The sequence below is a fragment of the Caballeronia hypogeia genome (assembly GCF_001544875.2).
Taxonomy (GTDB): Bacteria; Pseudomonadota; Gammaproteobacteria; order Burkholderiales; family Burkholderiaceae; genus Caballeronia; species Caballeronia hypogeia.
This window is the reverse complement of record NZ_FCOA02000002.1, coordinates 513,826-568,176: the sequence shown is the minus strand read 5'-3', so window position 1 is coordinate 568,176 and position 54,351 is coordinate 513,826. Positions and strand designations below refer to the sequence as shown.

Genomic DNA, 54,351 nt, shown 5'->3' with positions numbered 1-54,351 from the left:
ATCTTCGCGATGGCACGCAGTAAACGAGGCGAGAAGCGTGCACCGAAGCGGGCGATTTCCGCTTCGCGCGTCGCGTCATCGGCGTGAGACAGGGCGCGCAGCTCGTTCAGCGGCAGTCCGACGAAGAGGTCGACCGGATAGGGTGGTGCATCGCGATCCGCGATGAAGTGCGACGGCTCCGATGCGCGTACGCGCAGACCCGGTTGCAAATGCGCTTGCAGCTCCATCGTCACTTCATAGTCGGCTTCGGCCTCCAGCGCCTGTCGCGCTTCGCTTTGCAAAAACGGCGCGACGGATTGCAGGCGGGCAAGTTCTTCATCGGAAAGTAGCATGGCCGGACTCCTCGGAGATCGAATCCAAGTTATCACGCATGGGAAGCGTTCGCCGGTTATCTATTTTAAGTAAGTTCATAACATAATAAAAATATAAGGCGCAGCGACCGTTTTCTTATGACTGGCTTAAGAGCCCGCACTAATAATGGTTTAGCTCGAATCATGGGGATTTCGCGATAACATCAAAATGACTAAAACTGGCAAAAATGCCAGCTACAAGTCAACCAAATCCTCTCCGGTCCGTTAGCTCAATAGGTCATCCGGTCGCTCAGCCGAACCACGCCAATCGACCTGCGCCCTTCGAGCAGAGCATCGATTCGTCAGAGCGGAGGTCGGACTGCACAAGCAGCACGCGTTTTCAATGCTTGTAAATTCAGCAAGTTCCTTCACAAGTGCCTCAATCGAGGCTCTTATACTCACGCCTTCTATTTGATTACAAATTTCGCAGGGCAGAAAGGCAATTGAATTATTACCAATTATTTCAAGCCAGCGCCGGCAAGGCTGCGGAGACCAGGCATTTGAAGATCTTGCATAGTGAGTCCTCGACGGGATGGGGTGGTCAGGAAATCCGTACGTTGAAGGAAATGGTGGCGTTGCGCGAGAGCGGCCATACGGTCGAACTGATTTGTCCCGGCGAAGCGCGGCTTGGTCAGCGTTGCTCCGAACTGGGGTTCACCGTGCATCACGCGCGCATGCGTGGCGGCGGCGACATGCAGTCGATGCTGCGCATCAAGGGGCTTCTGCGCCGTCGTGCGTTCGATGTTCTCAACACGCACAGCGGTCATGACAGCCTCGTCGCGGGCACGGCGGGGCGACTCGCGCGCACGCCGCTCATCGTGCGAACGAGACATCTCGCGTTGCCCATCAGCTCACTGGCGACTTATACGTGGATCCCGCATCGCGTGATTGCGGTGAGCAATTACGTGCGCCGCTATCTGATCTCCGCGGGCGTCGCGGAGAAGCGCGTGCACACGATCTACGACGGCATCAACCAGCCGCAGTCCGTCGCGCATTCGACTCTGCGCTCGGAGCTCGATCTCGGACCGGACGCGTTCATCGCCTGCATGGTCGCGATCATGCGAGACAAGAAGGGCCATGAGGACCTGATCGCGGCGGTGGGCCCGCTGCTGGAGACGCATCCGAACCTGCATGTCGTGATGGCGGGCGATGGTCCCTGGTTCGATCGCATCAAGGGCATCGTCGATGGCCTCGGTCTCGCGCATCGCATTCATCTGCTGGGCTTTCGCACGGACGTCCCCAACATTTTCCGCGGCAGCGACCTGTTCGTGCTGCCCACGCATCAGGAAGCGCTTGGTCAGGCGTTCATCGAGGCGATGGCGGCGGGTCTGCCGGTGATCGGCACGAGCGTCGATGGCGTGCCCGAACTCATCGACGATAACGTGAACGGCCTGCTGGTGCCGCCGCGCGATCCGGTCGCATTGCGCGCGGCGCTCGCGCGCATGATCGATGAACCGGATCTGCGGCAACGTCTGCGCCGCGAGAGCCTGCGCATCACCGAGCGCGGCTTCACGGTTGGCGACATGGCCAACGAAACGGCGATGTTCTATCGACGCGCACTCAGCGAGCGAGGTCATCGCAGATGAGCCGGAGTAACGCTCGCGCCGTGCCGGTGCTGATGTACCACCACATCAGCACATCGCCCGGCATGATCACGGTGAATCCCGAACATTTCACGGCGCAGATGGACTATCTCGCGGAGGCGGGATATCGCACGATCGGATCGGCGCAACTCGCTGCGTTTCTGCGCGGCGAGGATGTGCCGGCCAAGTCTATCGTCATCACCTTCGACGATGGCTATCTCGACAACTGGGTGCACGCGCATCCTGCGCTGGCGAAACATGACTTCACAGCGCTGTGTTTTCTCGTGAGCAGCTGGCCGGGCGAAGGCCTCGTGCGTCCGAACGCGTCGCACGCGGGCGCGACGCTGCCGCCCTTGCTCGATCATCATGCTGGCGAACGCGCGATAGAGAACGGCCGCACGGACGATGTGATTCTGCGCTGGTCCGAGATCGAGGCGATGCGCGAGGCCGGCACATTCGAATTTCATAGCCATACGCACAGTCATGTGCGCTGGGATCGCGTCGCGGGGTCGTCCGGTGAAAAGCGCGAGCGTCTGCAAGAAGACTTGAGCGCGGCGCGTCTGGCATTACGGACCCGTCTGGGCGAGGTGTCCGATCATCTGTGCTGGCCGCAAGGCTATTACGACGACGACTATCGCGAGATCGCGCTGGGCGCGGGCTTCCGGCATTTCTACACGTGCGATGCAGGCACGAATGTCGGCGCGAATCCGCTCGATCGCAATGCATCCGCCGACGCCGAGCGCTCGATCAACCGTCTCGAAGTGCGCGATCGGCCGGCCTCGTGGCTGGCGTCGCGGCTGTGGGTGCATACGCGGCCCGCAATCAGCCGCGCGTATCTCAGCATCAAGCGCTGAGCGCGCTTGCCATCCTGCTTGCCATCAGTCGCGGTGCGCGTGAACGAACGCCGCGATCGCATCGTTCACCGCATCGGCCGCGTCGCGATGCGGTGAATGTCCGCACTTCGGCAGCTTCAGCAGTTGCGTATGATCGACGGCCGCCTTGATCTTTTCGATCTGCAGCATCGATGCGTATTCGTCATCATGGCCCTGAATCGCGAGTAGCGGACGACGGATCGTCGCGATCTCGTTCGTGATGTCCCAATGCAGGAACGCTGGATTGAGCCACGCCTCGTTCCATCCGTAGAAGGCCGAATCGACGTCGTCGTGATAGGCGCTCAGCTTTTCCCTGAACTTCGTCGTCTCGTAGGTGGTCCGCGTCGCGACGATCGCTTCGACCGTCATCGGCTCGACGAATACATGCGGCGCCATGATCGCGAGACCGGCGAGCGCTTCGGGGAATGCGTTTGCATAGAGCAGGGCGATCGTGCCGCCGTCGCTATGGCCGATGAGCCACATGCGCGAGCGTTCGCGCGCGCCGATATCGAGCGCATCGAGAAAGGCGGGCAACACTTGCCGTGCCTGGGTGTGCAGGAATTCGACCGGCCACGTTTCACCGGTCCTGCGCCGCGTCGAGCGCCCATAGCCAGGACGCGAATAGACCAGGCCACGGCAGTTCAAATGGTCGCAGAGCGCCTGCGGCCAGCTCTTCCATAATGCGATCGACCCCAGACCTTCATGCAGGAACACGGCGACGGGCGCATCGACGCGTTCGGGATTCAACCATCGATATTCGATGCGTACCGGATACTCGCCGCCATTCAACTCGGCGAAATGCACGGCTTCGGTGGCTGCTGCCTGATCGGTCATGGTGTTGGCGAACTGGACGCGAAGCAATAAATGAAGCGCAAAGATTAACAGACGCCGAAGCTATCCATTGCAACAAACCGGACCGCCAAGTGCATCATTTACGCGGTCGAAGGTTATCGAAAAGCCCTTTTCTGGTGCATCAAAAGCTATTTCGCCACGCCGATTTTTTTCTCTGGACGCCGCTGAACTTTTTCTGCGAAAGTTATTCGTAAGAAACTCGCTGCGCTGCAACGCAGTGTCGGCCCGTCAGAAGTTTCGTCTGCTTCCGGAGAGAACTGCATGAATCGACCGAAACGAATGCTATTGGAAAACATTGCCTGGTCGCGCGAAACAGCGCATGCCGATGCGCAATTCTTCCCGCGTCTCGCGCAAGGGCAGAGCCCCAAGGTTCTATGGATCGGTTGCTCGGACAGCCGCGTGCCGGCCGAAACGGTCACCAACGCGAATCCCGGCGACCTGTTCGTTCACCGCAACATCGCGAACCTGTTCTCACCATCCGATGACAACACCATGAGCGTGCTGGAATACGCGGTGCGCGTGCTGAAAGTCGATCACGTGATCGTGTGCGGCCATTACGGATGCGGCGGCGTGCGCGCCTCGCTTCTGCCGCTGTCGAGCGACTTGCCGCACGTGAATCGCCGAATCGCGCCGCTGTGCGCGCTGGGCGAGCGGCACCGCGATGAGCTCGATGCACTCTCCGAACTCGATGCACGCGCGAACCGGCTCGCCGAACTGAACGTGCTGGAGCAAGTGCGTCTGTTGCGCCAGCACGCGATCGTGCGTGGACGTGACGAGCCGCCGCTGGTGCATGGATGGATCTTCGGCCTCAACGACGGCCTCATCAAGGTGCTTGCTTCCGGCTATCCGGAAGAGAGCGAAGCGCAGGACATCGGGCGCATGCAGGCCGCATCGCTTCGCGCCGCCTAGCCGACTTTACGCAAACGTTTGCTTTTCGAATGTGAAGTCGCTCAGGCGAGCTTCGCAGGCTCCCACTCGCGCCAAGGAAATTCATGAATTCAAGTCACCGTCTGGCCACATTCCCGCGTGATCTGTTCGCGGGCACCGTGGTGTTTCTCGTAGCGATGCCGCTGTGTCTGGGCATTGCCAATGCGTCCGGAGTCGAGCCGTTCGCAGGCTTGCTGTCGGGCATCATCGGCGGGCTCGTCGTCGCGTTGCTGAGCGGCTCGCAATTGAGTGTCAGCGGCCCGGCGGCGGGGCTGATCGTGATCGTCGTCGACGGCATTGCGGGACTCGGCAGCTTCTCCGCGTTCCTGCTCGCCGTGTTGCTCTCGGGCGCGATCCAGTTCGGCTTCGGCATGCTGAAGGCAGGGCGCTTCGCGGCTTATGTGCCTTCGTCGGTCATCAAGGGCATGCTCGCGGCCATCGGTCTTTTGCTCGTCATCAAGCAGATGCCGCTCGCTGCAGGCTTTGCCAATCATGGCGCGCCGGCCGCGAGCGGTCCCGGCATGCTCGGCACGCCCTTCGGTCCAGTATCGATGGCGGCGTGCGCGGTGGCCGTCGTATCGCTCGCGATACTGGCGGCCTGGGAGACGCGCGCGATGCGCCGCTTCGCGTTCGTGCGCGCCGTGCCGGCGCCGCTTGCGGTGGTGGGTTTAGGCATCGGCATGACGCTGTTGCTCGACCTGTTCGCGCCCGGCTTCGCGCCGCCCGCGCAGCATCGCGTGGCGTTGCCGTCGCTCGAATCGTTCTCGGCTTTCACCAACGCGCTCGCATTGCCGAACTTCTCGCAGTTCGTGAATCCCGACGTATGGCGTCTCGCGTTGACGCTCGCGATCGTCGCGAGTCTCGAAACATTGCTGAGCCTCGAAGCCGTCGAACAACTCGATCCGAAGAAGCGCGCGGCGCATCCCGATCGCGAACTGAAGGCGCAAGGCATCGGCAACATGATGGCCGGTGCGATTGGCGCGCTGCCGATCACGTCGGTCATCGTGCGCAGTTCGGCGAACGTGCATGCGGGGGCGCAGAGCCGCTGGTCGTCGTTCGTGCATGGCATGCTGCTGCTCGTGAGCGTGTTCGCGCTGACCAGCGTGATCAACCTGATTCCGCTCGCGTGTCTCGCCTCGATCCTCATCTTCACCGGTCTCAAGCTCGCCAAACCATCGTTGTTCGCGGCTGTCGCGAAACAAGGCATCGAACGCTTCGCGCCGTTCGTCGTCACGATCGCCGGCGTGCTGCTGACCGATCTCCTGATCGGCATTCTGCTCGGCATCGCGTGCAGTCTCGCGCTGGCCTTGCGCGCGAATCTCCGGCGGCCGATCACGATGACGCAGCACGACGACCACTACCTTCTGACCTTCCGCAAGGACGTGTCGTTTCTCGCAAAGGTCACGCTGAAGCATCATCTGCGCGCGATTCCCGATGGCGCGACCGTGATTCTCGACGCATCGCGTGCCGACTATATCGACCCGGACGTGCGCGAGGAGATCGAGAAGTTCGTGGCGGGGGCGGAGTCGCGCGGCATGCATGTCGAATGCAGGAAGCTGCCGCGCGCGCAGGCGCAAGCAAGGGTGCGTGTGTTGCGCGGGCGATGGCCGGGTCTCACGCGACAGGGCATGACATCGGAGTGAGCGTGATTCAACCTGGTGTCGATGGCGTCAGTTGCGCATAGATATCGTGCGCGAGTTCGAGCATCACCTTGCGGTCGATGCCTCCGGACACCGCGTAACCGAAGTCGCCATCGATCCAGTAGAACACGTTGACGGGGCCATCCTGATACAGCTTGAATGCGGTGGTGTTCGCGCTCGTCCTGCGATGCGAGATGCACAGCGTCACGCGCTCGCCCTTCGCATCGCGATACATGAACTGCGCGACGTCGCCGTTTTCGCCGGGCAGGATGCGCCCGCCCATCAGCTCGAAACCGCTCTTCGTGAGCATGGGCGGATGCACGTCGGTGCCGAGCTTGTTCGACAGGTATTGCACGAAGTCCTGCTCGCGATCCCGGCCGATATCGAGCGGGCGATCGACTGCCGGCATGTACACCACATGCGCGATCGCGGCCTGACGCGCCATGCCTTCCATGCCATCGGTACTGACGGCGCGGGTATTGGACATCTTCGAGACATCGCGTCCGATATTCGTGCCCACACCGATGCCGATACCCAGCACCAGCGCCGCCGCCATGCCCGCGAAGCGCGGCCAGTTCGCCGCGCCCGGCCAGCGGCGCTTTTTCAGCGTGCGCAGGCGCGCGGGAATGGGTTCGTTGAGCACGCGGTCGTAACGCTCATGGAACATGTTGTTGAGAGAGAAATAATCGCTCACGCGCGCGGCCAGCGCGGGGTTGAGTTCGATCGCGCGCTCGACCTGTTCGCGGCGTTCGGCGCTGAGCGCGCCATCGACATAGGCGTGCAGCTCTTCTTCGCTGATCGGAGCCTGCTGGTCGCTCATCGCACCACCTTCAGTTTCGCACCGGGCTGTGCGCCCGCCATCAAAACGCGCAGCCGCTCGCGCGCGCGAGACAGCCGCGACATCACGGTGCCCATGGGAATGTCTAGCGCGATCGCCACTTCTGCGTAGCTCATCTCTTCAAGTCCGATGAGCAGCACGACTTCGCGTTGCTCGTCGGGCAAGCGCTGAAGTGCGAAGTCCAGATCGCGCACTTCGAGCGAACGGACCGGATCGCCCGACACCGCGAATTCGCGTTCGTCGATGCTGTTATCGTCGACGGACACATGCACCGCACGCGCCGACGCGCGGCTCACCTGATTCACGAATACGTTGTGCATGATGGTGAAAAGCCACGCACGCAAGTCTGTACCTGCTTCGAACCGGTCGGTGCGCGACAACGCGCGTTCGATCGTGTCCTGCACCAGATCGTCGGCGAGCTCGCGGTTGTTGAGCAGCGCACGCGCATAGCGGCGCAGTCGCGGGATGTGCTCCATCAGGTCGTCGCGGATGTTCATGGCGCTATCCGTCGTTCGACTGGCGATGTGGGCCGCGTGATTTCCTGAACGATCCGGCTCGCATTTTATTCCGCCTTCCGGGCCGCGATGGTCAACGCGTCGGCGGCGTGCATGAGCCCCCGCGTGCCGGCATGCCCCGCGAGGACATAGCGCTTGCCGCCGATGGTCCAGGCCAGCAGACGAAGATCGCCCACTCTCCGCGCGCTCCAGTGTGGCTCTTCGCTTGCGAGAGGCGCGCGCGCGGTGAGCAGGATCACCGCGTCGCCATCCGCGTTCCGATAATCGAACTCGTCGATATGCGTGAGCTTGCCGGCATTGCGTGTCCTGCTCGCGACCAGTTCGAATCCGACCGGCGTCAGTTCGATGAAGTGGGGATCATGCGAGACGAGCGGCGCAGCGTTCGGGCCGCGCCCGCCTGACGTTTCCATCAGGGCCATGACGGCGGCGGCATCGAGCATGTCAGCGGACACGTGCGACGCGGCGCACCAGCCGGCGATCCCGATGACAACGCATGCGCCGAAGAGCGCGTTGCGCCAGACGCTTCCGGCCCGCACGGGCAAGTGAAACTCGACGCCCCCGCTCTCATCCGGCCGCGCACACAGACGAATGCCGGCCCGCTCCGCACGGGCAGGCGGCAGGCCGCCGTTCGCGAAGGCGCGCAGGTTCCGTTTGATGAGCGGGTCGTCCATGTCGGTGCATCGATTTCGTGAACTCTCGATGGGCTAACATGCGCGACGCGCGTTTTATTCCGGTTTTTTTTATTATTTTGCAGACGAGAGACGCGGGCTCGCGCGGACCTTCATTCGGACACGATCGAAATGGAAAAACCGTCCCATCCCTTGCTTCCCACCGTCTGCATCGCGGTGGACGAAAGGCGTGGGTTTTCCGCGAGCAGGTCGAAGAATTTGCGCACGCCAATTACGTCGGGATCGACGCTCGCGGTATCCGCGACCTGACCGCGGCGTATCACGTTGTCCGCGACGATCACCGTGCCTGGCCGGCTCAGACGCAGCACGAGACGCAGATACTCGGGATAGCCTTTCTTGTCGGCATCGAGGAACACGAAATCGAAGGGCGGAATACCGTCGCGCACGAAGCCTTCGAGCGTCTGCACGGCGTCGCCGACAATTACCGACACCACGCCCGCCAGTCCCGCACGCGCGATATTGCGGCGCGCGACGTCCGCGTGATGTTCGAGCGCCTCCAAGGTCAGCAGGGTGCCGTCGGCGGGCAGGGCGCGCGCGAGCCAGATGGTGCTGTAGCCGCCGAGCGTGCCGAGCTCCAGAATGCGCCGCGCGCCGCGCAGGCTCGCCAGCATCTGCAGGAGCTTGCCCTGATTCGGTGCGACGTTGATCGAGGGCAGTCCCGCCTCGGAGCTCGCTCTCAGCGCCGCGTCGAGCACCGCGTCGGGCGCTTGCGTACGCTCGCACAGATACTCGTCCATCGCAATCCATTGCTGTTCGTTCATTGGATCTCCTTGGGGCCCCGGGCCGCGATTACGACACCATACAGCACGCGAAGAGATCCGTGCAAAGCGCAGCAGTGCGATAAATGTTTCAGATGCCCCGGCGCACGCGTTGCAATCGTCGTGACATGTGCGCAACCTTGGAATGATCGATTCGAGTCATCAGGCGATGACCTTCGGGTTGCCGGCGGCATCACGCCGCATCGCGTGGCCGACCTGATCGACCGTGAGACGGATCGCATCGACCATTGCGCGGGCAGCGGGTGATGGCGTGCCGCCGGCGCGCATCGTCAGACCGATCTCGCGCCGCGTGTTCTGCAGAGGAATGTCCAGCACCACGAGCTCGCCCGACTCGCATTCGTAATGCAACTGTTGCGCCGACACGGCGGCGAGCATGTCGGTATCCATCAGCAGGCCGCGGATGACGGCGAGGTCGGCGGTTTCGACCGTCGGCATCGGCGGCTTCAGCTTCCAGCGCTTGAACTGCGCCTCGAACATGCCGCGCGCGGGCGCCTGACTGCGCGGCAGGATCCATTGCGCGGCGATCATGTCCTTGAGAGAAAGACCGCTCGTGCCCGCGAGCGGATGAGCACGCCGCGCGATCACCACGATGTCCTCGGACATGAGACGCTCGTTGACGAGTCCGCTCGATGCATCGTTCTGACGCAGCGCGCCCAGCACGAAGTCGATGTCGCCCGCGCGCAGTCCCGCGACCAGCGTTTCATACGAGCTTTCGTCCGTGACGATGCGCACGCCCGGATACTGCGCCGCGACCCGCGCGATCGCGCCGGGCAGAATCAGCGTTCTGCCGAGCGGCAGCGCGCCGACGATCACGTAACCCTGAATGGTGCCGCGCAAGGCGGCGAGATCGTCGGGGATGTGGCGCAGTTCGTTCAGCGCGCGACGTACGTGCAGCACGAAGGTTTCGCCTTCGCTCGTGAGCAGCAGGCCGCGCGGGCTGCGATGAAACAACTGCATGCCCGCGCCCGTCTCCATGATGCGAATCGCGCTGCTGACCGCCGGTTGACTCAACCCCAGTGTCTGCGCCGCGCTCGGCATGTGCCGGTGCCGCGCGAGCGCGGAAAACAGTTGCAGCCTGCGCGTGTTGAGCAGGAAGGCGGGCAGCGTGCCGCCGGTCGTTGTCCTGCGGCGCGACTGGCGCGTCGCGCACCATTGCGCCAGCTCTTCCAGTTCCGCAAAGATGCGTTGGCACCGCAAGAGCACCGCGCGCCCGGCGGGCGTGGTGAGCATGCCGGAAGGCCGGCGTTCCAGCAACGCTTCGCCGACAGCGGCTTCCAGCTCCTGCAATGACCGCGTGACCGCCGATTGCGCGCGAAACAGCGCGGCGGCGGCGCGCGTGGCGCTGCCCGTCTCCGCGACGAGACGAAATGCGCGCAAGTACGCGAGATTGAGCAGTTCGCGGTTATCCATGGTCGTCATCAGTTTGATTTATCGCATGGTAACGCGTCGCGAAACGGGCTCTCACTTTCCGCTAATTTTCAGCGCCGATCATCACGTCATGCACAAGGATGTTTCGCCAGAGACGTCGTTCAATGATCGGAGGGTTGCGCCATGTACCAGCATATTCTCGTCGCCGTAGGACCGGGCTTCAGCGAGGCCGCGTTGTCGACCGCCATCGCGCGGGCGCGTGATAGCCGCGCGCGCCTCACTATCCTGCATGTGATCGATTCCGCGCCGTGGTGGGCCGGCTGGCAGGCGGACATGCTTTGCGATACGCCGGCGCTCGTCAATCAACTCGCGCTCGCGATTCGACGCAATAGCGAAAAGATGCTTCGGCGCGCGGGTATCGAAGCGCAATGGCGCACGCGCACACTTCCGCGCGATGGCCGCAGTATCGGGCGCTTGATCGCCGCCGAAGCGGAACTGCTCGATGCCGATCTCGTCGTGCTCGGCGCGAAGCGACACCGCTTCTTCGGCATCGGCTGGAGTCACGTGCGCAATACGGTCTGCCGTCGAAGCCGATGCGAAGTGCTCATCGCTTCAGCGTCGGTTGCGGAAGAGGCGCCGGTTATCAGCGCCTCCTTCGCTAGGGGGCAGTCGCGAGTACAGGCGTAATCGCCTTGCCCGTCGAAAAGAAGGACACGATGTTGTCGACGGTGAGCTGAGCCATCGCCATGCGTGTTTCGTGCGTTGCGCTGCCGATGTGGGGGCTCAGCACGACGTTGTCCAACGCGCAAAGCGGCGACGCTTCGAGCGGCTCATCTTCGAATACGTCGAGCGCAGCGCCGGCGATGGCATTTCGCTCGAGTGCCTCGATGAGCGCGCCTTCGTCGACGACCGAGCCTCGCGCGATATTCACGAGCAGGCCTCGCGCGCCGAGCGCATCGAGCACGGCCGCATTCACGAGATGACGTGTTTCGCTGCCGCCGGGGCACGCCGCGATCAATATGTCGGACCAGCGCGCCAGGTCGGTTGCATGCGCGAACCATTCATACGGCAAGGCTTGTTTCGTGCGCCCGTAATAAGCGACCTCCACGTCGAAAGGAGCGAGCCGACAGGCGATCTCCTTGCCGATGCGTCCCATGCCGACGATGCCAACCCGCTTGCCCGCGAGACTCGAGCCGAGCGCGAACGCGCCGCCGGACCAAGCGCCGGAACGCACGAAACGATCCGCTCGCGGCAGTTGCCGCAGCAGCGCGAGCAACAGCCCCACGGTCAACTCCGCGACTGCCGCATTCAGCAGATCGGGCGTGTTCGCGACGACGATGCCGCGCTCGCGTGCGAAGCCGACCGGAATGCGATCGAAACCGACGCCGCTCGTCGAGATGATCTTCAGCGCTGGAAGGCGCTCGATCAATGCCGTATCGATGTCGTAATTCGAACGCGTGACGATCGCGCCGACTCGCTCGCGCAGCGCGTCGTCGTGATCGATGTCCGCGAGCGAGACCGGCGCGAACCGCGCCTGCAGCAACGCATGCGCGTTCGCCGGGAATTCGCCGATGCGCAGCACCGGCGGTAACTTCACGTCAGAGTCGTTGCAGTCGGACATCGATGCCTCATTTGTTGACGAGTCGCGCGGGCACGCATACCAGGATCAGCAAAGCCGACACGGCGAGCGAAGCCGCGACGACGAACAGCCCTGACGACAGCGAATGCGTCACCGTCTTGAGCCAGCCGATCACAGCCGGGCTGATGAAGCCCGCGAGATTGCCCGTGCAATTGATGAGCGCGATGCCCGCCGCCGCGCCCGTGCCGCCGAGAAACGCGGTGGGCAGCGCCCAGAACATCGGCAATGCGGTGATGACGCCCGCCGTTGCCAGTGTGAGCCCCAGCACCGACATCGCGGAGGACGAACCGAACAGCGCGCACAGCACGAAGCCCGAACCTGCTATAAGCGCGGGAATCGCCACATGCCAGCGCCGCTCGCGTGTGTGATCGGCGTGCCTGCCGGTGACGATCATCGAAACGAGTGCGACGGAGTAGGGGATCATGGTCAACAGGCCGATGATGAACGCGTCTTCGATGCCGGTGGAGCGCAGAATGGTCGGCTGCCAGAAGCCGATTGCGTACGAGCCCATCACGATGCCGAAGAGGATCAGGCACATCAGGTACACGCGTGCGGATGTGAACACGGCGCGCACCGAACCGTGCGTGTGCGTGGCGGTGTCGGCGGCGATCTCATCGAGAATCACGCTCTTTTCGCGCTCAGAGAGCCAGTTCGCATCGGCGACGCGATCGTCGAGATGGCGCAGCACCACGAAGCCGAGCACGATGGAAGGCAGCGCTTCGATGATGAAGAGCCATTGCCAGCCCGCCATGCCCCACGTGCCCTGCATCGCATGCATGATGTAGCCGGACATCGGGCCGCCGACCAGCCCCGACACCGGATTGCCGGCCATCAGCAGCGCGACCATCTTGCCGCGCCGGTGCGACGGAAACCAGTACGTCAGATACAGCACCATGCCGGGAAAGAAACCCGCTTCCGCGACGCCGAGCATGAAGCGCACCGCATAGAACTGCCACGGCGTCGTGACCCATGCGGTGGCCATCGAAAGCAAGGCCCACGTGACCATGATGCGCGCGATCCAGCGCCGCGCGCCGATGCGATGCAGCAGCAGATTGCTCGGCACCTCGAAGAAGAAATAGCCGACGAAGAAAAGACCGGCGCCGAGACCATAGACCGCTTCGCTCAGATGCAGGCTGTTGAGCATCTGCAGCTTGGCGAAGCCGACATTCACGCGATCGAGATACGCGACCACGTAGCCGACGAACAACAAGGGCATGAAGCGCAATGCGACGCGCCTGAAGATCGAGTCGGCGTCGCCCGTCTCGATCGACGCGGACAGGGAGGTGCTGTTATACAAGGTTGTCTCCTGATGTTTGCAGAGCGTTCGATTAGTTATGTGCTCGCAAGGCGGGCGCTCAGTGCGCAGCTTCGGTCGATAGCGCCAGTTCCGCCGCATGCGGAATGCGAAAGCCGATCGCCGTGAGCGCGCTTTCCAGTTGCATGCGTTGCGATGCATCCAGTTCGACGAGCGGCGCCCGCAACCTGGCCCAGCCTTCGTCGCCCGATTGCCACGCGATGGCGGCCTTCATCGCGGCGATCATCGGAAAGCGCTGGAACACTTCGCGTGTTTCGTCGAGTCGGCGTTGCCGCGCCGGCGCATCGACGGCTTGCCAGTTGCGCGCGAGACCGGCGATGGTCGCGGCGTTCACGTTGCCCGTCGCGGTGATGCAGCCCGCGCCGCCTGCCTGCAAGGTGCGCAGCAGGAAGGTTTCGCTGCCCGCGAAGACGTCGAAGCCGGAGGCCGCGAACGCATCGATCAGCGCTGCCGTGTTGCTCCAGTCGCCCGAGCTGTCCTTGATGCCCGCGATCGCGCCCGGATACGCTTCGAGCAAGCGCCCGATCAGCGGCAGGCTCAGGCCCACCTGCGCGACTTGCGGAATGTGATAGAGGTAGATCTTCAGACGCGCATCGCCTACGGCTTCGATCACGCTCGCATACGCGCGAAACAGTCCTTCATCGCTCACGCCTTTGTAGTAGAAGGGCGGCAACATGAGAACGCCCGCGCATCCGTTCGTCACTGCATGACGCGTCAGTTCGATGGTGTCCGGCAGCGCGCATGCGCCTGTGCCCGGCATCATGCGCGCGGCGGGCAGGCCCGCGTCGAGCAATGCATCGAGCAGGCTGCGCTTCTCCGCGACGGTCAGCGAGTTCGCTTCCGAGTTCGTGCCGAAGACCGCGAGTCCGACATCGTCGTCGATGAGCGCGCGGCAATGCCGGAGCAGACGTTCCGTGGATGGTGTGCCGTCTTCGTTGAATGGCGTAAGTACCGGCGACAGCGCGCCTTTCAAGGTATGTGGCGAGTTCATGTGCACAGCGTCTCCTTTCAGGTTCTTTGCGATGGAGGCCAGTATCGCCGTGCGTAAAACATCGAAGTACAGACGGGCGCTTGCTTCAAACTCAAAAATTTTTGATGTCTTGCGATGCGATGAGATTTCGCCGCGCGAAAAAAAGGCCGCTGTAAAAGCGGCCTTGATGCGTTCGAAGAGTGCTTGCGTCAACGGCGCGGTGTCACGCCGCGCATCTTCGCGGCGCGCAGGAAATCGAAGTCGACGCCCTTGTCCGCTTGCGTGACGGTGTCGAAAAACAACTTGCGATAACCACGCTCGGCGCTCGGCGTCGTGACCGGCGATGCCTTCGCGCGCGCCGCGAGCTCTTCATCGCTGACGAGCAGGCTGACCTCGCGCTTCGACACGCTCAAACGAATGCGGTCGCCCGTACGAACATGCGCGAGCGGTCCGCCCACAGCCGCCTCCGGCGTCACATGCAGCACGATGGTTCCGAACGCGGTGCCGCTCATGCGGCCATCCGAGATGCGCACGATATCCTTCACGCCCTTGATCGCGAGCTTGCGCGGAATCGGGATATAGCCGGCCTCAGGCATGCCCGGCGCGCCCTTGGGCCCGATGTTCTTCAGCACGAGGATATCGTCGGGCGTGACATCGAGATCGTCTGAATCGATGCGCGCCGCGAGGTCCGCGCCGTTCTCGAACACGACCGCCCGACCTTCGTGCTCCATGAGTTCCGCGTTCGCCGCCGACTGCTTGATGATCGCGCCGCCCGGTGCGAGATTGCCTTCGAGCACGGCGATGCCGCCTTGCGGATAGATCGGTTTGTCGAAGGAACGCACGACGTCCTGCGCGAAAGCCGGGCCCGCCGCTTCGATCTCTTCGCCGAGCGTGCGTCCGGTGACCGTCAGCGTATCGAGGTTCAGGAGCGGCTTCAGTTCGCGCAACAGCGTGGCCATGCCGCCGGCCTTGTGAAAGTCCTCCATGTAATGCGAGCCCGAAGGCTTCAGATCGACGAGCACGGGCGTCTCACGTCCCATGCGATCGAGCGCCTTCAGATCGACCTCATAGCCCATGCGTCCCGCGATAGCCGTGAGATGCACGATGCCATTCGTCGAACCGCCGATGGCGAGCAGCACGCGCATGGCGTTCTCGAACGCTTCCGCCGTGAGTATCTTGTCGATGGTGAGATTGTCGCGCGCCATCTGCACGGCTTGCGTGCCGCTCAGTTCGGCAACGCGCATGCGATCCGATGTCACCGCGGGCGGCGATGCGCCGCCGGGCACCGTCATGCCGAGCGCTTCCGCGATGCATGCCATCGTGCTCGCGGTGCCCATGACCGAACATGTGCCCACGCTCGCCACGAGTTGATTGTTCACCGCGGTGATTTCGGCTTCGTCGATTTCCTCGGCGCGAAAACGGCCCCAGTAACGGCGGCAATCGGTGCACGCGCCCACGCGCTCGCCGCGATGCGCGCCCGTCAACATCGAGCCTGTGATGAGCTGAATCGCGGGAATGCCGGCGGATGCCGCGCCCATCAGTTGCGCGGGCACGGTCTTGTCGCAACCGCCGATCAGGACGACCGCGTCCATGGGCTGCGCGCGAATCATCTCCTCGGTGTCGATGGACATGAGATTGCGCAGATACATGCTCGTCGGTTGCGAGAACGACTCGGCAATGGAGATGGTCGGGAAGTCCATCGGCAGGCCGCCCGCGAGCATCACGCCGCGCTTCACGGCTTCGATCAGTTGCGGCGCGTTGCCGTGACACGGGTTATACGCGCTGCCCGTATTGACGATGCCAATCACCGGCCGGTCGAGCGCGCTGTCGGTATAGCCCGCGCCCTTGATGAAGGCTTTGCGCAGGAAGAGCGAGAAGCCGTTGTCTCCATAGCTCGTCAGCGACTTGCGCAGGCCGCTCGGTTGGGCGGGATCATCGCTGGGCTTCTTCTTGAATGTATCGGTCATGGTTGCACTACCGTTGGGTGAGCGTTGAGTGTCTCCGTGCCTTGATTATCGCGGCTTTGCGTGCTTCTCGCCGTGCGTGGCGCTTGCTTCAAACGAAAAAAATAATTGCTTCCGGAAACAGCCAAAACTAGCGATTGAGTTAGCGATTGAGACCCGCCGCCGCCACATCGGCCGCGGCCAGAAACGCCTGCACGAGTCGCAGGCGCGCGGACGAACGTCCCCACAACATACCGACGAGCCGCTTCGGCGCCGCATGCGGCAATGCCCATTTCCTAACTGTCAGACCAATGAATTCCGTCGACGCCCAGTCGGGCACGAGCGACACGCCGAGCCCGCGATCGACCAGCGTCGCAATCGCGGCCAGGCCGTCGAGTTCGCAACGCTGATGCGGCTTGATTCCGTGCTGACGCAAATACGCATCCGCGAGCTGACCGCCGACGACATTGCGGTCATAGCGCACGAACGGCTCGGTTTGCAGCGTGGCGTGCACGTCGGCGACATGCATTGACGCGGGAGTCAACAGAACGAGCGATTCCTTTCTGAAGGTGTGCCAGTCGCAACTCTTCGGCAGGTTGAACAAGGGCTGTGCGATCACGGCGGCGTCGAGATCGCCGCTCGTCACCTTGCGATAAAGGTCGAGCGACGTGCCTGGCTCGAGATAGAAATCCATCTGCGGATGACGATGCAGCAACACCGCGAGCGCGTCGGGTATGAGGCTTGCCATCATCGTGGCCATGCCGCCCAGGCGTAACTGGCCGCCCAGTTGATCGGTGTCGTCGATGTCCGCGCGCAGGTCGCGAATGTCGTGCAGCACGGAGCGGGCGCGCGCCAGAATGCGCTCGCCGGCCTCGGTTGCGCCGACCGTGCGGCCCGAGCGGCGCACGAGCGTCGCGCCCAGTTCGGCCTCCAGCATCTTCACGCGTTGCGCCACGGCGGCGGGCGTGAGATCGAGTCTGCGCGCGGCTTCGGCAATGGAGCCGAGCTCGACGACGAAGACGAAGCTCTGCAGATAGCGCGAGTCCATCGATAAAAATTTTTGGGTGTGAAGAAGCCAAAGAATACTTCCTCTTGTGCGGCCACGCCATCAAACTGATTGCATTCGTAACGAAGCAATGCACACGAGACATACGGAGACGAAGCCATGCCCATCATCGAATCGATCTCGGTTTGCGCGGCCGCCGTGCCGCTCGATCGCGTCACGTCCTTTTCCACGCGCACTGTATCGACGCGCCATTACGGCCTCGTCAAGGTGCGCTCGACCGATGGCGTCGAAGGCATCGGCTTTTGTTATATCGGCAGCGCGGCGGGCGAGTTGCTGACCGTGGCGGTCGAGCAGTTGCTCGCGCCGGTTCTGATCGGCCGGGATTCGTATGCGGTCGAAGGGCTATGGCAGGCCATGTATAACGAAGCGCTGCTGCAAGGCCGCGCGGGAACGGTCATGCGCGCGCTGAGCATTCTCGATGTCGCGCTCTGGGACCTGAACGCGCGCACGCACAAGCTGCCATTGCATAAATATCTCGGCGCCAACGAGCTCGAATCCGTGCCGGCTTATGCGAGCGGCGGTTATTACCTCGATGGCAAGACGCCCGAAAAGCTCGGCGAGGAAATGGCGAGCTATGTGGAGAAGGGCTTTCGCGCGGTGAAGATGAAAGGCGGCAGGCTCTCGCCGCAGGAAGAGGAGCGTCGCGTAAAAGCCGCGCGCGAAGCGGTGGGGCCGGACGTCGAACTGATGATCGACATGAACAACGGCTGGACCGATCTCACGCAGGCGCTGCAACACGTGCGCCGCATCGAGCAATACGATCCGTATTTCATCGAAGAGCCATTCTCTCCCGACGATGTCGACAATCACGCGCGTCTCGCGAAGGCCACGCGCATTCCGATTGCCACCGGCGAGATCGGTTATGGCCGCTGGTATCACAAGGAGCTGCTCGACCGTGGCGCGGCCGCGATTCTGCAAACGGACGCGGCCGTGTGCGGCGGCATCACGGAATGGCGCAAGATCGCGGCGACGGCGGCGAGTCATGGCGTCGTGATGTGCCCGCACTGGTTCCACGATCTGCATGCGCCGCTCGTCGCCGCGACGCCGAATGCGCGATACGTCGAGTTCTTCTGGGACGATCAGGTGCTCAACTTCCGCCGGCTGATCGATAAACAACTCTCGCATCGCGATGGCCGCGTGCAACTGCACGATGCACCGGGCCTGGGCTTCTCGTTCGACGAGAAGGAAGTCGCGAAGTACGGTCAATGGAAGCGCATCGTCTGAGGTCGAACCATGCTGGACACAGTCAAGAAAACCATCGCGGGTCCGGTGATTCGCCTGCATCCCGACGACAACGTCGTCATCGCGCGCACCGACGTCGCGATCGGCACGCCCGTGCCGTCCGAGGACTTCGTGTGCAGAAGCCAGGTCACGGCGGGCTACAAGATCGCCGCGCGCGCAATCAAGCAAGGCGACGCCGTGCGCAAGTACAACGTGACCATCGGATTCGCGAACACGGATATCGCACCGGGCACGATGGTCCACAGCCATAACGTCGAGTTCCGCGAGTTCGATCGGGACTACGCGTTCTGTGCGGATTATCGCGACGTCGAGATGATCGCGGAGAAGGATCGCGCGACGTTCCAGGGCATCGTGCGCGAGAACGGTGAAGTCGCGACGCGCAATTACATCGGCATTCTGTCGACGGTGAATTGCTCGGCGACCGTCGCGCACAAGATCGCCGAATGGTTCACGCCGGAGCGTCTCGCTGACTATCCGAACGTGGATGGCGTCGTCGCGTTCACGCATGGAATTGGCTGCGGCATGGAGATGAGCGGCGAACCGATGGCGCTGTTACGCCGCACGATGGCCGGTTATGCGCGGCATCCGAATCTCGCGGCGGCGCTCGTCATCGGACTCGGTTGCGAACGCAATCAACTCGCTGGATTGATGGAGCAGGAAGGCTTGAATGCGGGCGCGCGCCTGCATACGTTCATCATGCAGGAGAGCGGCGGCACGCGAAGAACGATCGAGGCAGGCATCGAAGCCGTGCGCGCGTTACTGGCCGATGCGAATCGCGTGCAGCGCACGACCGTCAGCGCGAGTCATCTGAAGGTCGGCTTGCAATGCGGCGGCTCGGATGGCTTTTCATCGATCACGGCGAATCCCGCGCTTGGCGCCGCCGTCGACCTGCTGGTGCGTCATGGCGGCACTGCGATTCTCTCCGAAACGCCCGAGATCTACGGCGTCGAACACACACTCACGCGCCGTGCCGCGAGCCGTGAGGTCGGCGAGAAACTGCTCGAACGGATTCGCTGGTGGAAGGAAGAGTATTCGGTCGGACGCGATGTGCAGATCAACGGGAAGGTCAGTCCGGGCAATCAGGTAGGCGGGCTCGCGAACATCTTCGAGAAGTCGATCGGTTCGTCGATGAAAGGCGGCACCGGGCCTTTGATGGAGGTGTATCGCTACGCTGAACCTGTGCGGCAGCGCGGACTCGTGTTCATGGACACGCCGGGCTTCGATCCGGTTTCCGCGACCGGACAGATCGCAGGCGGCGCGAATCTCATCGCCTTCACGACGGGACGCGGCTCGATGTTCGGCGCGAAGCCCGTGCCATCGCTGAAGCTCGCGACCAACACGCCGATGTACCAGCGGCTGGTCGAAGACATGGACCTGAATTGCGGCGGCATTCTCGATGGCGTGGCGTCCGTCGAGAGCACCGGCCGCGCGATTTTCGACGCGCTGCTCGGCGCGGCTTCAGGGCAGCGCACGAAGAGCGAACTGCTGGGTCTCGGCGATCACGAGTTCGTGCCGTGGCAGATCGGCATCATGAGCTGATCGATGTCGAATCAGCCGTCGATGGTTTCATGCACGCCTTGCTCGCCGCGCTTCCAGTACGCGGAGGCGCGAATGCGTTTCTTGTCGATGCCGCGCTCCTCGCACAACAGCTTGCGCACCGCGCGCATGAGCGTGGCTTCACCTGCGGCCCAGACATAACCTTCGCCATCTGGAAGATAGGTTTCTCGTAACGCGAGCAGGAGCGCGCCGCCCGGGTGTTCGCTCTCGTTGCGATAGCGCCATTGCGCGTACAGATCGGCGCGCGTGTCGAATTCGATACGCGCGGACGCATCGGCCACTTCGATCAGCGTCGCGACGCGCGTGCCTTCGGGCAATTCCTCGAGCCGCCGCGCGATGGCGGGCAACGCGGTTTCATCGCCGATCAGAAGGTGCCAGTCGAACTGCGTCGGGATCACGAACGAGCCGCGCGGCCCGCCGATGCCGAGGTATTGCCCCGGCGCGGCCTGCGCCGCCCAGGCGGTCGCGGGACCGGCTTCGTGCAGCGCGAATTCGATATCCAGTTCGCGCGCCGCGCGGTCGAATCGACGCGGCGTGAAATCGCGCGCGATCGGCCGCGGCTTCGACGGATCGAACACGGGGCCATCGGGGCCGGCTTGCGGAATCGCGGGCATCGCATCGCCCGGCTCCGGGAAGAAGACCTTGATGTGATCGTCGAATGAGGCGCTCGTGAAATCGTCGAGCGCTTCGCCCGTGAACGTCACGCGCACGAGCGACGGATTGAGCGCCTGCACGCGCTTTACTTGCAGCAGACGGAATTTGAGGGCGTGACGCACGCGCGTCACTTCGAGTTCGGGCCGTTCTTGCAGGATGGATTCGGTCATCGTGTATGGCTCCTTCTCACGCCTGCTTCGGCGCGGGATTCTGTTCGATCTCCGCGGTCGCGCGCGCGAGAATCGCGGCGATGCGGCGTTGTTCTTCCTGCGACGCATTGGTGCGCAACAGCAGCGCCTTCTTCAGCGCGCGGCGCGCGGCGATCAGTTCGGGCGCCCAGCCGTTGTCGGCGGCGACTTCGTCGACTTCCTCGCCCATGTACGCGCGGCGCACCAGATCCATCTTGCGCGCGAAATGCGTGAGCTTCGCGAGCATGATGTCCACGCGCTCGCGATTCGCCGCGAGGTATTCGCGGCCCGCGTCGGACAGCGCATAGCGCTTGCGATTGCCTTCGAGTTCGACGGTCGTATATCCCAGCTCTTCGAGATACGTCAGGGCCGGATAAACCATGCCCGGGCTCGGCGTATAGAAGCCGTTCGAGCGGTCCTCCAGCGCCTTGATGAGCTCGTAGCCGTGACGCGGCGCTTCGGCCAGCATGGCGAGCAGCAGCAGTTGCAGATCGTCGGACGAGAACTTGCGGCCGCGCGGCATGCCGTCTTCGCCGCCGAAACCGCCCATGCCGCCCATTCCACCGGGGCCGTCGCCGAAGCGGCCACCGCCACCATGACGATGACGCCCAATCATGCCCCAGCGTTCGAAAGCGAAACGTTCGGCCCATTCAGGCGCGCCGAGCGGAAAGTCAGAACCGAATGCGCGGAAACCGGCTTCACGCGCGCGTTGAAAGCAACGGGATTTCATATGAGCACTCCAGATATGTCGTAAAACATATCTAAAGATATATATCGTAAGAGTGTCTGTCAAGGCGATATTCGAGGGGCGGATCGCATCGCTACGCGCTTTTTGCATGCCGCATACAATCTCGCGCATTGTCTTTTGCATCCATAAAACCATGAGCCACTTTCTTCCCGTCAAACTGGAACACGCCAGCCGCCTCATCAATCATGGTCCGACGGTGCTCGTCACGAGCTCGCACGGCGGACGCCGCAACGTCATGGCCGCCGCCTGGTCGATGCCGGTCGAGTTCACGCCGCCGCGCATCGCCGTCGTGATCGACAAGCGCACGTACACGCGCGAACTCGCCGCCGCCAGCGGCACGTTCGGCATCGTGGTGCCGGGCGCGGCGGCGATGGATCTGACTTACGCGGTCGGTTCGTCGAGCGGGCGCGATCTCGACAAGTTCGAGGCCTACGGCATCGAAACGGTGGCGGGGCCGGTGCTCGGCTTGCCGCTCATCGAGAAGAATTGCGCGGCGTGGCTCGAATGCCGCCTGATTGACGAAAAGCACACCGAGGACGCCTACGACACCTGTTTCGCCGAAGTCGTCGCGGCCGCCGCGGATTCGCGCGTGTTCCTCGACGGCCACTGGAGCGTCGACGATTCCAACCAGCCGCTGCACACGATTCACCATCTGGGCGCGGGCAAGTTCGTGCGCGCCTCGTCGATGGAAGAGGCGAAGCCGCTCATGCGCTGAGCCTCGAACGGGCCTGTAGAGCGCTCGTTCCAGCCCTCGACCGGAGGGCTAAAGATTCTCCGTTTCCCCGTCGATAAAGAGACGTCGACCGCGAAAGACCGCAAGGCTCTTCGTGGCGGCGCTTTTGTTCCCGCGATCCGTAACACACGAATTCGGACGCGGGCGATAGATGGGCGAGGACAGGTCTCATAAGGTCTGCTGCAGCGCGATTGTGCGCGGCGCAGCAGATCGCAAAGACGATCGCTCGCACCATCGGGGAAAGGGGTGCGGTATGAAACAGCGTTTTTCGGTCCTGCGGTTCCTGGTGTATCTCGTCGGTTTCACGAGCCTGCTGTCGCTCAGGCTCGTCGTCGCGCCGGACGGACACAACGGCATGACCGCCTATGTCGCGTGCGTGATGGCGCTGGCGGCCGGCTACATGATCTGGTACGCGTCGTCGGCGGGCTATCTGCGCAATCTGATGAGCGGCGTCGTCGTCTATCTGGCGCTCGCCGCCGTGGTGGCCGCGTGTCCGCCGTTCGTGCTCGTGCTCGCGTTCTGGTCGATCACGGGACTCGTGAAGCGGCGGCGCGCGCTGCTCGTGCATGCGTTGTCGAGCATCGCGCTCTTCGTGCTGATATTCCCGATGCCGTTCGCGCAACGCATCGGCATGCCCGAACTCGCGGGCGCGCCGGCGGGCATCGCTTATTTGAGCTTCGCCCTCGCGTGGTCGGCGTGGGCCGCGCGCAGTCCGCTTCGGCTCGGCCTCTTCAAATTCGCGACGATGCTCCTCGCGGTGCCGCTCATCACCTCGTTCGTCGCGCTGGTCGGCGGCGGCATGTTCAGCCGTCCGGAACGGCGCGTCCGTAATTCACTGGCGCGCGCCCGGCGCGCGCTGACGCTTTCGCTGCCCGCGCCGGAAACCTCCGCGACGCGGGCGGTCGCCAGCGCACCGAAGGTCGAAGCGCTGATGGCGGAATGACCGCGCTTACGCAGGGAGCGACATCGAATTGTGGTATTAAGCACTCTGCATTCAAAATTCGAAACCGTTCCATGCATTCATATTCGCAGGCGACGCTGCTGCTCCTCGGCATCGTCGTCATTCTGGTCACACCCGGACCCACGAACACACTGCTTGCCGCCGCCGGCCTCCGGCGCGGCGTGAAGCGCGCCATGCCGCTCGTCGGCGCCGAGCTGGGCGGCTATTTCATCGCGATTTCCGCGTGGGGCTATCTCGCACGCACGCCACGAACTTCGTCACCTGGCTGCCGACGTTCATGCGCATCGCGTGCAGCGTGTATATCGCGTATCTCGCGGTGACGATGTGGCGCACCGCCGTCGCGCTGCCGAGTTCGGCGCAAAAAGCCGTCGGCATGCGCGCGCTCTTCGTCACCACGCTGCTCAATCCGAAGGCGATGCTGTTCGCCAGCGCGATCTTCCCGGCGAGCGCCTTCGCCGTTCCCGCCGACTATCTCCAGACGATGTCGATCTTCGCCGCCGCGCTGGTGCCGATCGGCTTCCTGTGGATCGTGTTCGGCGCGGCGCTCGGCATCGGACGGCTCGCGTGGCTGAGCCCGGAGCGCGTGCAGCGCGGCGCGTCGCTCGTTCTGGCGACGTTTTCCGTCGCGCTCGCGTGGACCACCTTGCACTGAGCGATGTGCTAAAGAACATCGGTACAAAAAAGGAGACCCGATGACTTCCCCCAGGCACGACGAAAAAGCCCCGCACGAACCGCTCGTGTCTTACTACCCCGACGAAGCGCGCCGCCGCGTCTGGCTGCGCGGCATCTTCGACCGCACCGCCTCCGACTACGACGCCATAGAGCGCGCGATGGCGTTCGGCTCCGGCCCCTGGTATCGCCATCGCGCGCTGCGTTCGGCGGGACTCGCGCGCGGCATGCGCGTGCTGGATGTCGGCATGGGAACGGGCCTCGTCACGAAGGAGGCGGTCGCGATCACGGGCGATGCCGCGCTCGTCACCGGCATCGATCCGAGCCCGGGCATGGTCGGCCAGGCGCATCTGCCGCCCGGCGTGGAAACGCGCATCGGCACGGCGGAGGATTTGCCGTGCGAGAGCGCGTCCTACGATTTCCTGAGCATGGGATTCGCGCTGCGCCACGTCAGCGATCTGGCGAAGGTCTTCGATGAATATTTCCGCGTGCTCGCGCCGGGCGGCCGGCTTTGCGTGCTCGAAATCACGCGGCCGGCGCACGGCTTGGGCGTCGCGGCGCTCAGGTTCTACATGCGCGGAGTGGTGCCGCTGATCGCGCGCGTCGTCGGGAAAAAGGAAGAAAGCGTCGAGCTGATGCGCTACTACTGGGACACGATCGAAGCCTGCGTGCCGCCCGACACCGTGATCGCCGCGATCAGGCGCGCGGGTTTCGCGAACGTGCGCCGCGAGGTCGAACTCGGCATTTTCTCGGCTTATTGCGCGACGAAGCCGGCGGCTTGAGCGGCGTCGAGGATCACGGCGGCGCGGCCGCTCAGAACCAGCCGACCCGCGCAGTGAATGGTGAAACGGTAGAGCACCGTGTTGTCGTCGCCGCCCATGCGTTCGGCTTCGATATCGAGCGGGCCGTCGAGCGTGTCGAGCCGTGCGACGCGCGTTTCCACCCCGCGCACGCTCGTCAGCATGCCCACGCGCGGGCGCTTGCCGTCATCGGCGCAGACGAGCGCGCCATGAGTCGCCATCGCCTGAGCCGCGTATTCGATCCCGCATACCGACGCGAGCCGGCCTTTCGAGCGCAGCGGATTATCTGAGGAAAGATGGCTCGTCGCCGTGCAGCGGATGCGCTGCGCATCCCACGCGGCGACGGCGTCGAGCAGGCACATCGCGCCGTCGTGCGGAATGCGCGCGGCGATCCAGTCGCGGTCGAGCATCATGACGGCTCGACATCCACGGTGAGCCGCGTGCCGTCGAGATAGTCCAGAACGACATGCGCCGCGCGTCCGTTCGCGATCGCGTCGAGCAATGGCAAGGCGCGCGCCGCGGGATTCGACAGACGCAGCGCTTCGAGACCGGCATCGGCGAACGCGGACGCGCTGGCATCCGAAAGGCGCGCCTCGATGCGTGCAAGCGAGCGCTCGCTTCGCTCAGGCGCGAGCACGAGCGCGACGCCGAAGGCGTCCCCGATCGGCCGCACGCGATGAAGCGGCTCGGGATAGTCCGTGTCATACGCGACCAGCAATGTCGCCACGCCATCGACGCTCACTTGCGCAAGGCTCTCCAGCAAGCCCGCCGCGAAGCTGCCGTCATAGGCGCACAGCACGTTCGATGCGGCCATCGCGCGCGTCGCGATGCTCCAGTAGCCCGCGGGCGCGTTGTGGACCGAGTTGTGGAAGCGCGTCGGCGAGAGTTGAGGCTCGTCGCTCGCGAGCGTTTCGCAGATCGCGTGGAAGTTGCCGCCGTCGCCGCCCGATGCCGCGAACACGGCGGCGAGCGACGCCGCGTCGCGCCCGCTGTGCGCGACCGCTTCATGCGCGGCCGCGAGCGCGGCGCGCACGACCGGCCCCGTGCGGCGGCGCTCGGCGGACGGCAGGCTCGCGGGCGCCGGCAGCACGGTTTTCGCGTCTTCGCGCGCGGCGCGGCGCGCGAGCACGTCGGCGGTTTGCTGCCAGTTCGCGAGTCCCGGCCCGATCACGCCGATTCCTTCGATATAAGCGCGCAATGGAGTCATGCCGATGCCGCTCCCTTGCGTCCGAACACCAGACTGCAATTCGTCCCGCCGAAGCCGAACGAGTTCGACAACACCGCGCGCAGCGGCGTCGCGCGCGTCGTGAGCACGTAATCGAGCCCGAGGGCGGGGTCCGGCTCGGTCGTGTTGGCGCCGGCCGGAATCATCTGGTGCCGGAGCGTGAGCGCGGCGATCACCGCTTCCAGCGCGCCCGCCGCGCCAAGCGTATGGCCGGTCGCGCCCTTGGTCGAGCTGCACGGCACGCGCTCGAACAGGCTCGTGAGCGCGCGGCTTTCGGCGGCGTCGTTGCTGGGCGTCGCGGTGCCGTGCAGATTCACATAGCCGATCTCGCGCGCATCGAGCCCGGCGCTCGCGAGCGCCTGCTCCATCGCCATGCGCGCGCCGAGTCCCTCGGGATGCGGCGACGACATGTGATACGCATCGCTCGATTCGCCGATGCCGAGCAGGCGGATCGCGTCGGCGTCATCGGCATGATCGGGGCCATCGCGTTCGAGCAGCCCGAACGCCGCCGCCTCGCCGATGGAAATGCCGTCGCGCTTCACGTCGAATGGCTTGCACGGACCCGGCGCGAGCAGCTCGAGCGAATTGAAGCCGTAGAGCGTGGTGAGACACAGGGTATCGACGCCGCCGATCACGGCTGCGTCGATCAGACCGGTTTCCAGCATGCGGCGCGCGGAGCCGAACACCTTCGCGCCCGACGAGCACGCGGACGACACCGAAGCCGCCGGCCCGCGCAGCCCGAAATACGCGCGCACGAACGCGGCAAGCGAATAGGGATTGTGCGTGGCCGCGTAGTTGAAGTCGGCGGGCAGCGCGCCGGTCTGCGCGTCGCGGCGCTGATAGGCGAGTTCGGTTTCCAGAATGCCCGCCGTGCTCGTGCCCATGAACACGCCGACGCGGTCCGCGCCGTGCCGGGCGATCGCGTCGCGCACGCGTGCGTCGAAAGCGTCCTGCGTCATCGCCAGTTGGGCGAGCCGGTTGTTGCGGCAGTCGAATGCGGCGAGGTCCGCGCGCACCGGCGCTTGCTCGACGCCCGCGACGCGGCCCGTGTACGTGCCGAGCGCGGCGCCTTCGAAGTCGCATGGCGCGAGTCCGCTGCGTCCTTCGGCGAGCGCGGCGAGCGTTGCGTCGAGGCCGCGTCCCGCGCAACTCGTGGCGGTGAAATGCGTAAACAGAAGAGGATTCACTACGGGCTCGGTTCCTGAAATGCAGTCGGCGCCGATGGCGTTCGGTATGCGATGAATTGTAACAAACGGGACTTTCAGGCCGGGGCGCGGCTCGGGTGGCCGATCAGGCGATGGGTTGCGCGACGATCAGACGATTGGCGTGATGCGCGCCGTGGCCCATCGGCCGGATGTTGGCGCGAAAGCGCAGTTCTTCCAGCAGCGCGAGCCATTGCGCTTCGCTGCGGCAGGTGAGCCCGCCGGTGCGTCCCGAGCGCGCGACCTGTACGCCGAAATCGACTGCGCGATCGACGCGCGCGCGCCAGCCCGCGGCGGCGTCGCTGACGCGCAGCAGGAGCGCGCCGTCCGGCGCGAGACTCGCGCGCACGCGGCGCAGGATCGCTTCCTGAGCGTCGGCGTCGACGTAATGCAGCACGTCGCACGCGATGACCACGTCCGCCTGCGGAAACGCGGCGGCGCGAATGTCGCCGCAGACGAAGCGGATGCGCGCCTCGTGCGCCTTCAATGCGATGCGCGCGCGCTCGATATCGCGCGGCGTCAGATCGATGCCGTGAATCGAATGCGGCATGGGTGGTGCGGGCCAGTGCGCGGGCCACGCGCGCGCCGCGTTCTCCCGGTGCCACGCGTGCGCGGCGACCAGCCACGCGGCCAGCAGGCCCTGACCGCTGCCGAGATCGAGAATGCGCGCGCCATCGGGAATCAGGCCGTGCGCGAGAACGTGAGCGAAGAACGGATCGTGGCGCAGTTTGCCCAGCGCGAAGTGCCACGCGAAACGGCCCGCGGCGCGGTAGGGACGGCTGGCGGTTTCGATGAGCGCTGTCGGCACCATGCGGATGACAGGTAGGCGGAAGGCCCGGGCAGTCTATCCCAGCTTCGGCGCGATCGCCTCGCGCAGCGTCACGGTTTCGAATCCGCGTTCGGCGGCGGCGCGCAGAACCGCACCGAGCGCCGCCAGCACGACCGGCTCGCCATGCGCGTCCTGCGCGGCGTGGCCATCGTGGAGCAGAAGAATGTCGCGGGCGGCGAAGCCATTCAGCAGCCGGCGCGCGACCAGCGCCGCATCGCCCGTTCGGGTGTCGAAGCCGCGCCGCGTCCAGCTCGCCAGATGCAGGCCGAGTGCGCACAACACCGGTTCGAGAAACGGATTGCGCAACCCTGCCGGCGCACGAAAAAACAGCGGCCGCGCGCCCGCGATTTCGCCGAGCGTGGTCTGCGCGGCCTCGATTTCCCGCCGCAATCCACGCGGTCCCGTCAACGAAAAATCATGCCGATGCCGCTGGCTGTGATTCTCGACCGCATGCCCGCGCGCGACGATTTCCTCGACGATGCGCGGATGCGCGCGCGCCCGCTCGCCGATGCAGAAGAACGTCGCGCGGGCGCGATGCGCGTCGAGAAGATCGAGCACGCGCGGCGTGACTTCGGGATCGGGGCCATCGTCGATGGTGATCGCGATGCATGCGCCCGCGCTCTCGGGCAGCGTCGTCCAGTTGTGGCCGAGCAGGGCGCTGCGTGGCCAGAGTCCGGCCGCTGTCAGCGCGAGATGCGACGCGATCACGCCGCCCGCCGCCCACGGCCACGTCGCGGGCGAGGCGGCCAGCGCCACCAGCGCGCCCGCATGCACCGCCGCCGCGCCGCCGATCAGTGGCGTCGGACGCCAGCGGCGCGGGTCGCCGGGCGCGGGCACGACGGCGCGCATCGCGGAATTCATCGCTCGACTCCGGAACGCGGCGCGAGAATCGCCGAGAACAGCAGCGCGAGAATCGCGCCGGGGCCGACCGTCAGGCCGAACGTTTTGAGCATCGGCACATTGGACAGCGCGAGCAGGCCGAAGCCGAGCACGGTCGCGAGATTCGCGATCACGAGCGACACCAGCGTCTGCGGCGACACGGCGTTGTCCGCCGCGTGCTTGCGATAGTTGAAGAACAGCGCATAGTTCGACCCCACCGCGACGATCAGCAGCATGCCGATCAGATGCAGGATGGTGAGCGACTTGCTCGCGAGCGCGAGGCCCGCGATCACGACGATCACCGCCGCGACCAGCGGCGCGAGCGTGCGCGCCGCGCGCACCGGCGAGCGCAGCGCGAGCACGAGCAACACGACGATCGCGGCGAAGCCGCCGAGCGACAGGCGAATGTCCTCGTGCACATAGTTCTGATAGAGCTTGTCGGCCTCGGACTTCATGTCGACGAACAGCGCGTCCGGCACATGCGACGCCGCCACCGCCGCGCGGATCTTCTGCGCCTGCACGTCCGATCCCGCCGCCGCGCGCAAGGGCAGCATCGCGGTCCAGCGGCCGTCGCGGTCGGTGAGCAGCGAATCGACGGCGAGCGCCATCGACGTGCCCTGCAAATCCGCGCGACGCAGCAGAGGTTGCTTGCGCGCGGCCTCGACGTCGGCGATGAAAGGCTCGAACACCTCGGGCTTCACCCGGATCGTCTGATCGCGCAGCGCGACGGCGAGACGCGCTCGCAGATCGGCGGCGGCGGGCAGGCTCGCGATGCGCGCCCGCTGCGCCGCATCGCTCGGCAGATAACGCGCCGGGCTTTCGTAACCGGCGATCACGCGCGCATCGACCAGAGGCTGCAACTGCCGCGCCACCGCTTCCGCGCGTTCGAGCGCCGTCTGTTCCGTCGCCGCCTGCACCACGACGAGATAGCGCACGTCCGGCGCGCCGACATCCGCGCGCAGGCGTTCATCGAGATCCTGGCTCGCCTGCGGCACCGGACTCAGCGACGACAATTCCTGGCTCCACAAGCCGTGCCGCTGCATCAGCAAAACGGCGAGCGCCGCGAGCAGCAGCACCGCGAGCGCCACCCGCATGCGCGCCGCACGCGCCGCGACGCGCGCAAGCAGATTGCCGAGGCGCGAGACATCGCGGATCGCGAAGCCTTGCGGCAACAGATGCGGCAGCACGAAGCGCGTGACGATGCCCGCCGTCGACAAGCCGACGATCGAATACAGGCCGAGCTGCACGAGGCCCGGAAAGCCGGAGAAGAGCATCGACGCGAAGCCGCAGATGGAGGTCAGCACGCCGAGGCGGATCGTCGGCCAGAAGCCGGCGACCCATTCCTTGAGCGATTCGCGCCGTCCGTCGAAGCGCACGCCGGCCGACTGCACGAACAGATAAATCGAATAATCGACGGCCTCGCCGATCAGCGTCGTGCCGAAGCCGAGCGTGAGTCCGTGCACCGTGCCGAACGCGAGGCTCACGGCCGCGACGCCCGCCGCCACGCCGGAGAGCACCGGCATCAGCCCGAGCAGCAACGTCGGCACCGAGCGATACACCGCGAGCAGCAACGCGACGATCAGCACGATGCTCGCCGCCGACAGCCAGCGCACGTCGCGCATGATCGTGTCGCGGGTTTCGACGGCGAACACGCCCGGTCCGGTCATCACGAGCCGGTACGGCGCGGCTTGAGCCACCTGAGCGAACGCCTCGCGGATCGCGGCGATTGCGCTGGCTTGCGCGTCGGTGTCGGAACCGGCGCTCGCGGTCTGCGCGAGCAGCACGGAACGATTGCCGTCGCGCGAGACCCACACGCCGTCCTGCATCGCGGGTTGCGCGCCGCTGTCGAGTTGACTGACGAGCGCGGTGACTTCGCCGGTCGGATCGTGCGGCAGCAGATCCTTCGCCATCATCCCGGCGGACGAGGCGAGCAGGTCGAGACTATCGGCGAGTGCGTCTTTCAGGCCCGCTTCGCTGAAATGCCCCGGCGTGACCGCCGGACTCAGCTGATACCGATGCTCGAACACGAAGCGCTCATCCCGCTGCTGTCCGACCGGCTCGCCGTTGTTGATGGCGGAAAAGCGCCTGTCGTCGCGCAGCTTCGCCGCGAGCTTGCGCGAAACCTCGGCGCGCCCGCGCGCATCGCCGCCCTCGATGCCGGCGAGGATCAGACGCGAGACCAGCCCGTCGCGCAACTGTTCGACGAGCACGCGCTGCTGCTCGCTCGGGGAGCGCGGCAGGAAAGCGGACAGATCGGCGGAAAAGCTCGTACGCGCGATGATCGTCGCGCACACGACAAGCAGGCACAGCCAGACGAGGACCGCAGGCTGACGCAAGGAGCGCAAGGAACGCGATAACGCGCGCATGCCGCTTCAGTGCGCCGACGTGTCTTGCAGGCGCATCAGCGAGCGGTCGCCATCGGCCTGTCTGATCTCGACCCGTGCGAGCGCGGCGCCCGAGCCCGCGAGCGTGATCGAGCTGACTTTCTGCTTCATGCGCGAATCGATGGGCACGAGCGTCATGGTCCAGTCGTCGCCCTGGCCGGTGACCGACACCTTGTACGCCTGCTCCAGCGCGAAGCGGTTGCCCGCCAGCGTCGCGCGAATGCTTTCGATGAACGCGCCCAGCTCCGGATAATTGCGCAGCGGAATGGTCACCTTGCGGCCATTGCGATCGACGGTGAGCATGTCGCCATCGACGACGAGGTTCTCCGGCTTCGGACTGACCGTGTGCTTTTCCAGATGATCCGGCGCGACGAACACGAGTTCACCCGACGATTCGAGCGGCTCCTGCGCGATCTTCAGATAGCGCGTCTCGGTGAAGTGCGCGCGGCCGGATTTCTTCGCGCCGAGCGTGTTCATCAGGCGGTCGAGCGTCCAGTTCGACGAGGGCGCATCCGCCGCCGTGGCGAAGGTGGAAGCGGCGCAGAGAACGGCGGCAGCCAGCGCGGCGGAAAAAACTCGCATGAATTCAGAAATCCTTTGTTGCTTCGCGTAGCGGGGCGCCGGTTGCGCGCGCCGCGTCCTGCGCGGCATTCGCCTGCCAGAAGTCGAAATAGTTGAACCAGTTGTACGGCGCCGCGCGGCAGTATTTTTCCAGCAGCGCGACATAACGCGTGAGCGCGGCGTCGACGGCGGCGGCGCGTTCGCCGCGCTCGATCTTCGAGAAATCGGCGAGCGTTTCGAAGTGGATGTCGTAGCGGTTGCCGCCCAGATACAGCCCCGTCATGAAGACGACCGGACGGCGCAGCACCGCCGCCATGTGCAGCGGCCCGAGCGGAAACGCGGCCGGCGTGCCGAGAAAGTCGCGTTCCTTGAGCGCGTCGCCCGCCTGCCGCAGCGTGCGATCCGCGAGTATGCCGACGAGGCTGCCGGAGTCGAGCCGCTCGCGCACCTTGAGCATCGCATCGACCTTGCCGAGGCCGATCACGTCGTGATGCGCGGCCGGATTCACGGCGGCGAGAATCGCGTTGATCTTGCGCGCATTCTCTTCATACATCGTGATCGCGATGCGGATATGCGGTTGCGCCCGGCCGATCGCGCGCACCACCTCGAAGCTGCCGAGATGCGCGCCCATCAGGAACGCGCCGTGTCCGTCGGCGAGCGCGGCTTCCACGTCCTCGACGCCGTGCGTGCGGATATCGAACAGATCGAAGCGCTCGTTGAGCAGATAGATGCGGTCGTGGATCGTCGACGCGAACGAGAACACGTGCCGGTAACCGTCGCGCCAGCCGGCATGCCGCCCGAGCGCGCGATTCAGATAGCCGCGCGACGCCCGCCGCGCGCGCGGCGAGAACGCGACGAAATACGCGGTGATGATGCGCAGCAGCACGCGTCCGGCGCGCCGCCCGAAGCGCAGCGAAATCCACGTCATGAAGCGCAGCAACGCGAGATTGCTGCGTTCCTGCCGGTCGGCCCAGTCGTCGCGGTTGCGCGGCTCGTTCACGATGCGTGCTTGTCCGTGGGGTGATCGATCGATTATGCCGGCGGCGCCGCGAGCGTTCCGCTCGCCACGGCGCGTTCACCCGCGCGAATCGTGAAGCGGATCGCGCCGCTCGCAGCCGTTTCCCAGGCGATGTCGAGCGCTTCGCCCGGAACGGCCGGGCTAAGGAACTTGGCGGATTCGATCCGGCAGGCGTCGAAGCTGCGCCCGAGCGCGCCGCCGATCGCATCGAGCGCGTGATCGAGCAGCACGACGCCCGGCACGATCGGGCGGCCGGGGAAATGGCCGGCGAGCGCGGGATGATCGGGCGAAACGGTGAATGTCAAAGGCGTCGCGCGTTTGCGCTCCTGCTCGATCAGTTGCGTGAGCACTTCGCGCGGCAGCTTGCCGGTGGCGTTGCGCGGCAGCGAATCGACGAACAGGAGCGGGCGCGGCATGAACGCCGCATCGATGCGCTCGCGCAACGCGCGCTGCACATCCGCCGCCGTGAGTTCGGGCGCGACGACGAGCGCCATCAGGCGGCGCACCGGCTCGCTGTCGGCGTGGGTTTCGTCGGGCATGTAGAACACGCCATCAACGATGCCCGGCACCGCGTTCAGCTGATGATTAAGATACGCGAGCGAGGTGCGCTTGCCCGCGATGTTGATGAGGTCCGCCTTGCGTCCATGCAGCAGGAAATGCGCGCCGTCGATGAGTTCGAGCGCGTCGCCCATCGGCACCGGCATTTCGACGTGTCCGCCGGACGCCCACATCGTCTGTTCGCCGGAATCGTCGGCGCGCGGCGTCAGCGTGATGTCGGGAAACAGTTCCCACGCGGCGGTGCGCGCGGTGCGGCGCGTCGCGATCTGGCCGGTTTCGGTGCTGCCGTAGATTTCCATCAGCGGCGCTTCGAGGCGTGCTTCCGCGTCGAGCGCGAGTTTTTCCGAGAGCGGCGCGGTCGCCGACAAAACCAGCGACGCGCGCGGCAGCGCTTCATCGTTCGCGAACAGCGCGCGCAGATGGATCGGCGAACTCACCAGCACGCGAGGCTCGGGGACGGCGGCCAGTTCCGCGCGGATATCGACCGGATAGAACGGCTGGCGATTGCTGAACGCGAGGCCGCCGAGCAGCGCCAGGAGCACCGTCGATTCGAAGCCGTACATGTGTTGCGGCGGCACGGTGCCGACGAGCGTCGCGCGTTCTTCCGTCAGCAGACCCAGCCGGTCGGCCGCCGCGCGCACGTTCTTCACCAGAAAGCCCCAGGTCTTGCGATGCGGCACCGGCACGCCCGTCGAGCCCGACGTGAACACGTAGGCCACGACGCGCGCGCCGTCGATCTGCGGGACATCGGCGTCAGCGGGGACATCCGCCGCGGCGGTCTCCGGATAGCGGAAGCGCGGCAGGTCGATCGCGCAGTCGTCGCTGTCGTGCAGGCAGAGCGCATCGGGCGCGAAGGAGGAGAGCGCGCGCACCATTTCCGGCGTGTGCGTGGACGGCAGGAGGCTCGTCTTGCCCGCGACGAGCGTCGCGCACAGGCTCACCGTGAAGCGGTAGCGATCCGCGCACACGTTGAACACGTGCCCGCCCGGCGGCAGCGACGCGGCGAGACGCCGGACATCGGCGAGAAACTCGCGCACGGTGACGGCCGCGCCGTCGCGCCAGGCGATGATCTGATCCGGCGACGAGTGGAACACCAGCGGAAACGTCTGCATGTGTGGTTGGTCCGGCGAGGTCACTGCGCGCCGCTGCGGCGCATTTGCGTGGAACGGATATACGCGCGTACGGCGTCCATGATGCTCGACGGCTCCATGTCCGGCAGCGCGACGCGGCGGCAGGCGTACTCGGCGACGAACATCAGTCCGACGAGCGGCAACGCGAGGTAATTGGCGAACGTGGACCACGCGACGATCGATGCACAAGCGAACAGCACGGTCGATGCCAGCGCGGTGGCGACGAAAAACAGCGTCCACGCCAGCGTGACGTGCCGCGTATAACGCACGACGCGCGGCTCGATCCTGCCGTGGACCATCGTCGCGAACTGCGTGCAGAGCGGTTCGCGGCCGTGTCCGAGCGTGCGCCCGAACATCCATGCGAGGGCGAGATTGAAGCTCGCATGCTCCAGCCACAAGCCCCAGCCGAAATGCGCGGTGAGCGGTGCGCGCGCGAACCACAGCGCGGCGCAGACGAGCGCCCAGAGGGGCAGCAGCCACGCGCGCGCGTTCGAGCGCGCGGCGGCGTTCAGCCCGATCAGCAACAGCGGCCCGAGCACGAGCGCGAGGCCGAGCCCTTGCGCGCCCGGCGTGGACGCGGCGTGATGCGCGGCAAGCTGATAGGCGACGATTGCGGCCACGACGCCCGCCGCGCGCAGGACGCGGGCGGCGTTCATTCGAAACCTCCCGTGCTCCGCGATGCGCGCCCGGTCCGGCTCGAAACGACTCGTCGAAGGAAAAATTTACGCGACATGAGAATGCGGCTGCGGCGTTTTGAGGAACGCTCGGTTGTTGAACAAAAAATCGGCAGTCGCCTGCCTGACGAATATTTTCTCGCGCGCACGCCCGCCCGGTCTGTAACCGATTGTTCCACGCTCTTACATTCGTCAGACGGGCGGATTTTACCCCACGGCCGCCGCCGCCCCGCCGCGCGGCGAACTTGCTGATTTTTCTCGAAAATATCCCCGTGAGGCGGATTGCACGGCCGGTTACCTTTCCTACTAGGCGTCCCAAAGGGGTTCGTCTAGAATTTCGCCACTGAAATTATCTCGATAACAGGCAGCCGGCAGCGTGCGGAGACGCGGGGCGCACGCTCGCGAGCGGCCCTTGCCGCGCGTTTTCGCGCTGGTCTGTAGACACGATGAACGAACTGGAAAGAGAGCTCGCGGAACTGATCGTCGCGGAACTGAACCTGGAAGACGTCGATCCCGAGGCTGTGTCGGCCGACACGCGTTTGTATGAAGAAGGCTTCGGGCTCGATTCCATCGACATCCTGGAGATCGCGCTCCTGATCTCGAAGAAATACGGCTTCGAGCTGCGCTCCGACAATCCGGACAATCAGAAGATCTTCGCGAGCCTGGGCGCGCTCGCGGCGCACGTCGCCGCCCATCGCACGCGCTGAGACGAGCGCTCATGCACGCGACCAGGCGGGCGCGGCCTCATGCAACGCCGCTGTCACGCAAGTGAAATCCGCCGCATCGAGACTGGACGACGCGCACGCTCGTGCGCTCGCGGCGCGGCCCCGCAGCGCGGGACAAAACCATCAAGCGGAGTGCAATCGATGACGGAAGCAGCCTCATGCGCGCGCTCGTGACAGGCGGCAGCGGCGCGATCGGACAGGCCGTGAGCCGCACGCTGGCGGCAGCGGGACACGAAGTCTGGGTGCACGCGAACGGCGGCATCGAACGCGCTGAAAGCTGTGTGCAAGCCATTCGCGCGGCGGGCGGCACGGCGCACGCCATCGCCTTCGATGTGACCGACCCCGACGCCACCGAAGCGGCGCTTGCGCGCATTCTGGCGGACGGCCCGGTGCAGATTCTGGTGAACAACGCGGGCGTCCACGACGACGCGCCGATGGCCGGCATGAGCCGCCAGCAATGGAAGCGCGTGCTCGACGTGACGCTCGACGGCTTTTTCAACGTCACCCAGCCGCTTCTGATGCCGATGATCCGCACGCGCCGGGGGCGTATCGTCAACATGTCGTCGCTGTCGGGACTGATGGGCAATCGCGGGCAGGTGAATTACGCCGCCGCGAAGGCCGGATTGATCGGCGCGACGCGCGCGCTCGCGCAGGAGCTCGCGCCGCGCGGCATCACGGTGAACGCCGTGGCGCCCGGCGTGATCGATTCGCCGATGCTTGGGGTTGCCTTTCCGCCCGAGCGCATCAAACAACTGGTGCCGGCGCAGCGCGCGGGCACGGCGGAGGAAGTGGCGGGCATGGTCGCGTATCTGGTGTCGGATGCGGCGGCCTACGTTACCGGACAGGTCCTGTCGATCAACGGCGGAATCGCCTGAACCAGCAAGCAAGCCTAAGGAGCCTGGATGACTGAAGCGGCGCAAACCTTGGATGTCGTCGTGATCGGCGGCGGTCCCGCCGGATCGACCGCGGCCACGCTGCTCGCGGACCGTGGATATCGCGTGCGCGTGCTGGAGAAGGCGCGGCATCCGCGCTTTCATATCGGCGAATCGCTGTTGCCGGCGAACTTGCGGCTCTTCGAGCAGCTCGGCGTCGCCGACGAGGTGCGCGCGATCGGCATGGTCAAGCTCGCCGCAGAATTCGTCTCGCCTCAACACGACAACCGCCTGCAGCGCTTCATGTTCGCCGACGCATGGGACAAGTCGATGCCGAGCGCGTATCAGGTGCGCCGCTCCGAACTCGACGAAATCCTGCTGCGCAACGCCGCGAAACACGGCGCGCAGGTGAGCGAAGGCTGCCGCGCGCGCGATGTCGCGTTCGCGCCCGACCATTCCAGCGCGACGATCGCAGCCGTGCACGACGATGGCCGCGTCGAGGAAGTGCGCGCCCGCTTCGTCGTCGATGCTTCCGGGCGCGACACGCTGCTCGCCAATCACTTCAAGACCAAGCGGCGCAACGAGCGGCATAACTCATCGGCGCTTTACGGGCATTTCAAGAATGCGCAGCGCAACGAAGGTCAGAACGAAGGCAACATCACCGTGTTCTGGTTCGAGCACGGCTGGTTCTGGTTCATTCCGCTCGCGGACGGCGCGACGAGCGTCGGCGCGGTCGTGTGGCCCGCGTATCTGAAGCGGCGTCCCAAGGGCACCCCGGTGGAAGCTTTCTTCCGCGAAACCATCGCGCTGTGCGCGCCGCTCGCCGCGCGCCTGAAGGACGCCGAACTGATCAGCGAAGTCCACGCGACCGGCAACTACTCGTACACCGGCGACATGACGCACGGCGGCAACTTCCTGCTGCTGGGCGACGCCTTCGCGTTCATCGATCCGGTGTTTTCCTCCGGCGTGATGCTCGCGATGCAAAGCGCCTTCGCGGGCGCCGGCGCCATCGATCGCGCGCTGTCGAATCCGTCGAATGCTCGGGCCGCGCTCGCGAAGTTCGATCGCGATGTGCGTCACGGCCCGCGCGAGTTCTCGTGGTTCATCTACCGCATGACCTCGCCTACCATGCGCGATCTCTTCATGGGCCCGCGCAATCCGCTGCGCATGAAGGAAGCGCTGTTGTCGCTGCTCGCGGGCGATATCTTCGGCACGACGCCGATCTGGCGTTCGCTGCGCGCATTCAAGGGCATCTACTACGTCTCGGCGGCGCTCGACTGGCGCAATTCGCTGCGCGCGTACCGTCAGCGGCGGCGCAACCTGAGCGAAGCCGAGCGCGCGGAGTTGCCTGCCAATTGATGACGATGCCGTCCTTCCGTCCGACGCTCCTCCTGCTCCCGATGCTGCTCATCGCGAGCGGGACGGCGCGCGCCGCCGACGAAGCCCCGCCGCCCGCCAAGCCGCTGTGGGAAATCGGCATCGGCGCGGGCGTGGCGGCGTTTCCGCACTATCCGGGCTCGGACCAGACGCGCGCGTGGGTTTTTCCGTTTCCGTACGTAATCTATCGCGGCAAATTCCTGCGCGCCGACCGCGACGGCGTGCGCGGCCAGTTGCTCGACACCGATCGCGTCAACTTCAATATCAGCCTGCTCGGTTCGCTCCCCGTGTCCAGCCGCGACGACAACGCGCGCGCGGGCATGCCGGATCTGAAGCCGACCATCGAGATCGGGCCTTCGGTGGAAGTGCATCTGTGGCGCACGCCTGCGCGCGACATGCTGCTCGATCTGCGCCTGCCGGTGCGCATGGGCATCACGCTGGAGTCCTCGCCGAAGACGGTCGGCTGGCAGTTCGAGCCGAACGTGAATCTCGATCTGGTCGATGTCGCGGGCGTGCCGGGCCTGCGCGTGGGCATGCTGGCCGGGCCGATGTTCGCCAACGGCCGCTACGCCGAGCACTACTACACCGTCGCGCCGCAATACGCGGCGCCCGGTCGTCCGGCGTACGAGGCGAACGGCGGCTACGCGGGCACGCAGGCGCTCGTGTCGATGTCGCGCCGCTTCAGCCGGTACTGGGTCGGCGCGTTCGTGCGTTACGCCAATCTGGCCGGCGCGAGCTTCGCCGACAGCCCGCTCGTGCGCACGAAGAGCGCGCTTTCGGGCGGCGTCGCGGTGGCGTGGGTGTTCGGGCAGTCGTCGAAAATGGTGGCGAGCGATGAGTGACGCGCATCGCAAGCTCGACGACGCGGGCGAGAAGGCGACGCTTGGCGGCGCGCTCGAAGCCGCGTGGCAGTGCGTGGCGTTCTACTTCGCCCTCGTCGTGCTCGCGCTCGTATGTCTCGCGTGGTTTCCGTTCGCGTGGCTGCTGCGGCGGATGTTGAGCGTCGATGCGGGACGGCGCGTCGGGCGCACCGCCGTGCAGCGCGTGTGGCATGGCTACTTCGTGCTGCTGCGCACGCTCGGCGCGTGCCGCTTCGACCTTTCCGGGCTCGACGCGCTCGCGGGCCAGCCGGCGATGATCCTCGCGCCGAATCATCCGTGTCTGCTCGATGCGCTGCTGATCGCCTCGCGCGTGCCCGACACCTGCTGCGTGATGAAAGGCGATGTCGCCGGCAACGTGTTTCTCGGGCCGGGCGCGCTGCTCGCGGGTTATATCGTCAACGACACGCCGGTCGGGCTGATCCGCGCGGCCGTCGCCGAGCTGCAGCGCGGTTCGCCGCTCCTGCTGTTTCCCGAAGGCACGCGCACCGAAAATCTGTCGGTGAATCCGCTGAAGGGCGGTATCGCGCTGATCGCGGCGCGCGCGCAGGCGCCGGTGCAGACGCTCATCATCGAGACGGATTCAGGCTTTCTCGGCAAGGGCTGGCAGATTTTCAGAAAGCCCGCGCTGCCGATCACCTATCGCGTGACGCTTGGCCGACGCTTCGCGCCGCCGGCGCGCGATCACGCCGCGCTGCAGGCGTTCATCGCCGAATTGCAGCGCTTCTATGCGGGCGAGCTCGACTCGCCTCGTCCGCGCGACTGAAAGCGTGACGGAAAGCGGCGGCGTCGGCAGACGTTAAAATTCGTCGCATCTCATTCTTCCGCTTCCGTTTTCCCCAATGCCTTCGACACGCGCTTCGTCCACGCATCTCGTCCTGATTCCGAGCTACAACCCCGGCGAGAAAGTCGATGAAACCGTGCGCAGCGCGCGCGAGCAGTGGAATCCGGTGTGGGTCGTGGTCGACGGCAGCACGGACGGCAGCGCCGAACGTCTATGTCGAATGGCCGAAGCCGATTCCGGCCTGCGCGTGATCGTGCTGCCGGAGAATCGCGGCAAGGGCGCGGCGATTCTCGCGGGCATCGATGAAGCCGCGAGGCAGGGTTTCAGCCACGCGCTGACGATGGATTCGGACGGCCAGCATCCCGCCGCGCTCATCGGCGAATTCATGCAAGCGTCGATGAAAACGCCCGCCGCGATGATCCTCGGCCGCCCGAAGTTCGACGCGAGCGCGCCGCAACTGCGCGTGCAGGGACGGCGCATTTCCAACGGCTGGGCGAATCTCGAAACGCTGTGGATGGGCATCGGCGATTCGCTGTACGGCTTTCGCGTCTATCCGATCGCGCCGCTCGCCGCCGTCATGCGCTCGCAGACCTTCATGCGCCGCTTCGACTTCGATCCCGAGGCGGTCGTGCGGCTATGCTGGCGCGGCGTGCGCCCGATCAATCTCGACGCCCCCGTGCGCTACTTCACGCCGGAAGAGGGCGGCGTCTCGCATTTCCACTATGGCCGCGACAACGTGCTGCTGACGTGGATGCACACACGGCTTCTCCTGGGCTTCGTGGTGCGTTTGCCGCTGCTCATTGCGAGACGCCTGGCAGGCCGATGACCGGTCGTTGATTAACGCGGATCGCTGACCGTCGAGTTCATCGTCACCCCGGCGATCATCGTGTTCTTCAACACGATGTCGTGCACGTTGTACGCGTAGATCGGACCGGGCGTCGTCGCGGTGGCGGGACCGGCGGCGGACGGCGTGCCGAAATCGCAATCCGTGATCATGACGCCGGTGATCGCGGGAATCGCCGGCGTGGGCGCCGGGCCGTTGTAGTCGAACGCGACCGGGCCTTGCGCGACGATCGCCTGAAAGCACGATCCGGTCACGCCCTTCAACGTCACGTTGCTCGCCTTCACGTTCGAGATATTCACGTTCTGCACGAGCGCGGGCCGCGTGCGGATCGCGTCCTTCGACGGCTGGTAGTCGCAATCGAACGTGATGATGCCGCCCTGCGACGCCGACGGATTCGCGGCCGTCGCCGTGACCACGCCGAGCGGCACCGTCGAGTTGATCGGGCTGCCCGCGAGCATGCTGCTGCCGTAGCCGGAAGGCGTCAGGCTCACGCCGTTCGGCAGCGTGACGTTATCGACGTAGAAGTCCTTCACGAAGCCGCCGCGATTCATGTTCGTCTTGATGCGGATCGCGATGTTCAGCGAATTCGTCGCCCAGAACTTGTTGAGCATCTGCAGGTTGCGCGCGTAGATTTTCTGCACGCCGCCGCCCATTTCGCTGCCGAGCGTGATGCCGCCGTGGCCGCTGTTCATCACGCAGTTCTGGATGACGTGGTTTTGCGCCGGGCCGTATTGCGTGTCGAGGTCCTTGCCCGACTTGATCGCGATGCAGTCGTCGCCCGTGTTGAACGTGACGTTCTCGCACAGGACCGTGTCGCACGCGTCGGGATCGAAGCCGTCGTTGTTCGGGCCGATGCTGTCCACCGTCACGCCGCGCATCACGACGTTCTGGCAATCGGTCGGATGATGCTGCCAGAACGGTGTGTTGTTCGTGCGATAGCTTTCCATCAGCACGTTCGTGCAGCCGATGAATTCCACCATGCAGGGCCGCAGGTAATGGCCGATGCCGAAGATGCGCTTCTCGATCGCGACGCCCGCTTCGGACAGCGCCGGCAGATAGTTCTGATCCTGCTGCCAGGGCGTGGCGGGATCGGTGAGTTTCGCGTAGAGGTCGGCGGAGATGCCGGGCACGGCGCTTTTCAGGTCGACGTTGTTCGAATTGCTCGATGCCTGCGACGGCGTCGATGAACTCACGCAGCCGTAGACGCCGTTGTTGCCTTTCCATGTCCACCAGCAAGTGGCGGTGTTGCCGCTGCCGGCGAAGGCCGTCATCGCCTGGCCGTTGAGCACGGAGGAGTCGCCTTCGCCCGTGACCGCGATGTTCTTCTGGTTGCGCGCATAGACCGGCGGGCCGTAGTTGAGGCAATCGTTCGCCTGCCAGCGGCTGTAGTACAGCTTGCCGTTCGGGCCGCAGTCGATCGGGCCGTCCTTCGCGTAGTCGGCGGGATTCGGGCTGAAGTAGATCGTGCAGTTCGCGCTCAGATGGAAGTCCACGTTGGAGAGCAGCACGATGGGGCCGGCGCAATACCACGTTCCCGCCGGCACGACGACATGGCCGCCGCCCGCCGCGTTGCACGCCGTGATCGCCGCGAGAAAGGCCGGGCGCGAGTCGAAGGAGCCGGGCGCGTTCGTCTGGTCAGCGCCGGTGGAGAGCGGCGATTTGGTCGCGTCCGTGTACGGATTCGGCGAGGCGACGACCGCGCAGGGCTTCGCACCGTAGTCGGTGACGAGGAACTGGCGGCTCGGGAACATCGACGTCGATACGCTCTGCAGCGCGTTCACGATCTGCGTCGCCGAGCCGGACGGGCCCCAGATCGGGTCCTGTGCGACGGGCGGGGTCGAGCCGTTGTTGTCGTCGTGGCCGCCGCAGCCGGCAAGCGTGCCGAGCGTGGTCATCGCGCCGAGCAGCGGGGCGCTCGCGGAGATGCCCGCGAACTTCACGAACGAGCGGCGCGCGGGGGATCGCACAGCCAATGAGCGCTTCGGTTCCCTCATGATGTCTCCTTATCCGGCCTGGCCGGTTGTCGTATGAAGTCTTGACGGGCGCGACTTTGCGAAGGGGTGGGCGGACTCTGCGTTTTCATCGTCTTAAACGATGTCGTACAACCAAGAAGCTGAAAGTCCACTGAGACTTCGCTGCGTCGATAGTTTGGAAAACGTTATCCGAGTTGCCGGATCGCCGTCAAGCGGGGCTTACGTGTAGGTCAAAAAGGGATTGCCAGCAGTCTTTCAAGATAGGACGTCGTATTTATTTCCGCCTTTTTAGGGAAAACGGTTTCCCTTCTTCACGACGCCTGTCTGAGCACGAGCCGTGCTTCGAGCCCGCCGCCGTCGCGTTGATGCAGCGTGAGGGTCGCGTCCATCGCGAGCGTGAGCTGGCGCGCGATGGCAAGGCCGAGCCCGGTCCCGCCGGTCTGCCGGTTGCGCGAGCTTTCCAGTCGCACGAACGGCTCGAACACGGCGTCGAGCGATTCCGCCGGGATGCCGGGCCCGCGATCGAGCACGGAGATCACCGCGCGGCCATCGTCGCGTGTGGCGACTTCGATCTCCGCCGCGCCGGCGTACTTGATCGCGTTGTCGACGAGATTGCCCAGCACGCGCTTGAGCGCCTGCGGAGGCGCCATCAGCGCGCCGCCGATGCTGCCGCGCAGACTCACGTCCTGCCCCGCATCGAGGTAATCGTCGACGATGCTTTCGAACAGCGCGTCCGGATCGATGCGGCGCGCCGGCTCGTTAGTGCCGTGCAGCGTGCGCGCGTAAGTCACGCCTTCCTTCACGAGCGATTCCATCTCCTTCAGGTCCTGCTGCAGCTTCGCGCCGGTGGCGTCGTCGTCCATCACGTCGACGCGCAGACGCATGCGCGTGATCGGCGTCTGCAAGTCGTGCGTGATGGCCGCGAGAATCTGCATGCGCTGGGTCATGTACATCGAGACGCGGTCCTGCATTGCGTTGAACGCCTTCGCCGCGCGCGCCACTTCGTCCGGGCCGGATTCGGGCAGCCGCTGCGCCTTGAGATCGGGGCCGAGCGCGTCGGCGGCCTTCGCGAGTTGCTTGAGCGGGCGCGTGGCGAGCCGCACCGCGAGCCAGCAGCACGCGCCGAGCACCAGCAGTTGCAGCGCGAGCACCAAGGGCAGCCAGCCGGACATGGGCGCGCCGACCATCGGCCGCATGTCGATGGTGAGCGGCGAGCCATCCGACAGCTTCAGATGGACCTGAAAGCGTTCCTTGTCGCCGGGCACCATGTTGACGGTCAGCGGATACTGCTTGCCGATGCCTTCGTCGATCGAACGCGCGAAGCGCTCCGACAGCCGGGCGTCCGGCGGCGCGCCGCTCTCGCCCGGCCCGAGAATGAATTCATAGCTGCGCCGCGCGAGACGCGGCAGCCACGCGGCGCGCTCGTTCGCCGGCAGATGATCGAGCAGCGCGACCGAGCTCGCGACCTCGCGCTCGACGTAGCCCATCATGACGTGGGTCATCGAGTCGTCGCGCTCTCTCATCGTCAGAAGGAACGAGAAGGTCTGAGCCAGCGCCAGCCCGACGACGAGTATCAGCGCGAGCCGAGCGAACAGCGTGCGCGGCCAGTGCAGTACAGAAGGCGTCGACAGCGTGCTCATTGCGGCGACTCGACCGGCTTGACGTCGGACGAGAATACATAGCCTTCGCTGCGCAGCGTCTTGATGTAGCGCGGCTCGCGCGCCGTGTCGCGCAGGCGCTGACGCAGGCGCGAGACGAGCAGATCGATGGAGCGGTCGAACGCGTCGGCCTGTCGGCCCTGCGTCAGATTGAGCAACTGATCGCGCGTGAGCACGCGTTGCGGATGATCGAGGAACACGCGCAGCAGACGATATTCCGCGCCCGAGAGCGACACCATCGTGCCTTCCGCATCGAGCAGATGGCGCGCGGTCGTGTCGAGCCGCCAGTCGCCGAAACCCAGCATCTGCGACGATTCCGTCACTTCCATCCCCGGCGGCAGCATGCGCGTGCGGCGCAACACCGACCTGATGCGCGCGAGCAGCTCGCGTACGGCGAAGGGTTTCGGCAGGTAATCGTCGGCGCCCATTTCGAGTCCGAGAATGCGGTCGGCTTCCTCGTTGCGCGCGGTGAGCATCAGCACCGGCACGTCGCGGAACTTGCCGGCGCGCAGCTCGCGGCACAGCACGAGGCCGTCTTCGCCGGGCAGCATCAGATCGAGCACGATCAGATCCGGCGCGCCGGATTGCTCCAGCACGGCGCGCATCTGCCGGCCGTTCGCCGCCAGCGACACGCGCATGCCGTTCTTTTCGAGGTAGGTGGCGAGCAGTTCGCGAATGCCGCGATCGTCGTCGACGATCAGTACGTGGTCAGTGGTTTCCATCGATGGAACGTTGTCGTTGACGCTTGAGTTGCACCCGGCTCGGGGTGAGCAGCAGACACTGAACCGGATGGGCCATTTCCGTTGCGATTCCGCCCACGAGAAAGGCGAGCATCGCCAGCATGCGTTTCATTTTCGGGCTCCGCTGATAACGCGATGACTGCGTTATAGCGCGTCCTGCCCGTGCGTTTGTATCGCAGTGTATCCCGCATGTCGCGCGATACATAACATTGCCGAAGCCGCCTTCCCGCGACACAAGCGGGATACGCGCGCGCATTCCAATGCGGTCATGCCGATTTCAGCTTCGGCCTGGCGGGGCGATTCGTGTGCATTGCATTGCCCCATTTTCGATCGCATCCAAAGGACTTTCCCATGTTCTCCGCAATCAGAAACGCCGCCGCCTGCGCGGGTCTCGCCGCGTGCGCGGCGATCGCGCCCGCGCACGCCGTCACGCCTGCCGCCCCTGTCGTTGCCCCTGAATTCGCCGGCATCGACACATGGCTCAACAGCGAGCCGCTCACGCTCGCGCAGTTGCGCGGCAAGGTCGTGCTGGTCGACTTCTGGACCTTCGCGTGCGGCAATTGCGTCAGCACGCTGCCGGCCGTGAGGTCGTGGCACGCGAAGTACAGGGACAAAGGGCTCGTAGTGGTCGGCGTGCATACGCCCGAATTTCCGTTCGAGCGCGATGCCGGCAACGTGCGGCGCGCCATCGAGCGCTTCGGCATTACTTATCCGGTTGCGCTGGATAACGGCTACGCGACCTGGGCCGCCTACGGCAACCAGTACTGGCCGGCGTTCTATCTGATCGACAAGCACGGGCGCGTGGCGTACACGCACGTCGGCGAGGGCGATTACGCGCAAACCGAGGCGGCGATCGAGAAGCTGCTGGCCGAGCGTTGATCGGGCTTTCGTATCGCAATGTATCTGGATTGCACGCGATACAAAACATTGCACAGCACCCGGTTTTCCGACACATGCCGGATAAACGCCGGGCTTCAAATACACACACCGACGGCTGACGAGTGAAACGCGAAAAGCGCCACCGGGCAAGCCCGAGTACTTCGATTCATTCAATCATCAAGGAGAAACACCATGAAATCCACGATCGTTGCCTTCGCACTCGTCGCAGGCGCCATGACCGGAGTCGCTCACGCCGCAGTCACGAACCAGCCGGTGAACGTGCCGGCGCAACAGGCCGTCGCGACTCACGCCTATGCCGGCAAGACCCGCGCCGAAGTGAAGCAGGAACTCGTGCAGGCACAACGCGATGGCCAGATCGCCGCGCTGCGCAGCTTGTATCAGGGCGGCTGATTCGCGTGCCAGCGAGTTTCGAACCTCCATCGATATCACTGAACAGAGAGACCCGATCATGATCAAGCAATTCGTCACCGCCGCTGTCATCGCCGTGAGCGCCGCCGCCGCCGGCTCCGCCTTCGCGAGCAGCGGCTACGGCCCCGCGCCGCACTACGATCCGCTGGCGGGCGCGCCCGCCTCGCAGCGTGGCGTGAGCGCGCAGACCCTGGCCAGCGAAAGCGGCGGCGTGCAAACGCAAGCGTACGGCGGCATGGGCGACACGGTCGCGCAATCCGGCGCGCGCGGCGGATCGGCCAACGACACTGTGCGGCTCTTCGCGCATCACTGATATCACGGATCGAAGCAACCCGATTTCCGAACCCACACAAGGATCACATCATGAGCAACCAGATCGACACCGTCCTGTACACCGGCAAAACCCGCGTCACCGGAGGCCGCGAGGGCCATGCGAAAAGCACCGACGGCCGTCTCGACATCAAGCTCTCGCCGCCCGGATCGGCGGGCGCGGGCACCAATCCCGAGCAGATGCTCGCCGCCGGCTGGTCCGCGTGTTTCATCGGCGCGATGAGCAAGGCGGCCGCAAGGCTGAAGACCCGCCTGCCGGCCGACACCGCCGTCGATGCGGAAGTGGACCTCGGCATGAACGGCGACGCATATCTGCTGCGCGCGCGCCTGAACGTGAGCCTGCCGGGCATAGAGCAGGCGCTGGCGCAGGAGATCGCGCAGATGGCGCATCAGACCTGCCCGTACTCGAAGGCGCTCAAGAGCAACATCGACGTGACCATCACGGTGGTCTGAAGCAGGCGGTAGACTTGGCGCTTCCGACCGAAGCGCCACCGACATGGACCGAATCGACGCGATGAAGGTGTTCATCGCCACGCTGGACGAGGGCAGTCTCGCGGGCGCGGGAAGGCGGCTCGGCCGCTCGCCCGCCGCCGTGAGCCGCGCGATCGCCTTTCTCGAAGAACACACCGGCACGGCGCTTTTGCATCGCACGACGCGCACCATCAGGCTGTCCGATGCGGGCGAGCGTTATGCGGCCGCCTGCCGCCGCATTCTGACCGATCTGGAGGAAGCCGATCTGCTGATCGCGCACGAACGCGCCGCGCCGCGCGGGCTCTTGACGATCACCGCGCCCGTCGCCGCCGGCGAAGACCTGCTGCGACCGATGCTCGAAGACTTCATCGCGCGCTTTCCGGCCGTTTCCGTGCGCCTGCAATTGCTCGACCGGCCCGTGAGCCTGGTCGACGAAGGCATCGATATCGCGCTGCGCATCGCGCATCTGTCGGATTCGACGCTGGTCGCGATTCCCGTCGGCGAAGTACGGCGCGTGGTGGCCGCGTCGCCGCGCTATCTCGCGAAGCATCCGCGCATCAGAAAGCCCGCCGATCTCGCGCAGCACCAGATCATCTCGATGACACACTTCGGCCTCGATTCGTGGAGCTTCCCGACGTCGAGCGGTTCGACAATTCCACAGGTCGTGCAGTTCACGCCGCGCGTAATCGTCAACACGGTGCGGGCGGCGGTCGCCTCCGCCGTCGAGGGTCACGGGCTCACGCGGCTCTTTTCCTATCACGTCGCCAGCGAAGTGAAGCAGAAGCGTTTGCAGATCGTGCTGGCGGACAGCGAGCATGCGCCGCTGCCGGTGCATCTGCTGACGCCGCACGGCCGTCTCTCGGTGCCGAAAGTGCGTGCGTTCGTGGATTTCGCGGCGCCGCGGCTGCGCCGCCAGTTCACGCAGCTTCAGCTCGATTCGACCGCGTAGCGGAAGATTATCTTCCTCCGCGCATGGATTCTCTCGACAGGCGATGGAATATAGACTGGCCTCCATCGAAGGGCGCGTAGACCGCGCCCGATGCAGTCGTGGAGGCAGTATGCGAGACGCAGTCTTCAATCAAACGGAACGCGGGACGTTCCAGGTGTGGCGCGGCGTGCTGGCCGGCGCGAGCGCGAGTCTCATCGGTATCGGGCTCGCGCGCTTTGCCTACACGCCGCTGTTGCCGGCGATCATCGGCGCGCACTGGTTTCCGGCGTCGACGGCGGCTTATCTCGGCGCGGCCAATCTCGGCGGTTATCTGGTGGGCGCGCTCTCCGCCGGGCCGATGGCAAAACGCGCGCGCGCCGCAACCATCCTGCGCGCGATGATGCTGATGGCCACCGTCGCGTTCGTTGCATGTGCGTTTCCGGTTTCGTTTCTGTGGTTCTTCGCGTGGCGCTTCCTGTCGGGCATTTCCGGCGGCGCGCTGATGGTCCTCGCCGCGCCGACGATCATCGCGCACGTCGCGCCGTCGCGTCGCGGATTCGCGAGCGGCGCGATTTTCACGGGCATCGGGCTGGGCATCGCGGCGTCGGGGACGATCGTGCCGCTGCTGCTCCGGCAAGGGCTCACGCAAACCTGGCTCGGGCTCGCGGCGGTGTCGCTGGTGCTGAGCATCGTCGCGTGGAACGGATGGCCGTCGCAGGACGCGCCGGCCGCTGCATCCGCCGAGCAACACAGGCACGCGAAAGCGCCGCCGCCGCCCGCGTTGCGCGCGCTGTTCGTCGAATATGCGCTCAACGCGGTCGGTCTCGTGCCGCACATGATCTTTCTCGTCGATTTCGTCGCGCGCGGTCTTGGCAAAGGCGTCGATGCGGGCGCCCAGTACTGGGTGTTGTATGGGCTCGGCGCGATCGCGGGGCCGCTGCTCACCGGGCATCTCGCGGATCGCGCGGGCTTCGGTGCGGCGCTGCGCGTCGCCTTTTTGCTGCAACTGATCGCGGTCGCGTTGCCGGCGGTGTCGTCGAATGTGGCGTGGCTGTCGGTGTCGAGCGTGCTGGTCGGAGCGTTCACCCCGGGCATCGTGCCGCTCGTGCTGGGCCGCGTGAACGAACTGCTCGCGCATCATCCGGCGGCGCAGAAGGGCGCGTGGAGGACCGCGACCACCGGCTTCGCCGTCTTGCAGGCGCTCGCGGCGTATGGACTGTCGTTCCTGTTTTCTGAGAGCGGCGGCAACTATGAAATGCTGTTCGCGATCGGCGCGGGCGCGCTGGCGGTTGCGCTCGCCGTCGATCTCTTCGCCGCGCTGAGGTCGAAATGAACGCGCGATGCAGAACGCATCGCGTGAGACGGGCGGCGCAATCCCGTTGCGCCGTTTAAGTTTCGCTTAAGCCTTGCAACTTACGGTAGCGGACTCCTTCGCCCGTTCGCCGCCCATGTCGCCACATGCTTCGATGACGCGCCTTTGACCGCGTCATGCTCAGACTTCATCTCTTCTTCATCGTCGTTCTTCTTGCGAGTCTCGTGCCGCTCATCGCGCACGCGAAGCATGTCAGGCAGGCCAAGCACGCGAAGCGCGTCATCGCGCAACCCGTGGTGCAGGCGCGCGCCGCGCTTGCCGTCGATCTGACTTCCGGACGCACGCTCTATGCCAGGCACGCCGACGAGCGCGTGCCGATCGCATCGCTCACCAAGCTGCTCACCGCGATGGTGGTGCTCGACTCGAAGCGCTCGCTGCTCAAGCCCGCGCGCATCACCGACGCCGATGTCGATCGCCTCAAATATTCGCGCTCGCGTCTGCCGGTCGGGTCGCTGCTGCTGCGCAAGACCATGCTGCATATCGCGCTGATGTCGTCGGAGAATCGCGCAGCGTTCGCGTTGAGCCGCGATTACCCCGGAGGGCGCGCGGGTTTCGTGCACGCGATGAACCGCACCGCAAAGCGCCTGCACATGAACCGCAGCCATTTCGTCGATCCGACCGGCCTCTCGCCGCACAACGTTTCGACGGCTCGCGATCTCGCGAAGCTCGCGCGCGCGGCGTATCGCTATCCGACGATCCGCGAATACGCGACCTCGCATCACAAGCTCGTGCTCGGCGGCGCGGGACCGCTCGAGTATCGCAACACCGATCCGCTCGTGTATCGCGCGTCATGGCGCGTTGCGTTGCAGAAGACCGGCTTCACCAATGAAGCGGGACATTGCCTCGTCATCGTGACGCAGGTGCGTGGCCGTCCGGTTCTGTTCGTCATTCTCGGCGCGCCGAATGCTCAGGCGCATTTCCAGGACGCGGTGAACCTGCGTAGCTGGCTGATCAAGCATCGCCACCACTGAGAACGCCTGCAATGAAGACACGTCACGCCGCCACGTTGATCGCCCTGTGCGTCGTACTCGCGGCGTGTTCGCGCAGCGACAGCGTGTTCGCGCTTTCGCCGATGTTCAAGGCGCGCACGGCGGCGCCCGAGTCGTCGGTTGCGGAATGCATCGCGTCGCGCTGGAAGAGCGGCACGCGCGAACTCAGCCGCGACACGAAGGACGGCTCGACACGTCTGCGCGCCGAGACGTTCTTCACCGGCGTGACCATCGGCGTTCGGCTGCGGACGGTTTCGGGCACGACGCTCGTCGAATACTTCGAGCGGCGCATCGCGGACCCGTTGTACGCGTCGATGGTGCGCGGCTGCCTGAAGCCTGACTGATCGTCGACGATCGTCGATGCATCACGCCGACGCGAGCGTTGCCTCGTTGAGCGGCCGGTCGTCGATCGGAAAGTGCAGCAACGCCGCCACCAGACCCGCGATGGCCGTCGCGCCCCAGATCAGCGAGTACGAACCGGTCGTATCGAACACATAGCCGCCCAGCCACGCGCCGAGAAACGAGCCGAGCTGGTGGCTCAGAAACACCACGCCGAAGAGCGTGCCGAGATGGCGCGTGCCGAACACCTTCGCGATGAGTCCGTTGGTGAGCGGCACGGTGCCGAGCCAGGTCAGGCCCATCACGGCGGCGAAGATCACGACGGAGACGCTCGTCGTCGGCAGCAGCACGAACAGCGCGATGGTCGCGCCGCGAATCAGATAGAGCCACGCGAGCACGCGATGCTGCCTCCATCGTCCGCCGAGCCAGCCGCATCCCCAGCTGCCGATCATGTTGAACAGGCCGATCAGCGCGAGCGCCGTTGCGCCGAGTCCCACCGGCATGTGACACAGCAGCAGATAACCCGGCAGATGCGTCGCGATGAACGCGAGCTGGAAGCCGCAGGTGAAGAAGCCGAGCGTCAGCAACCGATAGCCGCGATGGCGCGACGCATAGGCCAGCGTTACCCGCAGCGGCATCGATGCCGGCTGGGTGCGCGTGTCGTCGACGCCGGCAAGCCTGCGCTCGCGGCTCGCTCGATCGAGCACGATGCCGAGCGGCGCGGCGAGCAGCAGCACGAAGGCGAGCGCATAGAGCGACATGGACACGCCCGCGTGCACGCGCACTTCCTGCGCGAACGGCACCATCAGCACTTGCCCGAGCGAGCCGCCCGCGCTCGCGAGACCCATCGCGACGCTGCGCGTTTCCGGCGATGCCGTGCGTCCGACGGTCGCGAGCACCACGCCGAAGCTCGTGCAACTGATGCCGATGCCCACCAGCACGCCGAGGCCTAGCACGAGCATCCATCCCGAGGTCGCCGCGCCCGCGAGCGCGAGTCCGGCGGCGAAGGTGGCCGCGCCCACGGCCACCACGGGTGCGGCGCCGTGACGGTCGGCGGCGGCGCCCGCGAACGGCTGCGCGAATCCCCACACGAGGTTGTGCAGCGCGATGGCGAAGGCGATCAGCGTGACGGGCAGGCCGCGATCGAACGAGAACGGGCCGATGAACAGCCCGAAGGTCTGGCGCACGCCCATGGCGGCGCTCAGGATCAGCGCGGCGGCGCCGATGAGCGCCCAGCTCGCGGCGCGGCCCGGGTTCTTCGAAACGGATAGTGACGACATGGCTCGCTTCCTCCTTGCGAAGGATCGTCGCAGGCGAACGTCCGTGCTGACAAACGAAAAGATTTCGCCGACGGATGAACGCAGTTCAATCGCGCGGACCGACTTCGGCGCTCGCGAGGAACACTGCCGCCTGTGCGATCACCCAGTCGCGGAAAGCCGCGAGATCCGGGCGCGCGCCGGCGCGCGGCGTCTCGCACAGCCAGTAGGCGGTCTGCGTCTCGATACGCACAGCGGATGCTTCGACGAGCGTGCCCGCATCGAGCTCGCGATCGACCAGCGGCCGCCTGCCGACCGCCACGCCCAGTCCCGCCGCGGCGGCGTCGAACGCGAGCTGGACGATATCGAAGCGCAGGCCCCCGTGCAGATCGAGGCCATCGATGCCCGCGCCGTCCATCCACGCCTGCCAGTCCTGGCTCGCGGTATCGACATGGATCAGCGTCGCGCGCGCAAGGTCCGGCGCGCCGCTCGCGTCCGTCAGCATCGCGCGATACGCCGGGCTGCAAACGGGCACGAGCTGCTCGCCGAAGAGCCGCCGCCACGCCGCGCCGTCCACCGGCCCCCGGCTCAGCCGCAGGCCGAAGTCGAAACCGTCGACGGGAAAGCCCGCCTGCTGACGTGAAGTGTCGACGGTCACATCGATGTTGGGCCAGCGTTCGCGGAAATCGGCCAGGCGCGGCACGAGCCAGCGCGCGGCGAGCGTCGGCGCGCACGTGACGGCGATGGAGCGGCGCGTGCGCCGGTCGGGCAGCGACTGGGTGCCGACGGCGATCAGCGAAAAGGCCTCGGCGATGTACGGGAGATACTGCGCGCCGGCCGTGCTCAGCGACAGGCCGCGCGGCTCGCGCACGAACAGTTCGACGCCGAGCATCTCCTCCAGCGCACCGATGCCGTGGCTCACGGCGCCCGGCGTGACGTTGAGTTCGGCAGCGGCGAGCTTGAAACTGCGATGACGCGCGGCGGCTTCGAAGAGGCGCAGCGCATTGAGAGGAGGAAGACGCAGAGGCATGGGCAGGCGGCAGTGGCGTGATGCCGCCTATATTGCCATCGCCCCGGCGTCGCGAGAGGAATTACGCCGCCAGCACCTCGTCGACGGCTTCGACCTGCGCCACGGCCGCCGCATGCTCCTCGATCAGCCGGTAAACCGTCGCGCCCGGCACCGTCTCCGCTTCGAGCAACTGATCCGCGATCGCGCGCAACACCGGCTCGTTCGCGCGCAGCAACGCGTAGCACGCGGCGCTCAGATCGTGCAGCAACGCATTGGCGTGCTCGATCGAGTTCTTCAGTTGCAGGCCCGCGTACTGCTGCGGCAGGCACGAGAGGCTGAACAGATTGCCGTCCTCGTTGAAGCCGAACTTCGACACCATGTCGAGGCCGATCCGCGACGCTTCCTGAAGATCCGACGCCGCGCCGCTCGACGCTTCGTCGAACACCAGCAGTTCCGCGTTGCGGCCGCCGAGCAGGACCTGAATCTCGTTGCGCATCTCCGTTTCGCGATACAGATGCTTGTCCTGCGTTTTCGTGATCAGCGCGACGCCGAGCGCGCCGCCACGCGGCAGGATCGTCACTTCTTCGAGCACGCCGGTATTGAGCAACGCGGCGACGAGTCCGTGCCCCGCTTCATGTACCGCGATGCGCGTGCGCTCGTCGTCGGACAGGGCGCGCTCCGCGCCGTTGATGTCGCCGATGCGCGCGATCTTGATCGCTTCCATGAAATGCGCCGCGCCCACTTCGCGTTCGCCCTTCTTGCGCGCGACGAGTCCCGCCTGGTTGACGATCATCGAGAGCGTCGCGGGCGAGAGGCCCGTGGTCAGACGCGCGAGCTGATCGAAATCGATATCGGCGGATTTGGTCGTCAGATTCGCGGCGTAGAAGCGCAGGATCTCCGCGCGATCGTCCAGGCTCGGCAGACGCACGGCCACCGTGCGGTCGAAGCGTCCGGGACGGCGCAGCGCTTCGTCGAGATTGTCCGGATGATTGGTCGCCGCGACGATGATCACGCCTTCGTTCGATTCGAAGCCGTCCATCTCCGCGAGCAACTGATTGATGATGCGGTTGCTCTCCGCCTCGACCGGGCCGCCGCCGGTATCGGTGCGCTTGCCGAGACCATCGGCTTCGTCGATGAAGA

At 65.4% G+C, this 54,351-nt stretch carries 55 protein-coding genes and 1 pseudogene (2 of these 56 cut by a window edge); 25 read left to right on the top strand and 31 right to left on the bottom strand.

The genetic code is table 11. The annotated features are described in order from the left end of the window. Positions 1-332: the 5' portion of a hypothetical protein gene (locus AWB79_RS05855; protein WP_061166409.1), read on the bottom strand. The gene continues 79 nt to the left of window position 1, outside the view; the window shows 332 of its 411 coding nt (coding positions 1-332); its start codon is at positions 330-332; its stop codon lies beyond the left edge, outside the window. A gap of 518 nt (positions 333-850) precedes the next feature. On the opposite strand from AWB79_RS05855, the gene AWB79_RS05850 reads away from it, so the two are divergent. Both AWB79_RS05850 and AWB79_RS05845 read left to right on the top strand, forming a co-directional pair. Next, positions 851-1,936: a glycosyltransferase gene (locus AWB79_RS05850; RefSeq protein ID WP_061166408.1), complete on the top strand. Its 1,086-nt coding sequence runs from the start codon at positions 851-853 to the stop codon at positions 1,934-1,936. Next, positions 1,933-2,787 (top strand): polysaccharide deacetylase family protein, encoded by an 855-nt coding sequence (locus tag AWB79_RS05845; RefSeq protein ID WP_061166407.1) that lies wholly within the window; start codon positions 1,933-1,935, stop codon positions 2,785-2,787. Before AWB79_RS05850 ends, AWB79_RS05845 begins: the two co-directional genes overlap by 4 nt. Before the next feature lie 24 nt (positions 2,788-2,811). On the opposite strand, the gene AWB79_RS05840 is transcribed toward AWB79_RS05845, so the two are convergent. Continuing rightward, the gene (locus AWB79_RS05840) at positions 2,812-3,639 is read right to left on the bottom strand and encodes an alpha/beta fold hydrolase (protein ID WP_061166406.1); all 828 of its coding nucleotides are present in this window, start codon (positions 3,637-3,639) and stop codon (positions 2,812-2,814) included. A gap of 279 nt (positions 3,640-3,918) precedes the next feature. On the opposite strand from AWB79_RS05840, the gene AWB79_RS05835 reads away from it, so the two are divergent. Then, positions 3,919-4,566 carry a carbonic anhydrase gene (locus tag AWB79_RS05835; protein ID WP_061166405.1) on the top strand — a complete coding sequence of 216 codons (648 nt, stop codon included), beginning with the start codon at positions 3,919-3,921 and terminating at the stop codon, positions 4,564-4,566. A gap of 83 nt (positions 4,567-4,649) precedes the next feature. Next, positions 4,650-6,227 (top strand): SulP family inorganic anion transporter, encoded by a 1,578-nt coding sequence (locus AWB79_RS05830; protein WP_061166404.1) that lies wholly within the window; start codon positions 4,650-4,652, stop codon positions 6,225-6,227. Positions 6,228-6,234: 7 nt separating this feature from the next. On the opposite strand, the gene AWB79_RS05825 is transcribed toward AWB79_RS05830, so the two are convergent. The 5 genes from AWB79_RS05825 to AWB79_RS05805 form a co-directional block, all read right to left on the bottom strand. Beyond that, positions 6,235-7,044 (bottom strand): anti-sigma factor family protein, encoded by an 810-nt coding sequence (locus tag AWB79_RS05825; RefSeq protein ID WP_061166403.1) that lies wholly within the window; start codon positions 7,042-7,044, stop codon positions 6,235-6,237. Beyond that, the gene (locus AWB79_RS05820; protein ID WP_061166402.1) at positions 7,041-7,559 is read right to left on the bottom strand and encodes an RNA polymerase sigma factor; all 519 of its coding nucleotides are present in this window, start codon (positions 7,557-7,559) and stop codon (positions 7,041-7,043) included. The genes AWB79_RS05825 and AWB79_RS05820 overlap by 4 nt, the downstream gene beginning before the upstream one ends. Positions 7,560-7,624: 65 nt before the next feature. Next, complete coding sequence (locus AWB79_RS05815) at positions 7,625-8,248, bottom strand: hypothetical protein (protein ID WP_061166401.1); 624 nt, start codon at positions 8,246-8,248, stop codon at positions 7,625-7,627. Positions 8,249-8,358: 110 nt separating this feature from the next. Next, positions 8,359-9,027, bottom strand: a complete 669-nt coding sequence (locus tag AWB79_RS05810) for an O-methyltransferase (RefSeq protein WP_061166400.1) — start codon at positions 9,025-9,027, stop codon at positions 8,359-8,361. Between the two features lie 159 nt (positions 9,028-9,186). After that, positions 9,187-10,455 carry a LysR family transcriptional regulator gene (locus AWB79_RS05805; protein ID WP_061166509.1) on the bottom strand — a complete coding sequence of 423 codons (1,269 nt, stop codon included), beginning with the start codon at positions 10,453-10,455 and terminating at the stop codon, positions 9,187-9,189. 141 nt (positions 10,456-10,596) lie between these two features. On the opposite strand from AWB79_RS05805, the gene AWB79_RS05800 reads away from it, so the two are divergent. Beyond that, positions 10,597-11,100 carry a universal stress protein gene (locus AWB79_RS05800; RefSeq protein WP_061166399.1) on the top strand — a complete coding sequence of 168 codons (504 nt, stop codon included), beginning with the start codon at positions 10,597-10,599 and terminating at the stop codon, positions 11,098-11,100. On the opposite strand, the gene AWB79_RS05795 is transcribed toward AWB79_RS05800, so the two are convergent. The 5 genes from AWB79_RS05795 to AWB79_RS05775 all read right to left on the bottom strand — a co-directional run bounded on the left by AWB79_RS05795 (position 11,072) and on the right by AWB79_RS05775 (position 17,328). Continuing rightward, a complete protein-coding gene (locus tag AWB79_RS05795) occupies positions 11,072-12,034 on the bottom strand; it encodes a 2-hydroxyacid dehydrogenase (protein WP_061166398.1) in 963 nt (320 codons plus the stop codon). The genes AWB79_RS05800 and AWB79_RS05795 overlap by 29 nt on opposite strands. A 7-nt stretch (positions 12,035-12,041) precedes the next feature. Further along, entirely contained in the window at positions 12,042-13,349 is a 1,308-nt protein-coding gene (locus AWB79_RS05790; protein WP_061166397.1) for an MFS transporter, read from the bottom strand. 58 nt (positions 13,350-13,407) lie between these two features. Next, entirely contained in the window at positions 13,408-14,358 is a 951-nt protein-coding gene (locus AWB79_RS05785) for a dihydrodipicolinate synthase family protein (protein ID WP_061166508.1), read from the bottom strand. A gap of 188 nt (positions 14,359-14,546) precedes the next feature. Beyond that, the gene (locus AWB79_RS05780; RefSeq protein WP_061166396.1) at positions 14,547-16,304 is read right to left on the bottom strand and encodes an IlvD/Edd family dehydratase; all 1,758 of its coding nucleotides are present in this window, start codon (positions 16,302-16,304) and stop codon (positions 14,547-14,549) included. A 139-nt stretch (positions 16,305-16,443) separates the two neighbouring features. After that, complete coding sequence (locus tag AWB79_RS05775) at positions 16,444-17,328, bottom strand: LysR family transcriptional regulator (protein ID WP_061166395.1); 885 nt, start codon at positions 17,326-17,328, stop codon at positions 16,444-16,446. 117 nt (positions 17,329-17,445) lie between these two features. Here AWB79_RS05775 and AWB79_RS05770 point away from each other — a divergent pair, with 117 nt between their 5' ends. After that, positions 17,446-18,570, top strand: a complete 1,125-nt coding sequence (locus AWB79_RS05770) for a mandelate racemase/muconate lactonizing enzyme family protein (protein WP_061166394.1) — start codon at positions 17,446-17,448, stop codon at positions 18,568-18,570. A 9-nt stretch (positions 18,571-18,579) separates the two neighbouring features. After that, complete coding sequence (locus AWB79_RS05765; RefSeq protein WP_061166393.1) at positions 18,580-20,127, top strand: D-arabinonate dehydratase; 1,548 nt, start codon at positions 18,580-18,582, stop codon at positions 20,125-20,127. Positions 20,128-20,138: 11 nt separating this feature from the next. Here the strand turns inward: AWB79_RS05765 and AWB79_RS05760 are convergent, their stop codons facing one another. Together AWB79_RS05760 and AWB79_RS05755 are read right to left on the bottom strand one after the other, a co-directional pair. After that, positions 20,139-20,969 carry a siderophore-interacting protein gene (locus AWB79_RS05760; protein ID WP_061166392.1) on the bottom strand — a complete coding sequence of 277 codons (831 nt, stop codon included), beginning with the start codon at positions 20,967-20,969 and terminating at the stop codon, positions 20,139-20,141. Positions 20,970-20,985: 16 nt separating this feature from the next. Further along, positions 20,986-21,717, bottom strand: coding sequence for a PadR family transcriptional regulator (locus AWB79_RS05755; RefSeq protein ID WP_061166391.1), 732 nt, complete (start codon positions 21,715-21,717; stop codon positions 20,986-20,988). A 151-nt stretch (positions 21,718-21,868) separates the two neighbouring features. Here AWB79_RS05755 and AWB79_RS05750 point away from each other — a divergent pair, with 151 nt between their 5' ends. The 4 genes and pseudogenes from AWB79_RS05750 to AWB79_RS05735 all read left to right on the top strand — a co-directional run bounded on the left by AWB79_RS05750 (position 21,869) and on the right by AWB79_RS05735 (position 24,880). Beyond that, positions 21,869-22,450, top strand: coding sequence for a flavin reductase family protein (locus AWB79_RS05750; RefSeq protein WP_061166507.1), 582 nt, complete (start codon positions 21,869-21,871; stop codon positions 22,448-22,450). 271 nt (positions 22,451-22,721) lie between these two features. Then, entirely contained in the window at positions 22,722-23,411 is a 690-nt protein-coding gene (locus AWB79_RS05745) for a hypothetical protein (RefSeq protein ID WP_061166390.1), read from the top strand. Positions 23,412-23,482: 71 nt separating this feature from the next. After that, positions 23,483-24,081, top strand: a pseudogene (locus tag AWB79_RS05740) (LysE family translocator). A gap of 40 nt (positions 24,082-24,121) precedes the next feature. Next, a complete protein-coding gene (locus tag AWB79_RS05735; RefSeq protein ID WP_061166389.1) occupies positions 24,122-24,880 on the top strand; it encodes a class I SAM-dependent methyltransferase in 759 nt (252 codons plus the stop codon). On the opposite strand, the gene AWB79_RS05730 is transcribed toward AWB79_RS05735, so the two are convergent. The 10 genes from AWB79_RS05730 to AWB79_RS05685 all read right to left on the bottom strand — a co-directional run bounded on the left by AWB79_RS05730 (position 24,853) and on the right by AWB79_RS05685 (position 35,340). Beyond that, a complete protein-coding gene (locus AWB79_RS05730) occupies positions 24,853-25,308 on the bottom strand; it encodes a hotdog family protein (protein WP_061166506.1) in 456 nt (151 codons plus the stop codon). The genes AWB79_RS05735 and AWB79_RS05730 overlap by 28 nt on opposite strands. Further along, on the bottom strand, positions 25,308-26,105 hold the full coding sequence (locus AWB79_RS05725; protein ID WP_061166388.1) for a beta-ketoacyl synthase chain length factor: 798 nt from the start codon (positions 26,103-26,105) through the stop codon (positions 25,308-25,310). The genes AWB79_RS05730 and AWB79_RS05725 overlap by 1 nt, the downstream gene beginning before the upstream one ends. Further along, positions 26,102-27,310 (bottom strand): beta-ketoacyl-[acyl-carrier-protein] synthase family protein, encoded by a 1,209-nt coding sequence (locus AWB79_RS05720; protein WP_061166387.1) that lies wholly within the window; start codon positions 27,308-27,310, stop codon positions 26,102-26,104. Before AWB79_RS05720 ends, AWB79_RS05725 begins: the two co-directional genes overlap by 4 nt. Before the next feature lie 103 nt (positions 27,311-27,413). Continuing rightward, positions 27,414-28,136: a class I SAM-dependent methyltransferase gene (locus AWB79_RS05715; protein WP_061166386.1), complete on the bottom strand. Its 723-nt coding sequence runs from the start codon at positions 28,134-28,136 to the stop codon at positions 27,414-27,416. Positions 28,137-28,169: 33 nt separating this feature from the next. Then, positions 28,170-29,015 carry a polysaccharide deacetylase family protein gene (locus AWB79_RS05710; protein WP_061166385.1) on the bottom strand — a complete coding sequence of 282 codons (846 nt, stop codon included), beginning with the start codon at positions 29,013-29,015 and terminating at the stop codon, positions 28,170-28,172. Then, complete coding sequence (locus AWB79_RS05705) at positions 29,012-31,399, bottom strand: MMPL family transporter (RefSeq protein ID WP_061166384.1); 2,388 nt, start codon at positions 31,397-31,399, stop codon at positions 29,012-29,014. The genes AWB79_RS05710 and AWB79_RS05705 overlap by 4 nt, the downstream gene beginning before the upstream one ends. Before the next feature lie 6 nt (positions 31,400-31,405). After that, a complete protein-coding gene (locus AWB79_RS05700) occupies positions 31,406-31,999 on the bottom strand; it encodes an outer membrane lipoprotein carrier protein LolA (protein WP_061166505.1) in 594 nt (197 codons plus the stop codon). Between the two features lie 4 nt (positions 32,000-32,003). After that, positions 32,004-32,978, bottom strand: coding sequence for a lysophospholipid acyltransferase family protein (locus AWB79_RS05695; protein WP_232470827.1), 975 nt, complete (start codon positions 32,976-32,978; stop codon positions 32,004-32,006). A gap of 32 nt (positions 32,979-33,010) precedes the next feature. Then, the gene (locus AWB79_RS05690; RefSeq protein ID WP_061166383.1) at positions 33,011-34,666 is read right to left on the bottom strand and encodes an AMP-binding protein; all 1,656 of its coding nucleotides are present in this window, start codon (positions 34,664-34,666) and stop codon (positions 33,011-33,013) included. A gap of 20 nt (positions 34,667-34,686) precedes the next feature. Continuing rightward, positions 34,687-35,340, bottom strand: a complete 654-nt coding sequence (locus AWB79_RS05685; RefSeq protein WP_061166382.1) for a COG4648 family protein — start codon at positions 35,338-35,340, stop codon at positions 34,687-34,689. Positions 35,341-35,804: 464 nt separating this feature from the next. On the opposite strand from AWB79_RS05685, the gene AWB79_RS05680 reads away from it, so the two are divergent. From AWB79_RS05680 to AWB79_RS05655, 6 genes are all read left to right on the top strand, one after another. Further along, positions 35,805-36,065, top strand: coding sequence for a phosphopantetheine-binding protein (locus tag AWB79_RS05680; protein WP_061166381.1), 261 nt, complete (start codon positions 35,805-35,807; stop codon positions 36,063-36,065). 176 nt (positions 36,066-36,241) lie between these two features. Then, positions 36,242-36,958, top strand: coding sequence for a 3-oxoacyl-ACP reductase FabG (gene fabG / locus AWB79_RS05675; protein WP_061166380.1), 717 nt, complete (start codon positions 36,242-36,244; stop codon positions 36,956-36,958). 27 nt (positions 36,959-36,985) lie between these two features. Then, complete coding sequence (locus AWB79_RS05670; RefSeq protein WP_061166379.1) at positions 36,986-38,314, top strand: NAD(P)/FAD-dependent oxidoreductase; 1,329 nt, start codon at positions 36,986-36,988, stop codon at positions 38,312-38,314. Further along, on the top strand, positions 38,314-39,174 hold the full coding sequence (locus tag AWB79_RS05665; RefSeq protein WP_061166378.1) for a MipA/OmpV family protein: 861 nt from the start codon (positions 38,314-38,316) through the stop codon (positions 39,172-39,174). The genes AWB79_RS05670 and AWB79_RS05665 overlap by 1 nt, the downstream gene beginning before the upstream one ends. Then, a complete protein-coding gene (locus AWB79_RS05660; protein ID WP_061166377.1) occupies positions 39,167-39,976 on the top strand; it encodes a lysophospholipid acyltransferase family protein in 810 nt (269 codons plus the stop codon). Before AWB79_RS05665 ends, AWB79_RS05660 begins: the two co-directional genes overlap by 8 nt. Positions 39,977-40,052: 76 nt before the next feature. Next, positions 40,053-40,820, top strand: coding sequence for a glycosyltransferase family 2 protein (locus AWB79_RS05655; RefSeq protein ID WP_061166376.1), 768 nt, complete (start codon positions 40,053-40,055; stop codon positions 40,818-40,820). Between the two features lie 11 nt (positions 40,821-40,831). On the opposite strand, the gene AWB79_RS05650 is transcribed toward AWB79_RS05655, so the two are convergent. From AWB79_RS05650 to AWB79_RS40000, 4 genes are all read right to left on the bottom strand, one after another. Next, positions 40,832-42,832, bottom strand: a complete 2,001-nt coding sequence (locus AWB79_RS05650; RefSeq protein WP_061166375.1) for a glycoside hydrolase family 28 protein — start codon at positions 42,830-42,832, stop codon at positions 40,832-40,834. Positions 42,833-43,122: 290 nt separating this feature from the next. Next, positions 43,123-44,451 (bottom strand): ATP-binding protein, encoded by a 1,329-nt coding sequence (locus AWB79_RS05645; RefSeq protein WP_061166374.1) that lies wholly within the window; start codon positions 44,449-44,451, stop codon positions 43,123-43,125. Next, on the bottom strand, positions 44,448-45,191 hold the full coding sequence (locus tag AWB79_RS05640) for a response regulator (RefSeq protein ID WP_061166373.1): 744 nt from the start codon (positions 45,189-45,191) through the stop codon (positions 44,448-44,450). The genes AWB79_RS05645 and AWB79_RS05640 overlap by 4 nt, the downstream gene beginning before the upstream one ends. Further along, complete coding sequence (locus AWB79_RS40000; RefSeq protein WP_198398971.1) at positions 45,178-45,321, bottom strand: hypothetical protein; 144 nt, start codon at positions 45,319-45,321, stop codon at positions 45,178-45,180. The genes AWB79_RS05640 and AWB79_RS40000 overlap by 14 nt, the downstream gene beginning before the upstream one ends. A gap of 239 nt (positions 45,322-45,560) precedes the next feature. Between AWB79_RS40000 and AWB79_RS05635 the strand changes: the two genes are divergently transcribed. The 8 genes from AWB79_RS05635 (at position 45,561) to AWB79_RS05600 (ending at position 50,951) form a co-directional block, all read left to right on the top strand. Further along, positions 45,561-46,088: a thioredoxin family protein gene (locus tag AWB79_RS05635; RefSeq protein WP_061166372.1), complete on the top strand. Its 528-nt coding sequence runs from the start codon at positions 45,561-45,563 to the stop codon at positions 46,086-46,088. A 192-nt stretch (positions 46,089-46,280) separates the two neighbouring features. Next, complete coding sequence (locus AWB79_RS05630; RefSeq protein WP_061166371.1) at positions 46,281-46,499, top strand: DUF4148 domain-containing protein; 219 nt, start codon at positions 46,281-46,283, stop codon at positions 46,497-46,499. A gap of 58 nt (positions 46,500-46,557) precedes the next feature. After that, the gene (locus AWB79_RS05625) at positions 46,558-46,830 is read left to right on the top strand and encodes a hypothetical protein (RefSeq protein WP_061166370.1); all 273 of its coding nucleotides are present in this window, start codon (positions 46,558-46,560) and stop codon (positions 46,828-46,830) included. 50 nt (positions 46,831-46,880) lie between these two features. Next, the gene (locus AWB79_RS05620; RefSeq protein ID WP_061166369.1) at positions 46,881-47,300 is read left to right on the top strand and encodes an organic hydroperoxide resistance protein; all 420 of its coding nucleotides are present in this window, start codon (positions 46,881-46,883) and stop codon (positions 47,298-47,300) included. 43 nt (positions 47,301-47,343) lie between these two features. Beyond that, entirely contained in the window at positions 47,344-48,267 is a 924-nt protein-coding gene (locus tag AWB79_RS05615) for a LysR family transcriptional regulator (RefSeq protein WP_061166368.1), read from the top strand. Between the two features lie 109 nt (positions 48,268-48,376). After that, a complete protein-coding gene (locus tag AWB79_RS05610; RefSeq protein WP_061166367.1) occupies positions 48,377-49,579 on the top strand; it encodes a YbfB/YjiJ family MFS transporter in 1,203 nt (400 codons plus the stop codon). A gap of 155 nt (positions 49,580-49,734) precedes the next feature. Beyond that, positions 49,735-50,589, top strand: coding sequence for a serine hydrolase (locus tag AWB79_RS05605; RefSeq protein WP_061166366.1), 855 nt, complete (start codon positions 49,735-49,737; stop codon positions 50,587-50,589). Positions 50,590-50,600: 11 nt separating this feature from the next. Then, positions 50,601-50,951 carry a hypothetical protein gene (locus tag AWB79_RS05600; RefSeq protein WP_061166365.1) on the top strand — a complete coding sequence of 117 codons (351 nt, stop codon included), beginning with the start codon at positions 50,601-50,603 and terminating at the stop codon, positions 50,949-50,951. Positions 50,952-50,972: 21 nt separating this feature from the next. On the opposite strand, the gene AWB79_RS05595 is transcribed toward AWB79_RS05600, so the two are convergent. The 3 genes from AWB79_RS05595 to AWB79_RS05585 form a co-directional block, all read right to left on the bottom strand. Further along, the gene (locus tag AWB79_RS05595) at positions 50,973-52,226 is read right to left on the bottom strand and encodes an MFS transporter (protein WP_061166364.1); all 1,254 of its coding nucleotides are present in this window, start codon (positions 52,224-52,226) and stop codon (positions 50,973-50,975) included. Positions 52,227-52,311: 85 nt separating this feature from the next. Continuing rightward, positions 52,312-53,232: a LysR substrate-binding domain-containing protein gene (locus tag AWB79_RS05590; protein WP_061166363.1), complete on the bottom strand. Its 921-nt coding sequence runs from the start codon at positions 53,230-53,232 to the stop codon at positions 52,312-52,314. A 61-nt stretch (positions 53,233-53,293) separates the two neighbouring features. Then, positions 53,294-54,351, bottom strand: the 3' portion of a protein-coding gene (locus AWB79_RS05585; RefSeq protein WP_061166503.1) for an AAA family ATPase. 859 nt of this gene lie beyond the right edge of the window; the window shows 1,058 of its 1,917 coding nt (coding positions 860-1,917); its start codon lies off the right edge, out of view — the gene reads right to left on this strand; the stop codon is at positions 53,294-53,296.

Excerpts from the sequence above, each read along its gene's own strand:
- AWB79_RS05690 (WP_061166383.1), bottom strand. The coding sequence starts at position 34,666 with ATGCAGACGTTTCCGCTGGTGTTCCACTCGTCGCCGGATCAGATCATC.
- AWB79_RS05835 (WP_061166405.1), top strand. The coding sequence starts at position 3,919 with ATGAATCGACCGAAACGAATGCTATTGGAAAACATTGCCTGGTCGCGC.
- AWB79_RS05785 (WP_061166508.1), bottom strand. The coding sequence starts at position 14,358 with ATGAACTCGCCACATACCTTGAAAGGCGCGCTGTCGCCGGTACTTACG.
- AWB79_RS05770 (WP_061166394.1), top strand. The coding sequence starts at position 17,446 with ATGCCCATCATCGAATCGATCTCGGTTTGCGCGGCCGCCGTGCCGCTC.
- AWB79_RS05655 (WP_061166376.1), top strand. The coding sequence starts at position 40,053 with ATGCCTTCGACACGCGCTTCGTCCACGCATCTCGTCCTGATTCCGAGC.
- AWB79_RS05630 (WP_061166371.1), top strand. The coding sequence starts at position 46,281 with ATGAAATCCACGATCGTTGCCTTCGCACTCGTCGCAGGCGCCATGACC.
- AWB79_RS05715 (WP_061166386.1), bottom strand. The coding sequence starts at position 28,136 with ATGGTGCCGACAGCGCTCATCGAAACCGCCAGCCGTCCCTACCGCGCC.
- AWB79_RS05735 (WP_061166389.1), top strand. The coding sequence starts at position 24,122 with ATGACTTCCCCCAGGCACGACGAAAAAGCCCCGCACGAACCGCTCGTG.
- AWB79_RS05805 (WP_061166509.1), bottom strand. The coding sequence starts at position 10,455 with ATGGATAACCGCGAACTGCTCAATCTCGCGTACTTGCGCGCATTTCGT.
- AWB79_RS05660 (WP_061166377.1), top strand. The coding sequence starts at position 39,167 with ATGAGTGACGCGCATCGCAAGCTCGACGACGCGGGCGAGAAGGCGACG.
- AWB79_RS05760 (WP_061166392.1), bottom strand. The coding sequence starts at position 20,969 with ATGACCGAATCCATCCTGCAAGAACGGCCCGAACTCGAAGTGACGCGC.
- AWB79_RS05745 (WP_061166390.1), top strand. The coding sequence starts at position 22,722 with ATGAAACAGCGTTTTTCGGTCCTGCGGTTCCTGGTGTATCTCGTCGGT.
- AWB79_RS05755 (WP_061166391.1), bottom strand. The coding sequence starts at position 21,717 with ATGAAATCCCGTTGCTTTCAACGCGCGCGTGAAGCCGGTTTCCGCGCA.
- AWB79_RS05665 (WP_061166378.1), top strand. The coding sequence starts at position 38,314 with ATGACGATGCCGTCCTTCCGTCCGACGCTCCTCCTGCTCCCGATGCTG.
- AWB79_RS05650 (WP_061166375.1), bottom strand. The coding sequence starts at position 42,832 with ATGAGGGAACCGAAGCGCTCATTGGCTGTGCGATCCCCCGCGCGCCGC.
- AWB79_RS05765 (WP_061166393.1), top strand. The coding sequence starts at position 18,580 with ATGCTGGACACAGTCAAGAAAACCATCGCGGGTCCGGTGATTCGCCTG.
- AWB79_RS05610 (WP_061166367.1), top strand. The coding sequence starts at position 48,377 with ATGCGAGACGCAGTCTTCAATCAAACGGAACGCGGGACGTTCCAGGTG.
- AWB79_RS40000 (WP_198398971.1), bottom strand. The coding sequence starts at position 45,321 with ATGAAACGCATGCTGGCGATGCTCGCCTTTCTCGTGGGCGGAATCGCA.
- AWB79_RS05670 (WP_061166379.1), top strand. The coding sequence starts at position 36,986 with ATGACTGAAGCGGCGCAAACCTTGGATGTCGTCGTGATCGGCGGCGGT.
- AWB79_RS05730 (WP_061166506.1), bottom strand. The coding sequence starts at position 25,308 with ATGCTCGACCGCGACTGGATCGCCGCGCGCATTCCGCACGACGGCGCG.
- AWB79_RS05700 (WP_061166505.1), bottom strand. The coding sequence starts at position 31,999 with ATGCGAGTTTTTTCCGCCGCGCTGGCTGCCGCCGTTCTCTGCGCCGCT.
- AWB79_RS05605 (WP_061166366.1), top strand. The coding sequence starts at position 49,735 with ATGCTCAGACTTCATCTCTTCTTCATCGTCGTTCTTCTTGCGAGTCTC.
- AWB79_RS05645 (WP_061166374.1), bottom strand. The coding sequence starts at position 44,451 with ATGAGCACGCTGTCGACGCCTTCTGTACTGCACTGGCCGCGCACGCTG.
- AWB79_RS05780 (WP_061166396.1), bottom strand. The coding sequence starts at position 16,304 with ATGACCGATACATTCAAGAAGAAGCCCAGCGATGATCCCGCCCAACCG.
- AWB79_RS05600 (WP_061166365.1), top strand. The coding sequence starts at position 50,601 with ATGAAGACACGTCACGCCGCCACGTTGATCGCCCTGTGCGTCGTACTC.
- AWB79_RS05725 (WP_061166388.1), bottom strand. The coding sequence starts at position 26,105 with ATGACTCCATTGCGCGCTTATATCGAAGGAATCGGCGTGATCGGGCCG.
- AWB79_RS05710 (WP_061166385.1), bottom strand. The coding sequence starts at position 29,015 with ATGAATTCCGCGATGCGCGCCGTCGTGCCCGCGCCCGGCGACCCGCGC.
- AWB79_RS05775 (WP_061166395.1), bottom strand. The coding sequence starts at position 17,328 with ATGGACTCGCGCTATCTGCAGAGCTTCGTCTTCGTCGTCGAGCTCGGC.
- AWB79_RS05620 (WP_061166369.1), top strand. The coding sequence starts at position 46,881 with ATGAGCAACCAGATCGACACCGTCCTGTACACCGGCAAAACCCGCGTC.
- AWB79_RS05820 (WP_061166402.1), bottom strand. The coding sequence starts at position 7,559 with ATGAACATCCGCGACGACCTGATGGAGCACATCCCGCGACTGCGCCGC.
- AWB79_RS05595 (WP_061166364.1), bottom strand. The coding sequence starts at position 52,226 with ATGTCGTCACTATCCGTTTCGAAGAACCCGGGCCGCGCCGCGAGCTGG.
- AWB79_RS05680 (WP_061166381.1), top strand. The coding sequence starts at position 35,805 with ATGAACGAACTGGAAAGAGAGCTCGCGGAACTGATCGTCGCGGAACTG.
- fabG (WP_061166380.1), top strand. The coding sequence starts at position 36,242 with ATGCGCGCGCTCGTGACAGGCGGCAGCGGCGCGATCGGACAGGCCGTG.
- AWB79_RS05640 (WP_061166373.1), bottom strand. The coding sequence starts at position 45,191 with ATGGAAACCACTGACCACGTACTGATCGTCGACGACGATCGCGGCATT.
- AWB79_RS05840 (WP_061166406.1), bottom strand. The coding sequence starts at position 3,639 with ATGACCGATCAGGCAGCAGCCACCGAAGCCGTGCATTTCGCCGAGTTG.
- AWB79_RS05625 (WP_061166370.1), top strand. The coding sequence starts at position 46,558 with ATGATCAAGCAATTCGTCACCGCCGCTGTCATCGCCGTGAGCGCCGCC.
- AWB79_RS05685 (WP_061166382.1), bottom strand. The coding sequence starts at position 35,340 with ATGAACGCCGCCCGCGTCCTGCGCGCGGCGGGCGTCGTGGCCGCAATC.
- AWB79_RS05795 (WP_061166398.1), bottom strand. The coding sequence starts at position 12,034 with ATGTCCGACTGCAACGACTCTGACGTGAAGTTACCGCCGGTGCTGCGC.
- AWB79_RS05815 (WP_061166401.1), bottom strand. The coding sequence starts at position 8,248 with ATGGACGACCCGCTCATCAAACGGAACCTGCGCGCCTTCGCGAACGGC.
- AWB79_RS05705 (WP_061166384.1), bottom strand. The coding sequence starts at position 31,399 with ATGCGCGCGTTATCGCGTTCCTTGCGCTCCTTGCGTCAGCCTGCGGTC.
- AWB79_RS05845 (WP_061166407.1), top strand. The coding sequence starts at position 1,933 with ATGAGCCGGAGTAACGCTCGCGCCGTGCCGGTGCTGATGTACCACCAC.
- AWB79_RS05825 (WP_061166403.1), bottom strand. The coding sequence starts at position 7,044 with ATGAGCGACCAGCAGGCTCCGATCAGCGAAGAAGAGCTGCACGCCTAT.
- AWB79_RS05635 (WP_061166372.1), top strand. The coding sequence starts at position 45,561 with ATGTTCTCCGCAATCAGAAACGCCGCCGCCTGCGCGGGTCTCGCCGCG.
- AWB79_RS05830 (WP_061166404.1), top strand. The coding sequence starts at position 4,650 with ATGAATTCAAGTCACCGTCTGGCCACATTCCCGCGTGATCTGTTCGCG.
- AWB79_RS05800 (WP_061166399.1), top strand. The coding sequence starts at position 10,597 with ATGTACCAGCATATTCTCGTCGCCGTAGGACCGGGCTTCAGCGAGGCC.
- AWB79_RS05615 (WP_061166368.1), top strand. The coding sequence starts at position 47,344 with ATGGACCGAATCGACGCGATGAAGGTGTTCATCGCCACGCTGGACGAG.
- AWB79_RS05810 (WP_061166400.1), bottom strand. The coding sequence starts at position 9,027 with ATGAACGAACAGCAATGGATTGCGATGGACGAGTATCTGTGCGAGCGT.
- AWB79_RS05750 (WP_061166507.1), top strand. The coding sequence starts at position 21,869 with ATGAGCCACTTTCTTCCCGTCAAACTGGAACACGCCAGCCGCCTCATC.
- AWB79_RS05590 (WP_061166363.1), bottom strand. The coding sequence starts at position 53,232 with ATGCCTCTGCGTCTTCCTCCTCTCAATGCGCTGCGCCTCTTCGAAGCC.